This window comes from Amycolatopsis sp. NPDC058278, assembly GCF_042881395.1.
Taxonomy (GTDB): Bacteria; Actinomycetota; Actinomycetes; order Mycobacteriales; family Pseudonocardiaceae; genus Amycolatopsis.
The window spans coordinates 1-45,712 of record NZ_JBHVXZ010000080.1 but is presented as its reverse complement, the minus strand read 5'-3'; the positions used below and the strand labels follow the sequence as shown (position 1 = coordinate 45,712).

Below are 45,712 nucleotides of genomic sequence, written 5' to 3'. Positions count from 1 at the left end.
CGGGCGGGCCGGGGTGGTCCCGGGGGGTTCCGGGGCCGGCGGCGCGGGCGCTTGCACGCCGCCGCCCGGTGCGGCCCCCGATCCCGGGAAGGAGTCAGCAGTAATTCTGCTTTCCTGTCGGGTCTCCGGGCCGGGCGGCCCGGAGACGCCCGGCGCGTCAGGCCGACTTCTCGCCGCGCTCGCTGCGCGCGCGCCGTGTCGGCTGCCGGGCGACGATCGTCGGGTTCACGTTCTCCCGGACGGTCTGCTCGGTGATGACGACCTTCGCCACGTCGTCGCGGCTCGGGATGTCGTACATCACCGGCTGGAGCACTTCTTCCATGATCGCACGCAGCCCGCGGGCACCGGTCCCGCGCAGGACCGCCTGGTCGGCGATGGCCTCGAGCGCGGTCTTGGTGAACTCGAGCTCGACGTTGTCCATCTCGAAGAGCTTCTTGTACTGCTTCACCAGGGCGTTGCGGGGCTGGGTGAGAATGTTGACCAGGGAGTTCTTGTCCAGGTGGTTCACCGTCGCCACGACCGGGAGGCGGCCGATGAACTCCGGGATCAGCCCGAACTTGATCAGGTCCTCGGGCATGGTGTCCGAGAAGACGTCGCTCTCCTCGATCTCGGACTTGGTGCGGATCTCCGCGCCGAAGCCGAGGCCGCGCTTGCCGACCCGCTCGTTGATGATCTTCTCCAGCCCGGCGAACGCACCGGCCACGATGAACAGCACGTTCGTCGTGTCGATCTGGATGAACTCCTGGTGCGGGTGCTTGCGGCCGCCCTGGGGCGGGACCGAGGCCGTGGTGCCCTCGAGGATCTTCAGGAGCGCCTGCTGGACGCCCTCGCCGGAGACGTCCCGGGTGATCGAGGGGTTCTCGCTCTTGCGGGCGATCTTGTCGACCTCGTCGATGTAGATGATCCCGGTCTCGGCCCGCTTGACGTCGTAGTCCGCCGCCTGGATGAGCTTGAGCAGGATGTTTTCGACGTCTTCGCCGACGTAGCCGGCTTCGGTCAGCGCCGTGGCGTCCGCGATGGCGAACGGCACGTTGAGCAGCTTCGCGAGCGTCTGCGCCAGGTAGGTCTTGCCGCACCCGGTGGGGCCGAGCATCAGGATGTTCGACTTCGCGAGCTCGACCGACTCCTCCTTGGAGTCCTTCGGCCCGGCCTTGTCGTCCGCCTGGATCCGCTTGTAGTGGTTGTAGACCGCTACCGCGAGCGTCTTCTTGGCGTCTTCCTGCCCGATGATGTACTGCTCGAGGAACTCGTGGATGTCGGCGGGCTTGGGCAGCTCGTCGAGTTTGACGTCGCCGGCTTCGGCCAGCTCCTCCTCGATGATCTCATTGCAGAGGTCGATGCACTCATCGCAGATGTAGACCCCGGGGCCGGCAATGAGCTTCTTCACCTGCTTCTGGCTCTTCCCACAGAAAGAACACTTCAGCAGGTCTCCGCCGTCACCGATCCGTGCCATGGCCGTTGACCTCGTCCCCTCCGGCGCGGGTTTCCGCGCCTGACGTGTGTTGCGACGGTGCGACCCCCGGTCAGGGGTGACCGAGCGGAGCCTCACGCATTGCCACTGACGGTACCCGTCCGATGCCGCGAGCGGGAACACCCACGAGCTCCGGGAGCACGTCAGAGGACGACCCTAAACCAGGATGCCGGTGTGTGTCGTCTTCTCGACACACACCGGCCCGGCGGATCTACAGAGCCGACGCCTTACGGTACGGCAGCACCTCGTCGATGATGCCGTACGACTTGGCCTCTTCGGCGGTCAGGATCTTGTCCCGCTCGATGTCCTTGCGGATCTGGTCCGCGTCCTTGCCGGTGTGGTGGGCCAGGATGACCTCCATCTGGCGCCGCACCCGCTGGATCTCGTTCGCCTGGATCTCCAGGTCCGAGACCTGGCCGTAGGTGCCCTCGGTGGCCGGCTGGTGGATCAGCACGCGCGAGTTCGGCAGCGCGTAGCGCTTGCCCGGCGTGCCGGCCGACAGCAGCACCGCGGCGGCCGAGGCGGCCTGGCCGAGGCAGTACGTCTGGATGTCCGGGCGGACGAACTGCATGGTGTCGTAGATCGCCATCAGCGAGGTGAACGAGCCACCCGGCGAGTTGATGTAGATCAGGATGTCGCGGTCCGGGTCCTCGTGCTCGAGGTGCAGCAGCTGGGCCATCACGTCGTTGGCCGACGCGTCGTCCACCTGCACGCCGAGGAAGATGACCCGCTCTTCGTACAGCTTGTTGTACGGGTTCGACTCCTTGACGCCGTAGCTGGTGCGCTCGACGTAGGAGGGCAGAATGTACCGCGACTGGGGGATGTTCGGAGCCCGGAAGTCATCACCCGGGAGCCTGAAGTTGCTCATCGAAAGTCTCCTTGGTGCTTCGGGCTCAGCGGGAGCCCGGACGGGCGATGTCGGCGGTGAGGACGTGGTCCACGAACCCGTAGTCCTTCGCCTCCTGCGCGGTGAACCAGCGGTCGCGGTCGCCGTCCGCGATGATCTGCTCGACCGTCTGCCCGGTCTGCTCCGCGGTGATCTGGGCCAGTTCGCGCTTCCACTTGTTGAACAGGTCCGCCTGGATCGCGATGTCCGACGCCGTGCCACCGACACCGGCCGACGGCTGGTGCATCAGGATGCGCGCGTGCGGCAGCGAATAGCGCTTGCCCGGCGTGCCCGAAGAGAGCAGGAACTGCCCCATCGAGGCCGCCATGCCCATCGCGTAGGTCGCGACGTCCGGGCGGATCAGCTGCATGGTGTCGTAGATGGCGAACCCGGCGGTGACCGAGCCGCCCGGCGAGTTGATGTAGAAGCGGATGTCGGACTCGGCGTCGTCGGCGTCGAGCAGCAACAGCTGCGCGGTGATGCGGTTGGCGATCTCGTCGTTGACCTCGGAACCGAGGACGACGATGCGCTCCTGGAGCAATCGCTCGAACACCGAGTCGGTGAGGGTGAGCCCTGCGGTGCCGGTCCGCGCCTCGGGCGTGTGCTGCGTCACGTCTGCCTGCCTTTTCGCCGGCAGCGGCCCGGTGCTGACGGCCGCCGCTGTCGTTTCAGATGCTTGAGATCTTGTATCCGACCCTAACGAACTTGGGCGGTGCAGAATGCCTGACACCGCCCAAGTTCGCTCACAGCTTCACTCCGCCGGAGTCTTCGCCGTTTCGTCGGTGACCTGCGTCTCTTCGGTTGCCGCGTCGGTGGCCGCCTCGTCGCTGCCGAACAGCTCCGAAAGGTCGACCTCGGCGCCGGAGCCGTCGGTCACGGTCGTCTTCCGGACGACCGAGGCGAGGGCCTTGCCGCGGCGCACGTCGGCGTAGATCGCGGTCAGCTGGCCCGACTGCTGGGCGCGCTGGACGTACTCGTCCGGGCTGATCCCGAAGCGCTGGGCCTGGTAGATGATCCGCTCGGTGAGCTCGCCGTCGTTGACCGACACCTCTTCCTTGTCGGCGATGGTGTCCAGCAGCAGCTGCGTGCGGACGGCCTTCTCCGACTCGGTGCGGGTCTCCGCGTCGAACTCCTCGAGCGTGCGGCCCTCGGCCTCGAGGGCCTGCGCGAACTGGGCCTCGTCGTGGTCGAACGGGTGGATCGCGTCGTGCTTGCGGTTCTCGATCTCGGCGTCGAGCACCTTCTCCGGGATCGGCACCTCGGTGCGCTCCAGGAGCTCGTCGAGCACCTTGTCGCGGGCCTGGACGCCCTGCTGCATCTTCTTGACGCGGCCGAGCCGCTCGCGCAGGTCGTTCTTGAGCTCTTCGATCGTGTCGAACTCGCTGGCCATCTGGGCGAACTCGTCGTCGGCCTCGGGCAGCTCGCGCGTCTTGACCGACTGGACGGTCACCGTCACCTCGGCGTCCTTGCCGGCGTGCTCCCCGGCGACGAGCTGGGTGGTGAACGACTTGGTCTCGCCGGCGCTCGCGCCGACGATCGCCTCGTCGATGCCGTCGACGAGCTGGCCGGAGCCGATCTCGTAGGACAGCCCGGTGGTGCTCGCCTCCTCGACGGCCTCGCCGTCGACGGTCGCGGCCAGGTCGATCGAGACGAAGTCGCCGGTCTCGGCCGGGCGCTCGACGCCGGTCAGCGTGCCGAAGCGGGCGCGCAGCTCGTCGAGCTGCTCGTCGACCTCCGCGTCGGTCAGCTCGACGTCGTCGACGGTGATCGCGAAGCCGTCCAGGTCGGGCAGCTCGATCTCCGGCCGCACGTCGACCTCGGCGGTGAACTCGAGCACGTCGCGGTCTTCGAGCTTGGTCACGTCGAACTCGGGGTTGCCGAGCGTGCGGACCTCGTTCTCGCGGACGGCCTCGATGTACTTCGCCGGGATGGCCTCGTTGACGACCTCGTCGAGCACCGGGCCACGCCCGATCCGGCTTTCCAGGACGCGAGCGGGCGCCTTGCCGGGCCGGAAGCCCGGGATGCGCACCTGCTGGGCGATCTTGCGGTAGGCGCGGTCGAAGTTCGGCTTGAGCTCGTCGAACGGCACCTCGACATTGATCTTGACTCGCGTCGGGCTGAGCTGCTCGACGGTGCTCTTCAAGGTCTTCTCCTCGAGCGGTAACGATTGTGGTGGACAATCCTGCGGAAATGGCCCCGCCTCACCTGCAGGCCGGGACGTCCGAGTCTAGGCCAGTGGCCTGCGCCACCGGGCCGGGGGCCACCTGCGCGGTCAGGCGCCCAGCATCCGGCCGATCACCCAGCGCATCTGGCCGGTCGCGTGCGCCACCGACCCGCTGGGCTGCACGAGGTGCGACAGCAGCAGCCGGACGATGGCCTCGACCGCGACGGTCCACTCCGAAAGGGTCAGCCCGGCCTCCGGGTAGCACCGGGCGAACAGGGCCGCGACGGTGTCGACCGAGCGCTCGAGCACGCCCTCGGGCCGGGTGGTCAGCAGCGGGAGGAAGTCGTCCGAGCCGCCCTTCGGGCACCCGAGCGCGATCAGCAGCAGCGGGTTCACCCGGGCCGCTTCGAGGGTCTGGCGGAACGCGGCGGTGACGCCGTCGACGGGACGGCCCGGGTGGGCGGCGGCGACCTCGCCAACACGCTCGGCGAAGCGCTCGGTTTCGCGCAGCACCAACGCTTCGGCCAGTTCGGCCTTGGAGCCGAGTTCGTTGTAGACGGTCTGCCTGCTGACGCCGACGTGCGCGGCCAGCTTGCCCATCGTCACCGCGGCCCAGCCCTCGCCGGCGATGAGGCCGGCCGCCGCGTCCAGCAGCCGGTCCCGGGTGCGCGCCGGGGCGGGGTGGGTGACGGCCTTCACACGGCCAGCTTACCTGCCGCTTGCGTTCCGCTGGACCAGACCTTTTTTCGGAGCGTGGCGCAACGTTTACAAACCTCGGCGGGTTGTCTACGGTGACTCCCGCCTCGCCAGGAGCTTCTCGACCGAGGAGACCGCTCGATGCCCGTCGTCGATACCCCGCCGCGCGGCTCCCGGACGTCCGCGACCGCGCCGGCGGCCGGCGTGCCGGCCCCGCGCTCGGTGCCCTCGCCCCGCATCCCGTTGCCCCGCTTGTCCGTGCCGACGCTCCTGTTGTTCGCCGGCGGTGCCGCGCTGTGGGCCACGGCGACCTGGCTGCTGCTGGCCGGGATCGCGCCGCCGGTGTTCACAGTGCCGCTGCACGCGATCGTCACCTTCACGATGTTCACCGTGGTGCACGAATCCGCCCACCACGCCGCAGGAAAGCTGACATGGGTCAACGAAGTGCTCGGCCGGCTGGCGATGCCGTTCGTCGCGGCGTACGCGTCGTTCCCGCTGCTCCGGTTCATCCACAGTGAACACCACCGCAACACGAACGCGGACTCGCACACGGATCCCGACGCGTGGACGTCGCAGGGAGCCTGGTGGTCGCTGCCGTTCCGCTGGCTCACCATCGACTTCTGGTACGCGCGTTTCTACACCGCCCGCGTGCGCACCCGGCCGGCGCCGGAGCGGGCGGAGACGATCGTGCTGCTGTCGCTGGCGTTCGTCGCGGCCGCGATCCTGATCGCCTGCGGCCACGGCCGGGAACTGCTGCTGGGCTACCTGCTGCCGCAGCGGATCGGGCTGGCCGTGCTGGCGTGGTGGTTCGACTGGCTGCCCCACCACGGCCTCCCCGAGGCGAAGCCGCGCGACAAGTTCGGCACCACGCGGGTGCGGGTGGGGCTGGAGTGGCTGGTGACGCCGATGATGCTGTTCCAGAACTACCACCTGGTGCACCACCTGCACCCCGCCGTGCCGTTCTACCGCTACCTGCGGGCGTGGCGGGACAACCGGGACGCCTACCTCGCCCGCGACGTCCCGATCATCACGGCGTGGGGCCGGGAGCTGACCCCGGCGGAGTACCGCGCGTGGCGGCGGCTGGCCGACGACTTCGGCGACCACGAGCCGTGCCCGGAGCCGCCACCGCTCGGTCCCAGCCGGTTCCACCGGCTGCGGGTCCGCGAGGTCCGGCCGCTGACCGCGGACGCCGTCGCGATCACCTTCGACGTCCCGCCGCACCTGGCGCCGGAGTTCCGGTTTTCGCCCGGCCAGCACGTGGCGGTCCGCGCGGTGGTCGACGGCCGTCCCGTGCGGCGGACGTATTCGATCTGCGCACCGGCGGACTCGGGCGAGCTGCGGATCGCGGTGAAGCGGCGGGCCGGCGGGGCGTTCTCCGGCTTCGCGACCACGACGCTGGCCGCGGGCGACTTCCTCGACGTCCTGCCGCCCTCCGGCGCGTTCACGCTCACCCCGGATCCGGCGCGGACCGCGCACTACGTCGCGCTGGCCGCGGGCAGCGGCATCACGCCGGTGCTGTCCATCCTGGTCAGCACGCTCACCGCGGAGCCGCACAGCCGGGCGACGCTGTTGTACGTCAACACGTCGGGCGCGACGACGTTGTTCGCCGCGGAGCTGAGCGCGCTCGCCGACGGGTTCGGCGGCCGGCTGCACGTCGTCCACTACCGCACCGACGAGCGCGACCCGGACCTGCACGCGCACCGGCCGCGCCACTTCGACGCGGTCGGCGAGGCGCTCGCCATCTCCCACGAGCGCTACCAGCGCGGGCGGCTCGACGGGACGCGGCTGCGCGCCCTGCTGCAGAACCGGCTGCACCCGGCGAAGGTCGACGAGTGGTTCCTGTGCGGGCCGCGCGGCCTGACCGAACTGGCCCGCCGCACCCTGGCCGACGCGGACGTCCCGGAGGAGAACGTCCACTTCGAACTCTTCCGCGGCGCGGCGCCCCTGCGCGACCCGGCGGGCACGCCGGCGAAGGTGGCGCTGACGCTGGGCGGCACGACGACGTGCGTCACGGCCGAAGCCGGGGAGACGGTCCTGGACGCGGCGTTGCGGGCCGGGTACGAGGTGCCGTACTCGTGCACCGGCGGCGCGTGCGGCACGTGCCGTGCGACGCTGCTACACGGCCAGGTGGACATGGACGTCCGGTACGCGCTGACCGAGGACGACGTCGCGGCGGGGCGGATCCTGACGTGCCGTTCCCGCGCGACGACCCCGGAGGTCGCGGTCGACTACGACCGCCGCTGACCTCCGGGACCGCCGAGGCGGCGCTCAGCCGGTCCGGGTCGGGGCGCCCGAGGGCGGTGTTCCCCGGCCGCCGCCCGGCGCCTGGCCCTGGCCCTGGCCGCCCGATTCGCCGTCCGTCACCGATGTCGCCGTCGCCGTGCTGCCGGACTCCGTGGCCACCACCGTGACCGTGTCGCCCGTCGCCAGGCCGGTCGCCTGGGCCGACGTGATCGTGTACGTCTTCGAGAAGCCGTCGTCGCTCTTCGCGGTCAGCGACGTCGCGCTCAGCGCCGTCACCTCGCCCGTCTGCATGATCTTCGTGACGTAGCCGCCGTTGCCGTCGGACGACACGTACTCCCCGTGCAGCGCCGCGCCCAGACCGCCGCCGCCCGGCATGCCGCCGGGGCCGCCCGTCATGCCGCCCGGCCCGGCCTGGGTGTCGGTGGCCGCCGACGACGAAGCGGCCCAGACCGCCGCTCCACCGCCGGCCACGATCGCCGCCGCGACGGCGCCCGCCGCGATCTTCTTGCCCGGCGACCAGCCCGGCTTCGGGGCCTGGCCCGGTGCGGGCGTCGCGCCCCACGTCTGGTCCGGAGTGGACGGTGCCTGCGGTGTGGTCATGATGGCGCTCCTCAACGTGATCCTTCGGTGCGATCCACGGTGGAGCCATTCGCTGTGTGCGCACTGTGCCTGCCGTCAGCCGTTCCTGTGACCGGAGGAACCGGACATCCGCGACGGGCCGGTCACCGCACAGCCGCCTCACAGGCAGCACACAACCCGCACACACGGCGCGGACGGACGCTGGATCCATGGCCGCGCGAACCATCCCGTCCCGCCCCCGCCGGGGGCGCCTTTCGCTTCGCGCGAAACTGACCGGCTCGGTGGTCGTGCTGCTCACCGTGGTGTGCCTGATCGTCGGGGTGGTCAGCGAGTTCGCGCTCGAGCTGTTCCTCACCCGCCAGATCGACCAGCAGCTCTCGGCCGCGGCGGACCGCTCGCTGGTCTTCGCGAGCAACGCCCGGCCGCCGGACGGCGGGCCGCCGCCGCAGAACCTGGGCCAGCACCCGCTCGGGCAGAACGTCGGCACGGTCAGCGCCACCTTCACGGGCCGGCGGCTCGTCCGCGACGACAGCATCTCCGAGCACGGCGGCCGGCTCGAGCTGAGCGCGGACCAGCAGGCCCTCATGCTTTCGGTGCCCACCGACGGCCGGCCGCACACCCTGTCCTTCGCCGACCTCGGCGAGTACCGCCTGATGGCGCTGCCGGTCGCCGGGACGTCCGACGTCGTGGTGACCGGCCTGCCGATGAAACCGGTCGACGACACCCTGCTCACCGTCGGGCTGATCCTGTTCGGCGTGGCCGCCGCGGGCGTGCTCGGCGCGGCCTTCCTCGGTGCGTTCGCGGTCCGCCGGACGCTGCGCCCGCTCGACCGCGTCGCGGCCACCGCCGGCCGCGTCACCGAGCTGCCGCTCGACCGCGGGCAGGTGGCGCTGTCCATCCGCGTCCCGGAGAGCGACACCGACCCGCGGACCGAGGTCGGCCAGGTCGGCTCCGCGCTGAACCTGATGCTCGGCCACGTCGCCCAGGCCCTCGAAGCGCGGCACGAAAGCGAAATCCGGGTCCGGCAGTTCGTCGCGGACGCCAGCCACGAGCTGCGCACGCCGCTGGCCGCGATCCGCGGGTACGCGGAGCTGGCCGCCCGCGGCAGCGCGCTGGTGCCGCCGGACGTCGCGCACTCGATGGGCCGGATCCAGTCCGAAGCCGTCCGGATGACGGCGCTGGTCGAGGACCTGCTGCTGCTCGCCCGACTCGACGCGGGCCGTCCCCTGGACGTGCGCGACGTCGACCTCACCAGGCTCGTCGCCGACGCGGTCGGGGACGCCCGGGTCGCCGGGCGCGGGCACCGGTGGCTGCTCGAGCTGCCGCCGGACCCGGTGCTCGTGTTCGGCGACGTCCAGCGCCTGCACCAGGTGCTGGCGAACCTGCTGGCGAACGCCCGCACGCACACCCCGCCGGGCACCACGGTGCGGACGGCGTTGGCCCGCTCGAAGGACACCCACAGCGCCGTGCTCACGGTGACCGACGACGGCCCCGGCATCGCACCGGACCTGCTCCCGGACGTCTTCGAGCGGTTCGCCCGCGGCGACTCGTCGCGCTCCCGCCACGCCGGCAGCACCGGGCTCGGGATGGCGATCGCCTCCGCCGTCGTCGTCGCCCACCACGGCTCGATCGAGGTCCACAGCCGGCCCGGGCGGACGGAGTTCGCAGTGCGCCTCCCCGTGGCCGTGCCCGCACAGCGCGTGCACAGCATGGGCACAACCCGGCCCCAGCTGGGCACCGGAAGCTGATCTCATGACCGCTGTGACATCCGGGGCTTCGCCCCGGGCCGGGGGCTCCGCCACCCGGAACCCCCGAAAAGAAGCCGCCCTCGTGCCACGCGAAACAGTTGTAACCCCTTCAGCACCCGGCCGCCCTGCGTGGCACCGGCCCGCTTTGGCCGCCCTCCTGCTCGGCACCGCCGTGCTCTACCTGTGGGGCCTGGGCGCCTCCGGCTGGGCCAACGCCTTCTACTCCGCGGCCGCGCAGGCGGGGTCCCAGAGCTGGAAAGCGCTGTTCTTCGGCTCCAGCGACGCGGCCAACGCGATCACCGTCGACAAGACCCCGGCCGCGCTGTGGGTGATGAGCCTGTCGGCGCGGCTGTTCGGCGTGAACGCGTGGAGCATCCTGGTGCCGCAGGCCCTGATGGGCGTGGGTTCGGTCTGGTTGCTGCACGCCACCGTCCGCCGCACGTCCGGCCCGGCGGCCGGGCTCGTCGCCGGCCTGGTGCTGGCCCTGACGCCCGCCGCGGCGCTGATGTTCCGGTTCAACAACCCGGACGCCCTCCTCGTGCTGCTCCTGGTGGCAGGTGCGTACTGCGTCGTGCGCGCCTGCGAGAAAGCGAGCCCGCGCTGGCTCGCGCTGGCCGGCGTCGCGGTCGGCTTCGGCTTCCTGGCGAAGATGCTGCAGGCGTTCCTGGTGCTGCCCGCCTTCGCGCTCGCCTACGTCGTCGCCGCCCCGGTTCCGCTCGGGAAGCGGCTGCTGCACCTGCTCGGCGCGCTCGGGGCGACGGTCGTCGCCGCGGGCTGGTACCTGGTGGTCGTGGCCCTCTGGCCGGCCGCGGACCGGCCGTACATCGGCGGCTCGCAGGCGAACTCGCTGTGGGAATTGATCTTCGGCTACAACGGCTTCGGCCGCATCACCGGCGACGAGGTGGGCAGCGTCGGCGGCGGCGCCGGCCGGGGCTGGGGGTCGACCGGCCTGACCCGGCTGTTCGGCAGCGAGATGGCGGGCGGCATCGCCTGGCTGTTGCCGGCGGCGCTGCTGGCGCTGGGCGCCGGGCTGTGGTTCACCCGCCGGGCCCCGCGCACGGACGCGTCCCGGGCGGCCCTGCTGCTGTGGGGCGGCTGGCTGCTGGTGACGGCGCTGGTGTTCAGCTACATGGGCGGCATCATCCACCCGTACTACACGGTGGCGCTGGCCCCGGCGGTGGCGGCGCTGGCCGGCACGGCGGCGGTCCAGCTGTGGCGGCTGCGCGCCCACCCGGCGGCCTCGGGGCTGCTGAGCGGCGGCGTCGCGGTGACGGCGCTGACGGCGTACCTGCTGCTGGGCTCGTCGTGGCAGCCGTGGCTGGCCCCGACGGTGCTGGTGGGCGGCCTGCTGGCGGCGGTGGCGCTGTTCTTCGCCACGCACCTGACCCGCTGGGCGGCGTCGTCGGTCGCGGCGTTCGCGCTGGTGGTGTTGTTGTCCGGTACGGGCGCGTACACGCTGGCGACGGCGGCCACGGCGCACAGCGGAGCGATCCCGTCGGCCGGTCCGTCGGCCGGCTTCGGCGGCCGCGGTCCCGGCGGCGGGTTCGGTGGTCCCGGCGGTCCCGGCGGTGGCTTCGGCGGCGGTCGTGGTGGTGGCCCGGGCGCGCTCCTGAGCACGACGACACCGGGCGCGGCTCTCACCGCGTTGCTCCGGCAGGACGCGTCCCGCTACACCTGGACGGCCGCCACCGTGTTGTCGAACGCCGCAGCGGGCTACCAGCTGGCCAGTGGCGCACCGGTGATGGCGGTGGGCGGGTTCAACGGAACGGACCCGTACCCGACGCTGACGCAGTTCCAGCAGTACGTCGCGGGCGGGCAGATCCACTACTTCCTGGGCGAGGGCATGTCGATGCAGGGCAACAGCGGTTCGGACGCGGCCCGGCAGATCGCCGAGTGGGTGGCTTCGCGGTACCAGCCATCCACTGTGGACGGCGTAACGGTCTACGACCTGACTGCGACCGTGTGAGACACGACGAAAGCAGGGTGTGACGCCGGTCCGGGCCCGGGCAACCTGGTCAAGAACCGGCTCACTCCGGCACACTGGTGGTGCCCAGGCGAACAGGAGTTCCTGCTGATGACCGAGCCTCACGTACGGCGGGCCGAATCGGCAGACCTGGAATCGTTCGCCGCAGTCCTCGGAGACCGCGCTTTCTTCGACGATCGCTTCCGGCGGCAGCAGGAAAAGCACGGTGTGCTGTTCCTGGGCTGGCTGGGTCCCCTGCCCGCCGGAGCGGTCTACCTCTGGCTGGCGGAGGCGGAGGAAAAGCCGATCAGCGACCACCTGCCCGGCGTTCCCTTGATCACGCACCTGGAAGTCCACCAGGACCTGCGGCGGAACGGCGTCGGCACCGCACTGGTCCGCGAGGCCGAGCGTCGCCTCCTCGAGAAGGGCCGCTACCGGGTCGCGCTGGCGGTGCGGACCGACAACGACGACGCCGCGCGCCTGTACAAGCACCTCGGTTATCGCGACTGGGGTCACGGCGAGGTCATTTGCCTGGCGCGGAAGACCTTGCCGGACGGCACGGTCCTGACCGAGGAGGAAGTGTGTTACGTGCTGGTCAGCGACCTGGTGCCGATCACACCCGCGCCGCGGACCGAGGCCGACCCGGCTGCCGCGCCGCACCCGTGCTGACCGGTACGTCGACCCCGGCCTGAGCCAGCAGCGGGATGCCCAGCGCCTCGACGGCGTGCCCGACACCCGAACCGCCGTGGTGATCGCGCCGGAGGTCGGTGATCCGCTGCCGCCAGCGCACGCAGTCCTGCTGCCACGCACGGAGGTACCGCAGGCACAGCTCCGGCGTGATCAGCTCGCTGCGGCCGACCGCGGCCTTGAGCGCGTCGACCATCCGCGCCTGCTGGGCCGCCTCGATCGGCGACGCCTGCACCAGCTTGATCGTCTCCCGGATGATCCGGCGACGGTCGGTGAGGAACTCCCGCCAGTACGCCTTGGTGGCCTGCGCCAGGCCGAGGTGGTTGTCGAACAGCCCGAACACGCCTTCGGCCAGCGTGTCACCCAGTTCTTCCCCACGGGCACGACGGGGGTCGCGGTAGGGGTCGTAGTCCTTCTGGACCGCCTTGCCCGTGGTCGCGGACGGCCGCAGTTTCATGCCGTCCAAAAGGAAGAACCAGTCTTCGTTGTAGATGTTGGGGAAGAACGAACTGAAGGCCGCTTCCCCCACCGCTAGCGCGCCGCCGCCGATGAAGGTGTCCTGCTTCCGCCCGGCGTCCCGGATCGCGTGGCACACGACGGAGTTGTCCGGCATCCCCGCGTTGGCCAGCCCGACCACCGGGTATTCGCCGAGCAGGCCGGCCGCGACGCCGAGGTCCGCGGGGTTCGGCAGCTCGATGTCGTCGTCGAGGAAGAGGATCCGCTTCCAGCCGGCCAGCACCGCGATGAGCAGCCCCAGGTTGCGCTTGAAGCTGGTGTCGGTCTGCCGCCGGAACCGGGTGAAACGCACGACCTGGTCGGTGGCGAACTCCGGAACCAGCCCCGGGTTCAGCAGATCGGTGTCGATGGCGAGCGCGCCGACTCCGGCGCTCTTCGCCTCGAGGATCGCGCCGGAGATCGTCGACAGCTTGCTGCACAGGAAGAGCAGGAAGGCATCGTGTTCCTTGGCCGCGGCGATGGCCTGCCGCAGGTAGGCGGCCGGGCGCGCGGTGGGCACGATGATCGCGTCCATCGCCGCACCGGAGACGTCCTCGGTGTCGAAGTGCGCCAGGAGGTCCTGGTGCGACTCGTGCTGCCGCGGGTTCACGCGGCGGCCTCGGGCCACTCGTGCAACCGGTTCTCCTCGAGGGTCCAGTCGGGGGTCAGCCCCTGTCCCCCGACGACAGGCACGCGGCTGATGATGCTGAAGGATTCCACATCGCCGAACCGGTCTTGCACGTACGCGATGTTACGGTCGCGGAAACGCGCGTCCGTCAGCGCGCGAACCGCTCCGAGAGTGCCACGACCGTACATACCATTGCACACGGTCACAGTGCGCTTTCGGTTGAACGGACTTTCGCCGCGGTAGAAGTGCGCGACGTCCTCGAGCAGGTGTTCCCGCCGGTCGAGCTTGGGTTCGAACAGCTTCGGACGCCCGTCCTGCTGCACCCGGAACCCGCCGTGTTCGGCGTCGTCCACCCGGCCGACCTGCTCCACCGGGAGGTCCACCCGCTCGATCACGTCCCGGGTCACCGAGTTCCAGTCCACGCCGCCCAGCAGGACGAGGTGGCTCGTGTAGTCGTCGGCCGTCAGCTCCTCGCTGGTGCAGAACTTGACGTTGTTGTCCGGGTTGCGCGCGCGGATGTGCCCGAACAGCTCGATCAGCGCGTCCGGGTCGGCGTAGGTGTAGAGCGAGACGAAGTCGGCGCTCTCCGGGTCCGCGTAGGACAGGTTCTTCCGGTACTTCTCCGGGAGCCGGGCGCAGACGATCGTGATGTTCTGGCCTTGTTCGAACGTCCAGATGTCGGCCACCGGGGCCGGCGACGCCACCAGCTCCCGGCCTTCGCGGAGCTCCAGGAGCTCGTCCAGGAGTTCCGCACGCCGCGCTCGCTCCCCGTCCGTCAGTTGTCCGATGGGGAGGACGCGCAGCGTGCCGCCGTCCAGCGACCGCCGGGTCGCGAACAGCGTCGCGTAGGCGTCGAGCCGCCGGGTCGGCGGCGTCACCGGCTTCTCCGTGTTCTCCCACGACGAGATCAAGGAGATGCTGAGGGACTTGTTCCCCCCGAGGGCCTTGGCGAGCTGAGCCTGGGTGATCCCGGCCTCGGGCCACTGGTTCTCGCGCAGCGCGCGCAGGCGGTGAGCGAGCGCGGACCACTGCGGCTGAGCTGAGGACACGACGTGGGCCGCCCTTCAGGAAATTTCAGTACTCCCGACGAGGGCGCCAATACTACTCCCCGTCACTAGAAGCTCGATGGTCGCCCCGCCGAACCTGGGACTGAAACGTTACGCCTGCTCGAACTCCCTGGCACCGAACAGATAACACCGATTCATCTCAGTTGATCCGGGGTACTTCACGCCTTACAGTCTCCTTGACTGAACTTCAGTTCTAACCTGAAGGCAGGAGCAGGCCATGAGTAGTCCAGCACAGCACGTCCCCCTCCACCGGGCCATGGTGGCGGTCGACATCGAAGGCTCGACGACGCGGACGAACCCCGCCAGGGCCCGCCTCCGCACCGTCCTGTTCGAGCTGCTGGACGAGGCCTTCCTGGCCGGCGGGATCACCAAGAAGTTCCGCGACGGCTTCGTCGACCGGGGTGACGGCGCGCTGTGCCTGGTCCGGCCCGTCGACCAGGCCCCGAAGCCGGTGCTGCTCACCACCGTCGTCCCCACCCTGGCGGAACTGCTGGACAAGCACGCCGAGAGCCATCCGGAGCTCGCCTTCCGGCTCCGGGTCGCCGTGCACGCCGGCGAGGTGCACTACGACACCCGCGGCCCGTACGGCGAGGACGTCGACATCGTCTGCCGCTTCGTCGACGCGCGGGAACTCCGGCGGCAGCTGAGTATCACGGCCGCTCCGCTGGTGCTCGTCATTTCACCGGAGATGCACCGCTCGGTCGTCCGGCACGGCTACCCGGGGATCGACCACACCGCGTACTTCCAGACGGTGCCGATCAAAGTCGGCACCCAGCGGCTCCGCGGATGGCTCCACGTCCCGGAAGCCGCGCACCGCCAGGAGGACATGCCCGCGTAGCGCGAAAAGAGGTGGGGACCGTGGAACCGACGGGCTTCTGGGCCGAACTGGCCCCGGCCGATCGCCGCAAGGTGGCGGAGTCCGCCACGCGCCGCTCGTTCCGGCGCGGGCAGACCGTGTGCCGGGAAGGCGACCTCTCCAGGGTCGTGCTGGTGCTGCTGTCCGGGCACGTGCGGATCGTCCACGGCACGCCGGACGGGCGCGACGTCGTCGTCGGGGTGCGCGGTGCCGGTGACGTCATCGGGGAGCTCGCCGCGATCGATGACCTGCCGCGTTCGGCGACCGTCGAGGCGCTCGACGACCTCGACGTGCTCGAGATCCCCGGCGACCGGTTCGCCGCGCTGTGCCGGACGCGGTCGCGGATCTCCTGGGCGCTGCTGCTCGTGCTCTCGGCCCGGCTGCGCTCGGTCGGCAGGCAGTGGCTGGACGTCGGCGGTGGGGCCGCGGCGCGGCGGGTGGCGGCGCAGCTCATGCAACTGGCCGTCCAGCACGGCGTGCCACGCGGGGACGACATCCGGATCGCGGTCCCGGCCACCCAGGCCGAACTGGCGATGACCGCGGCGATCTCGCGGGAGTCCTGGGCGCGCGCGACGCGCGACCTGCGCCGCCGCGGGGTGATCAGCACCGGCAGAAGACAGGTGACGATCCACCGCATGGCTGAACTTCGACGACTGGCGAGCTGAATCCCGCGCTCTGTGTCAGCTGACACAAAGCGACCGGCGAGCCGGAGGTTTCCTGGATCCACGGCAGAGGAGGGCTTTCATGGACCCCTACACCACCGCACCGGGCCGGAGCCGCTGGCGCCGGGGCGTCTACGCGGCCGGTCTCGTCATCCCCTTCACCGCGTCCCAGCTTTGGGCGCTGCTGGTGCTGTTGCGGCTCGCCCCGCTCGACGGGTTGGTCGGGCAGGCCTTCGTCCTCGTCCTGGTGGGCTCCGCCGCCGCGATCTGGGCCGGCTGGCGCTGGACCTGGCAGCTCGGCCGCGACCGCGACCTCAAACCCGAGCCCGCCCCGAAGACCCGGATCCCGACATGACGTCCGGGCCGGTCATCGTCGCCGCCCTCGTGCTGGCCTCCGGTGCCGGGCGTCTCCTGCGCCACCTCGGCGGCCTCCTGCGCCGCCGGCCGACCGAAAGGAGCACGGAAATGACCAGCACGCCTCCGACCTTCCCGCTGCGGATCTACCACTGGCGATGGGAAATCCTGGCCGTGACGCTGCTCCCCTACGGCGTGGTGACCTTCGCCCTCTGGGCCGGCCCGCTCCGGGCGTCGGCGGTCCTCGCCGCCGCGCTCGGCCTGGCGGTGCTGCGCCGCCGCCAGGTGCAGGACCGCATCCACGCGATCCGGCTGCAGCACCGGCTGCGCGCGGTGTTCCCCCACCTGCGCCTGCCCGGCGGCCGCCTCCCGGCGATCCTGTGGAGCCGCCCCCGCGGCGGCGACATCGTCGTGTCGCTGTTCGGCCGGGAAGCGTTCGAGCACCTGCACCGGAACCGCACGGTCCTGGCCGCCGCCTGCGCGGTCCCGGAGGTGTACGTCGACCGCCACCCCCGGTACGCCGGCCTGGTGACGCTGACGATCAGCCCGACGGCCCCGAAGCGCGAACCGGGCCGGGCGTCCCTGCCGAGCAACGTGGTGCCGCTGCGGGCGCACAGCTGAGCCGGGTTCAGCGCCCCAGCACGTCGGCGAGCATGGTGGACAGTTCGCCGCCGTGCCACGAACCGGCCGAGAACCGCTCCTGGGCGATACCCCGCCAAGGAGCGGTTCCCACGGCCAGCTGCAGGTCAGTCGTGAGCGTCCCGATCTCCTGCGCCGCGACACCTTCTTCGCGCAGGACCTTCGTCACCAGGTCGACGTCCGCGGCACAGACCACTGTGACCAGGCCCCAGTCACCCCAGGTCTGGGCGAGGTCGAACGGAGGTACACCGCATTGGGCGGCCACTTCGGCCACGGGCTCGTCGAGATCGAACACCCCGGTGACGGCTGCCCCGAGACCGTTTATCTCGCACAGCGTGCGGACCGTGGCAAAAAGTCCGTCGGAGACGTCCATCGCCGCCCGCGCGAGCCCGGTGGCGGCCAGCACTGCACCCGCCTTCAGCTGAGCCATCGGACGGCAGGCGCGCCGCCAGACCTCGTCCCGGACCGCCGCCGGGAGCGTCGCCCGACCGGTCTCCACCAGCGCCGCGGCCCAGAGGTATCCGGGCGAGCCGACGAGCAGCAGCCGGTCCCCTGCCCGCGCCGCGGACCGCCGCAACCTGCTGCCCGGAGCACACCGCCCGACGGCCGTCGCGGACAGCTGCACGACGGCGCCGTCCCGGATGTCCCCGCCCGCGACCTTCGTGCCGTGCGCGGCACAGCATTCGTCGACGCCGTCGAGCAGCCGCTCGAACGCTCGCACCGTGGTCGTCTTGGGCAACGTGTAGTTGACGACGAGACCCAGCGGCGCGGCGCCGGAAGCAGCAAGGTCTGAGAGGTTGATCGTGGCCAGGAGCCAACCCGCGTTGTAGAGGTCTGGTTCGCGCAGAAGGTCGACGACGGGAGCGGGGCAACTGTCGGTCGTTGCGACCAGCTCGCTCGGCGTGCTCACCGCGCCGAGCAGAGCGCTGTCGTCGCCGAAACCTTCGGTGCCGCCGTACCTCGGCCGAAGGACTTTCTCCTGGATGCCCCGCTCACCCAGGTCGCCGAGGCATGACTCAGTGCTGCCGAACATGGTCCGCCAATCGGGACGCGACCACCGCGTGGTCGCTTGAGTAGTTGTGCGGCATGGCGCCATAGGGCAACTCGCTCCCGGTCGTGGCGAACAACATGAGATTGCAAATCCGCGTCCCGGGATACAGCAGAACCGAGTGGCTCAGGTGGTTGACGATCTCGAGAGTCAGTACGGCGCCGCTCGTGTATCCGAAGCCGGGACTTACCTGCCCGCAGAGCACGACGCTGATGCCAAGCCGCGCATAATCGCTGGTTCCGTCCACCAGGCCGGCGAGATTCCCGGACAGGCCGATCCGCTCCCACGTCGGGGCGAGCACCAGTTCACCGGGCTCCACGACGAATCTCCCTTCGACGTCGGCATCCTTGGCCACCAGATCCGGATAGGTCGCACGGTCGGCGATGTCCACCGGCCCCACAGTGTGCAACCCGAACGCTTCGGCTCCGAGACGCAGGCTGATCGCAGCCGGGCGAATGAGAGCAGGCTCGAAGGGTTCGACGAGCAACTCACCCTCGGCACGAGCGCGCCGGATGGCTCGATCGGTCAGCACCCCTTCGTGCTTGCCGCGCGAGCGTCGCTTCATTGAAGAGAACCGCATCCGCCGACCCCGGAAATGACCGCCTTCACCAGCAGCCGGAAATCCGCTACCGAGAGCGCACGGTTGGGTTGGTCTTCACTCTGCCCCGGCGCGCAGAAAACGGCTGTGGTCGGCACGCGGTGCGGGCCTTGGACGACCACCGTGGCGGTCAAATCTCGCCCGAGTGGCTCGGCGGTGTGGATGACGTGGGTATCGCAGGAGTAGACGCTACCGCGAGACAGATGCCGCGGCTTCACCTGCACCAGCCGGACAGCACCGTCGAAGACCAACGTTGCCGGGTTCACCTCGTCGATGCCATAGCGATAACGGGTGAATAGATCTCCCTCGTCAGCGACTTCACGATACTCCGGCATGACCATGCCCTGGCCGGTGAGCAGGGTGGAGGCGAAGTCCCATCGATGGCTGTGGGGGTTCATCTCGCCTCGCACTGACGCGGCCGACTCGGGCCAGACATGCATACGGATCTTGAATTCCGACACGGCCGATGTGTGCAAAACCAGTTTGGCGAAGCCGTTGGGATGCCAATACGAACGCGCCACGACCGCCCGGACCGCCTCGGCATCACGGGTCAAGCTCGCCAGCCAGCACACGAACCCCTGCGGATCACGACTCACTGCTTCAGCTGCTGCGACCAGCCGCGGCATCCGGGGGCCGTCTTCACCAAGCAACGTGGCGAGATTGCCCACGAAACGAGACTCGGCGGTACCGGAATCCAGGAAGACACTCACAGCTGGCGCTCACTCCTCCCGACACTGGTGGCCGACAGCGTCGACCACGAGCGGCACCGTGCCGGGGCAACCGATCGCCCGGCGGCCGGCGTCGTCACCTCATGGGAATGTGTCATGGTCATCATCACCGCAACGTACTGTCGCAGCAACCGTCATACGACTTCGCCATGACCACTTCCTCGACGCGACGACCTCCGGATCCACACGCATGATAACTCTCACCCAGGACCTCCGCGCCGGATTCCGGATGCCGACCACACTCACCATTGTTGCGTCAAGAAGCCATCAGAGTGGACATCCAGTAGCAGAAAACGGACGAACGTCAACGACGACGAGAGGCAGAAATGACCATGGACCAGCAGACTCCGCGTTCCGCATCGGGCCGACAGCCCGGTAGAACCACACGACTGCGCCGTGGACTACGCCGAGATCCCGAACAACTGGTCATCCTCATCGTGGCCGCGACCGTGGCCATTCTTGGCGCAACCGATACCGTCGGCGACGTCAAGACACTTCTCGCGGCCACTCTGGCGACGTTGGCACTCTTGGGGTTCTCCTTGTTCAAGCAAGCCATGCGCCAGGAGACGAACGATCAGCGCCTCGCCCAGCTGACACGGTCGATGGACGCGGCGAAGAAGGGGATTGACGAAGTCGAACGCGCTTTGACGGCCAGCTCTTCCGTTGCTGAACTGACCTCACTGGCGTCGAGGCAGAAGGCTTTCGAGATAGCCATGAGCACCGCGAACATGTGGCAGTTCCGAGGCGGAACCGGCTCGTTCACCCGGGCCTGGACACTGCCCGGACTGGCCGCCCGCGCTCGCGAGAGCAGCACCGGGACCCACTGGCAGGTACAACTACAGATTTTGGACCCAGAAAACACATCCCGCTGTCAGGAGTACGCCGAGTACCGCACCAAACTCTCTCGACGTCCAGGCAAAACCGTTCTGGACGAGTGGACTACGGAGTACGTGCAGACGAGCTGCCTGGCAACCATATTCGCCGCTCAATGGTATCAGCAACATGAATTCTTGCTGGTAGAAATAAAGTTGAGGTCAGAATTCTCGACACTGCGTCACGACATCTCGCCCGACTCGATAATCATCACCAACGAAGACATCCAGTTCCCCGCACTGCAAATACACCGCAGAGGGGAGGCGTCGGCACTGTATAATGCGTACCGCGCCGATTTCGATCTCACCTTCACGTCGCACGAGGCCCGGCTGAAGGTTAAGACCGCTGTCAGAGTGCCCGCGGACAAAGACCAGGTGACAGAGGGGCACGTCCACCAGGTACTCCGGAACGTGGGAGTCGCCGAGCAGACCCTCGACGACCTCTCGATGGGCTCGGTCCGCGAGCTGGCCATGAACGCCAGGAACCCCTACTTCTAGGTCGACCGTTTGAAGTACCCGGCGCTGGTCACGCTGACAATCTGCACCACCGCGGCGTGGTGCGACCCTGGACGTGCGATGTCGCCGGGCAAGGGGCGCGCCGCTGCGAGTGCGCAGTTGAGTGATGGAGTTCGGCGTACAAGAGCCAAGGGACCGCCAAACGCCGGACCCCTCACTCGGCACGCTTGCCCTCGCTCTACTGAGTAGGCCGGCTGGCAACAGCTTCCGACGTACGAGCGGATTACGCGGCCAAGATCCTCAAGTCAACGAGGCCATCTCCATTCTTCGGCTGAGTAGGCGAGGACCTTGGAGACCGGGCAGGCCAGCGCGACCGCACGCAATGCCGTCACGGCGTCGAGGGTCATCCAGACAGGGAGATCGCCGCTGCCCCAGGCCCAGAGGCCGCGCCCAGGTTCGTAGCGTTCCCACAACGAGTCGAGCGCGCGGCTCAGCCTGGCCACCGGCACCTGGGGCGCCTCAGCCAATGCCTGGAGAACCCACGCGGCCGTGAAGTGCTTGATCGTGACGCGCACGTCCGGCCGCCCTCCCGGCTGCGGCAAGGCCAGGTGCTCCGAGACGTTCTCGTCAGGGTGAACCCGCTCGACGAGCCATCGGGTGCCGACCTCGACGGCGTCGGAGACTTCGTCGCTGCCACGCCCGGAGCGCAGCAACTCGCGCAGGGCGACCACCGCCCGCGCGGTCTGCACGGTGGACGGCTCCGGAGCGACCAGCGCCCCTTCCTTCTTCTCGCCCCAAAGCGGGACGCCGTTGCGGTCGAGCCGGGCGGCGAGGAGATCGTCCGTCAGGCGCCGGGTGAGCGCGGCATCCGGCCCGAGCCGGACGGAAGTGCGCAGTGCGGACGAGAGCAGGAACGGCCGCGTCCGGGTGCGGTCGTCGAGGGAACGCTCGAGGTGAGCCAACCCCTCTTCGGCCGTGAGGATGGTGCTGGCCTGGAACAGGGCGTCCACGACCGCCGCCGTGACCTCGGGGCGGCGGCCCTTCAACCGGCCTTGCCAGCCGAAGTCGGAACGCCGGCCGTAAAGTTCTTTCACGACTGTATGCAGGTCGATGCAGGGCTCGCCTACCACGACCATGGCCAGGACCCCGTGCGCGGTGGCGAACGTCGTGTGCGGGCCCCGCTCTTGGAGGTTGCACCGCCAGCCGACGGCGCGACCGTTCTCGTCGCGGATCACCTGTCCAGCGATGGCGGCCCCGGCCCGGCGAAAGACCTCGAGCAGGGAGCCCGCGGTGGTCAGCGTCCCAGCGGTCACCGGCCCCGGCGATCGGGCCGCTTCGACCATCTCCACCAGGTTGTTTCCCGCGCGGAAGTACTCGTCGAGCAGTTGAGCCTTCTTCGCCGACGGCAAATATCGCCCGGTTTCCCACTGAACCAGGTTCGCGCGGCTGACGCGAACCTTCCCGGCCACGTCCGCCTGCGTCTCCCCGGCGGCTTTGCGCAGCCGGCGCAGTTCGGCGCCTACGTCCTCGGCAGTTACCACATCAGAACCTGCCGGCCGCGGCGCGGTCGGCATCGACTGTAGGTCAGCACTCTCCACTCAAGCCACCCACCCGGGTAGGAGACCCAGGTCGGCGGAAAGACGAGCCACGATACCAGCGTATCCGACGGTCACCAGGGAGCAAAGGCGCTGACTAGCTGCTTCTGGCGCAAGAGGTAGAGGGCGTAGCGCACAGGAACCGCACAGAGAGATCACACGGTCACCAAAGCGGCGGCCGCGATCGTGGGGGCATGACAGCCACCGCCCCCGCATCGCGGCCCGGGACCGTCCCGGTCGATCTGGCCGGCCCGCAGCCCGTTCTCGACGTCGTCATCCCGGTCTACAACGAAGAGACCGACCTCGAACCGTGCATCCGCCGGCTGCACGCTCACCTGGCCGAGCACGTCTCCTACCCGTACCGGATCACCGTCGCCGACAACGCGAGCACCGATGCGACGCTGCAGGTGGCCGAACGACTGGCCCGGGAGTTCCCGGAGGTGGCCGTCCACCACCTCGACGAGAAGGGCCGCGGCCGCGCGCTCAACGCCGTGTGGCAGGCCTCGGACGCCGCCGTGCTCGCCTACATGGACGTCGACCTCTCCACCGATCTCGCCGCGCTCGCGCCGCTCGTCGCGCCGTTGCTGTCCGGGCACTCCGATCTCGCCATCGGCAGCAGGCTCGCCCGGGGAGCGCGAGTGGTGCGCGGCCCGAAGCGCGAGTTCATTTCCCGGTGCTACAACCTGATCCTCCGCTCGACGCTCGCCGCGAAGTTCAGCGACGCACAGTGCGGGTTCAAGGCCATCCGCGCCGACGTCGCCCGTGAACTGCTGCCGCACGTGGTGGACACCGGCTGGTTCTTCGACACCGAGCTGCTCGTCCTGGCGCAGCGCGCCGGGCTGCGGATCCACGAGGTGCCGGTCGACTGGGTCGACGACCCGGACTCTTCAGTCAACATCGTCAAGACGGCCACCGAAGACCTCAAGGGCATCGCCCGCGTCACCAAGGCCACCTTCACCGGGGACATCCCGGTCAGCAGGCTGCGCGAGCAGCTCGGCAGGCAGCCGATCGGCGTCGACGCGCCCGGCGTGCCGCCGCGGCTGGTGACGCAGCTGGTGCGGTTCGCCGCCATCGGCGTCAGCAGCACCCTCGCCTACCTCGTGCTGTTCCTGCTGCTGCGCACGGTCGTCGGCGCGCAGCCGGCGAACTTCGCCGCGCTGCTGGTGACGGCGATCGGGAACACCGCGCTGAACCGGCGGCTGACATTCGGCATCCGCGGCCGCGCCGGCGCCGGACGCCACCAGTTCGAAGGGCTGATCGTGTTCGGGCTCGGGCTCGCGCTGACGAGCGGAGCACTGGCCCTGCTCAACGGATCCACCACCCCCGGCCTCGTCCTGGAGCTCACCGTGCTGGTGCTGGCGAACCTCGCCGCCACGGTGCTCCGGTTCCTGCTCCTGCGCGGCTGGGTGTTCAACCCGCGCCGCCAGGCCACCTCTCCGAAGGAGTACTGATGACCACCGTCCTGCCCGCTCCGGTCACCGAGCCCAGGCACCGCAAGGAGTCCGGCGCGCACGCACCGCCGCGCTGGGTCCGCCCGGCCGCGTTCGGGCTGCTGGCCGCGACCGCGCTGCTGTACTTGTGGAACCTCACCGCGTCCGGCTACGGCAACTCCTTCTACGCCGCCGCCGTCCAGTCCGGGACGCAGAGCTGGAAGGCGTGGCTGTTCGGCTCGCTGGACTCCGGGAACGTGCTGACCGTCGACAAGCCGCCCGCGGCCCTGTGGGTCGGCACGGCGTTCGCCCGGATCTTCGGCTTTTCGAGTTTCACCGTGCTGGCGCCGCAAGCTCTCATGGGTGTCGCCTCCGTCGGGATCCTCTACCTGACGGTGAAGCGGACTTCCGGCCCGGTCGCGGGGCTGCTGGCCGGGGCGGTGCTGGCGGTGACGCCGGTCGCGGCGCTGATGTTCCGCTTCAACAACCCGGACGCGCTGCTGGTGCTGCTGATGGTCGCGGGCGCCTACTTCGTCGTGCGGGCCACGGAAACGGCGAGCCCGCGGTGGCTGGCGCTGGCCGGGGCCGCGATCGGGTTCGGGTTCCTGACGAAGATGATGCAGGCGTTCCTGGTGCTGCCGGCCTTCGGCCTGGTGTACCTGCTCGCCGCGCCGACGTCGCCGGGCAAGCGGCTGCTGCACCTCGGCGGTGCGGTCGTGGCGCTGGTCGTCTCGGCGGGCTGGTTCATCGCGCTGGTGGACCTGTGGCCGGCGACGTCGCGGCCGTACATCGGCGGGTCCGAAGGGGACAGTCTGCTCGAACTCGCCTTGGGCTACAACGGGTTGGGCCGCATCTTCGGCGGCGAGGGCAACGGCGGCGGCATGGGTGGCGGCGGCATGGGCGGCAACACCGGCTTCGGCGGGTCGACGGGCCTGTTCCGGATGTTCGGGGCCAGCTTCGGCACGGAGGTGTCGTGGCTGTTGCCGGCCGCGCTGATCGGGCTGGTGGCCGGGCTGTGGTTCACGCGCCGCGCGCCGCGGACGGACCGGACCCGGGCGGCGCTGGTGCTGTGGGGTGGCTGGCTGGTCGTGACGGCGCTGGTGTTCAGTTTCATGAGCGGCACGGTGCACCCGTACTACTCGGTGGCGCTGGCACCGGCGATCGCCGCGCTGGTCGCGGTTTCGGGCCGCGCGCTGTGGCAGGGCCGGGCGCACCCGGCGCCGCGGGCCGTGCTGGCCGGGATGGTCGTGGCGACGGCGGTGTGGTCGTTCATCCTGCTGGACCGGACGCCGGAGTGGTTCCCGGCGCTGCGCTGGATCGTCGCGGTGCTCGGGGTGCTGGTGGGCACGGTGCTGGTGATGGGCGTGCCGGCCTCGCGCCGGGTGGTCGCGGTCGTGGCGGCGGCGGTGGTCCTGACGATCGGCGTGTCATCCGCGGCGTACGGCGTCGAGACGGCGTCGGTGGCGCACAGCGGCTCGATCCCGACGTCGGGTCCGACTTCGAGCGCCATGGGCGGTGGCTTCGGGGGCGATCCTGACTCGTCGTCGAGCGCCATCGGCGCCCTGCTGGCGAAGACGACGACGAAGTGGGCCGCGGCGACGACGGGTTCGCAGAGCGCAGCCTCGCTGGAGCTGGCGAGCGGCAAGGCGGTGATCGGCATCGGCGGCTGGAGCGGTTCGGACCCGGCCCCGACGTTGGCCGAGTTCAAGGCGTACGTGGCCGCGGGTGAGGTCAAGTACTACGTCGAAGGTGGCCGAGGAGGTGGGCCGGGTGGCGGATCGTCGGAGATCACCGAGTGGGTGACGGCGAACTTCACCGCCACCACCGTGGACGGCCAGACGGTGTACGACCTGCAGAGCTGAAGTTCGCGAAGGGGTCGTGAGTCCGCTCACGGCCCTTTCGCGTGCAGGTGGTGACTGACGTCGCCGACGAGGTCGACCGTGGCTCGTCGTTCGGTGAACCGCCAGCCGCTCTCCCCTCGCGTGAACCGGTCCGCGCAGCATCCGTTCGACCTCCGCGGCACCCCGCGTCGACCAGCGCCGCGTAAGAAAAGACCAGGTTTTCCAGCGCGTGGCAGTCGTCCACGGAAACGATCTTACAGAGAAAGTATAGAAATCTTCCGTACCGTGGCGGCGAACGGCGGCAGGGGGCCGCCGGGCCGAGGGGGACACCATGGATCGCCGTAGTCTGCTCAAAGCCGGGGCCGCCACCGTGGCCGGGGTTGCGCTCGCCGCGACCGGGACCGGAACCGCGCTGGCCGACAGCGGCCTGCCGCCCGTGCCCGGGATGCTCGGGGACCGGCGGGCCAACGAACTCTGGTACCAGCTCGACGAAATCTCGCTTTACCACCCGTCTCAGGAAGTCCAGGACGCCTACGCCGTGCTCTTCCCCTTCATCCAGGAGAACGCTCCGGAAGGCCTTTACGAGAAATGGCGGGAGCTGAGCCGGGAACCCGCGTACCCGGCGAACTACGCCGAGTTCGCCAAGCCGGTCGAACAGCCGCTGCGCGTCCTCTCGAAGCTGCAGCTCGACAACTTCGACCACTTCTACCGCGGTGACGAAGCCGGGCTCGTCAGGGCCTTCGCCGCCTTCGGGCAGGGGATCCTCTTCGACCCGCGGCGCGCGCCGGAAGAGTCGGAGGTGCACACCATGAACGGGAACCCGCCCCACGGCTACCACTTCTGGCACTCCGTCCTGCGCGCCCAGATGGTCCTCGGCATCGACCGGCACCGGTGGGCGCGGCTCGACCCGATGATCGGCTTCGGCTGGGCACTGCAGTCCATCGCGAAACCCGACCACCGCCACGTCAACCCCGGCCTGCCGCGTGAGCAGGTCCGCGCGCTCGCCCGGTACTGGCTGCCGCGCTCGCCTGCCGAACTCGACGGCGACTTCCAGTCGGCGCCCTACCCCGCCTGAGCGTCCAGGACCCGCTGGTACGCCGCCCGCAGCGCCGGCCCCGGCGTCATCCCGAGCCGTTCGTCGAGGAGGCGGCGGCCGCGGTGGTACACCGCCACCGCGTCCGCCGGCCGTCCGCCGGCGCAGAGCGCGGCCATGAGCAGGGCCCGCGCGCGTTCCCGCATCGGGTGTTCGAGGACGAACGCGGTCGCGTCGGGTACCGCGCGCAGGTGCTCGCCCGCCGCGATGTCGGCTTCGAGCCGGCCCTCCAGCACGGTCAGCCGCAGCTCGTCGAACCGCGCCGCCTCGCCGGCGCGCAGCGGTTCGGCGACGCCCGCGAGCACCGGACCGCGCCACAGCTCCAGTGCGGCGCGGAACAGTGCCGCCGCGCGGGCCGGGCGGTCCGCGCGGAGCTCGTCGTGGCCCGACGAAGCCAGCCGCTCGAACTCCTCGGCGTCGACGGTCCCGCCCGGCGTCAGCAGGTAGCCACCGCCGGTGCGGAAGAGCCGCGCCGGGCGGCCGAGGGCCTTGCGCAGGCGCGAGACGTAGGTGCACACCCGCGCGTCGACCGTCGACGGCCGTTCGCCTTCCCACAGCAGCGAAATCAGCCGTTCGTCGGGCACCACGCGCCCGCGGGCCAGCAGCAACGCCGCCAGCAGCGTCCGCGGTTTGCACCCGCCGAGCGCGGCCGCACGGCCGTCGGCGCGCGAGACCGCCAGCGGCCCGAGAATCCGGAACTCCATCCCCACCCCCTTTCCAACGTACCCGGAAAGTCTCAGCCGCCCCTTAGGTTCGGCGCGGATCATGGAGGCAGAGGGGTTGAGGAGGCCGCGATGATCACCACACGTCCGGGTTACCCACGCTGGCACACCGCGAGTGCGCAGGGGCCGCGCTCACTCAACGCCGACGCCGTCGGGGCGTACGCCGCCGCCGGCGGCCCGGGTATCGCGTTCGCGCTCGCCGACGGCGTCGGGGACGATCCCGCCGCCGCACACGCCGCCCGCACCGCCGCCGCGGCCGCCGCGCGCACGCCGGTCCACAAAGGACCGGTCGAGGCGGTGCTCGCCGCGCAGCGGGCGGTGCGCGAGCAGACGCTCGGGGACGCGGTGCTCGTCGTCGCCATGCCGGCCGGGCACGGTGGGTACCGCATCGCCTGGGTGGGTGACGCCCGCGCGTACGCCTGGGACGGCACCACGCTGAGCCGCCTCACCACGGACCACACGCTCGCCGAGTTCTTCCGCGCCCGCCACCAGCCGGTGACGCCGCGGATGGAGCACGTGGTCACCACCAGCGTCCGCACCGCCGACGCGCACGAGATCGGCACGGCGGAGACGACGAGCCCGGGCCTGCTGCTGACCAGCGACGGCGTCCACAAGCCGCTCACGGGCAGCGGTATCCGCGCGCTACTGGCGCAGCCGGGCACGGGCGCAACGGAACTGGTCGAAGCCGCCCTCGCTCGCGGCGGCTCGGACAACGCGACCGCCCTCTACGTCGAACCCCTGAAGGTCGACAGCACGACGGTCCGATTTCCCGTCGCCGCGTGAACCGGGCCCGGACTCACCGGCCTCGCCTGGCTCCGGGCTGAGGTAACGACTCGCGCGCGGTAACGGCTCGCTCCCTGCCCACTCCCGGACCCCAGCCGACCGGCCACACCCCCCTGCCGAACCGATACGCAGCCGCCTCAGCGGCCGCCAGGCCGGGTCAAGGCACGCTTTCCCGCCTTGACGCGGTCTGGCGGCCGTTGAACAATCCGGCGTTCGGGCCGGCGGGGGAAACCCCGGCAGCCCCGATCCGGCCGGCCTCAACCGCGCTTGAGCTGCCGGTACTCCCGCAACACGAGAACAACGATCACGACGTCGAGTGCGGCGAAGAACGGCAGCGCGATCGAGTGGGTGTGCACCGCGCGGAAGATCTCGTAGACGACGAACGCGGCGAGGATGACCGCGGCAACGGGGTAGGCGCGGACGATCTTGCGGGCCAGCGCCCACACGAGGCCGAGCTTGATCAGCCCGTGGGCGAGCAGGTACGCGACCGCGAAGGTCTTCGTGTCGCCGTGGAGGAAGTTCTCCGTCGCCGATTCGAGGTGGCGCGCCAGCGTGCCCGACGGGTCGCCGAGCAGGTCGCGGGTGATCACGGCGTGGGTGAACCCGCTGACCGTCGAGGCGGGGATGAACGCCAGGATCAGCGCCCCGACGACCTGCAGGGCGCCGTCGAGGCCCTTGATCGCGATCGCGATCCGGAAGAACCGCTCGGTCGCCGTCGGTTTCTGCTCGGTCATACCCCCAGCTCAGCAGAAACGGCGGATCAGCGCACGTGGAGACACTTTTCGCACCGTTCGTGGCGCGCTGTCCGGCTCGTCGGGTCCGTCCCGTAGAAGGGGAAACAGGCGGCGCCGCAGACGGCGAGGAAGATCGGCCCGCACCGGAGGGGGTGCGGGCCGACCTGGTGGGCGACGGCCAGAGCGCGCCGCCGTGCGCCCGCTTCGGGGAGCCAGCCGTCGTCCGGGAGGCCGGCCCGGACCTGGGCGTCGAGCTCGTCGGCGCGGGTGATCAGGTCCCCACCGAGGTCGGCGAGCCGCTCCCCCAGGTCGCGGAGGATGTCGGGGCGCGGCACCTCCTCCCCGACGGTCCGGGCCAGCCACGCCAGATCGGGGGCGAGGGAGGCGTGCAGGTCGCGGATGCGCTCCAGCAGCCGATGATCCCGGTCGGCCTCGGTCAGCACCGCGCCAGCCACGCCGACTCGCACTCGGCGCACGTCGGGTCGAACCAGTTCCCCCCGAGCTGCGGAACATCCCTCACCGCGACGGTCACTTCTTCCCCGCACAAAGCCACGAACTGTTCCTCCGGACGCGGAGGGAACGGCCCGTCGAGCGCGTGACGCTTCCCCTCCGCCTGCTGCCACCTCAACATGATGGCCATTCAATCTGTCCGATCCGGTGGACACCAACTCGCTGAGAGTGTGATGGACAGGAACTCGTGTTATCGGGCTGTTCTCGGCAATTCCAGCCCTCGGGGAGGCCGTCACAGGGCGGGCGGCGCCGCCTGCGTGCCCCACGCCGTCGGCGTGTCACTCAGGCGGAACTGGATCTTGCCCGCGCGGAGCAGGTCCGCGTGGGAGATCCAGCTGCGACCGTAACCGCGGTGTCCGATGCGGACGTCCTTTGTGTACTGAAGCTTCGCCGCGCTCGCGTCCGGTGCTTCGATCTCGATCTTGCGGCCGCCGTCCGGGTGGATCTCGACCTTCTCGAACATCGGCGTGCTGAGCAGGTACGTCCCGGAGCCCGGCTGCGCCTCGAAGACGCCGGCCATGCCGAAGACGAGCCACGACGAAATGGTGCCGAGGTCGTCGTTGCCCGGCATGCCGTACGGAGTGTCCGTGAACAGCGTCCGCGCCGCCCGCAGCACGGCCGAGGTCTTCCAGGGCGCGCCCGTCCAGCTGTACATCCAGGGTGCGTGCAGGTCGGGCTCGTTGTTGGGGTTGAAAGCGAAGTTGTTGTGGTAGTCGTACGCGCCGTGGACCCAGGAGTCCTTGGCCGCCTTCGCCGGGTCGGTGAGCAGCAGCGGCATGTCGAAGAAGGTGTCGAGCCGCCGCTCCGCCTGCGCCGCGCCGCCCATCAGGCCGAACAGCTTCGCGGTGTCCTGTTGGGCGAGCCACTGGTACTGCCACGGCGTGCCCTCGTGGAAGCCGATCGACTTCGCCGGGTCGGGGTCGCCGACGCCGGTGCCGTCCGCGGCCTTCGTCCGGGGGAAGCCGGTGAAGCCGTGGGATTCCACGCCGGTGTCCCACAGGTGCGCGAAGTTGCCACAGCGGGCTCGCAGGGTCGCGGCCTTGTCGCCGTAGCCCAGTCCGGACGCCATTGTGGACAGTGCGCAGTCGGCGAGGGCGTACTCGAGGGTCGCCGACCCGGCCTGACGCGTGTCGCCGTAGGTGTAACCCGGCAGGTCCTGGTAGCCGATCCAGCCGTTCTGCACGTAGCTCGGGTTGCCGTCGCGGCCGCGGAAGATCGACTGGTCCTCCGGCACTTCGTTGGCGTTGCGCCACAACGCGTCGAACAGCTGACGTGCGGTCCGGTCGTCGAGGAGGCCCCGGCGGTAGTTGTCGACCACCCACGGCGTGACGGGGTCGCCGCTCATCACGTTCGTCTCGCCGCCGGCGAGCGCCCAGCGCGGCACCCAGCCGCCGTCCTGGGCGATCTTGAGGACGGACTTGGTCATGTCCGCGGCCTTGTCCGGGTGCAGCAGCGCGACCAGCTGGTTCTGCGAGCGGTAGGTGTCCCAAAGCGAGAACATCTGGTAGTAGGTGTCCCGGCCGCGGTGGACGGCGTCGTCGAAGCCGCGGTACGAGCCGTCCACATCGGACCCGACGGACGGGTGCAGCAGCGACCGGTACAGCGCGCTGAAGTAGGTGCGCTGGTCGGCGGTCGTCCCACCGGCGACGCGCAGGCGGTTCAGCTCGTCCCGCCAGGTGTCGTGGGATTGCTCCTTCGCCCGGTCGAACGACTTCGGCTGCTCGACCTGGCGGTTGAGGCGGGCGCCGTCGACGGAGGTGTAGGACAGGCCTACCGACGCGCCGACCTGGTTCTTGTCGGTGCCGAAGGTGAGCCAGGCGCCGGTGCGCTGGCTGCCGAGCTTCGCGTCACGCTGGTTCGGCGTCAGCTTGCTGTCGGTCCAGGTGCCGAAGCTCGCGAACTTGCGGTCGAACTTGGCGCTGAAGAAGACCCGGTAGCGCTCCTTCTGCGTCTCCCAGCAGAAGTTGCCGCCCTGCAGCCAGCCCTCGACGGTGTCGTCCCCGACGACGTGGACGTCGCCGGCATAGGTGTAGCCGTTGCTCTCGCCGACCTCGATGAGGACGTTTTCGCTCGTTCCGCCGGGGAACGTGTAGCGGTGCTGGCCAGTGCGCTGGGTGGCGGTGAGCTCGACTTCGATGCCGCCGGCGAGCTTGACGCCGTAGTAGCCGGGCTGCCGGGTCTCGTCGGCGTGGCTGAACTTCGCGCCGTACTTCGCCGGGTCGCTCGTGGTGACGGCGCCGGTGGTGGGCATGAACCGGAAGTTGCCCATGGTCTGGCAGCCGACGCCGGAGAGGTGGGTGTGGCTGAAGCCGAGGGTGGTGTCCTGCGCGTAGTCGTAGGACGCGTACTTCTTGAGCTGGGTGTCCGGGCTGAGCTGGACCATCCCGAAGGGCGTGGTGGCGCCGGGGAAGGTGGTGCCGTCACCGTTGTTGCCGATCGAGGTGTCGACGAGCGTGGTGGGGTCTTCGGCGAACCGGGGGCCGCCGTGGGCTTCGGCAGGGGTGGCGAGAGCCATCGTCGTGGCTCCGGCGAGCAGGGCGGCCAGGACGCGCGTCCCCGTTCTTGGGGTGCACTGGCTCATCGGCTTCCTCGGCGACAACGTTGTCACATCCACGGTGGGATCTTTTCCGTTGTCCGGTGGACAAATCAAGTCCCGGTTCAGACCTGGTGGGTGACATGCCCACCGACGACCGTCGCCGTCACCGGGAGGGCTCGCAGGTCCGCCGGGGACAGCGCCGACGGGTCCGCCGCCGTCACCATCAGGTCCGCGACGTCCCCCACCGCCACCACTCGACGACCACCCGAGGACGACGCCAGCGCCTCGGCGAACGGGATCGCCTGCTCCGGGTGCCACGGCGGGCGGTCGTCGTCCGTGCGGGAGATCGCCGACGCGATGCCGTCCCACGGGTCCAGCGGCGCGACCGGGGCGTCCGAGCCGAACTCCAGGCGGGCACCCGCCTGGAGCAACGACCGGTACGGGAACGCCCGCGAAGTTCGGCCGTGCCAGTGGCGGTCCGCGACGTCGCGGTCGTCCGGCTGGTGCGACGGCTGGACCGCCGCGATCACGCCCAGCGCGGCGAACCGCGGGACGTCCTCCGGGGACAGCAGCTGGGCGTGCTCGATGCGGCCCGGGCAGCCGACCTCCTCGAACGCGTCCAGCGCGATCGTGTTCGCCCGGTCGCCGATCGCGTGGACCGCCGGGAGCAGCCCGTGGTCGAACGCCCGCTGCATCAACGGAATCAGTTCGCCGGGCGGCAGTTCCAGCGAGCCCGGCGAATCCACGCCGGGATACGGGTCGTGGCAGTAGGCCGTGCGGGTGTTGAGGGAGCCGTCCACGAAGAGCTTGAACGGCCCGACCGTCAGCAGCCCACCGGAGTCCGGCAGGACGTCGCCCGTGCGGTGGCCGCGCTCGATGGCCTGATCCAGGAGGTGCCTCGCGATGACACACGAAATCCGCGCGGCCGGGGCGCCCCGGCGCGTCCAGTCCGCCACCGTGTCCGCGTACTCGTAGTCGACGATCTGCGTCACGCCCCGCGCGGCCGCCGCGGCCACGGCTTCCGCCACCCAGCGGTCCTGGACGTCGATCGCCGCCGTCGGGAGCTGGGCGGTCGCAGTCATGCAATCGCCCTCCAGCAGGACGCCCGTCGGGTGGTCGCGACCGATCAGCTTCAACGCCGCCGGGCTCAGCCACAACGTGTGCAGGTCCGCGCTGAACAACGCGACCGCCCGCCCGGGCAGCGCCCGCTGCAGCAGGTCCTTGTGCGGCTTGTCCGGCCACAGCCCGTCACGGAACCCGGCGCCCACGACGAGCTCCGACTGCGGCGCGGGCGTCGCCAGCAGGTGGGCCAGCAGCAGCTCGATCGCCTCTCCCGCCGAGCGGGCCGCGTCCAGGGGGATGCGACGCCGGAACGTCGCCCACTGCACGACGTGGACGTGCGCGTCGACCAGCCCGGGCAGCAACGTCCCGCCGTGCCCGTCGACCAGCCGTGCGGCGAACCCCTCGGAGCCCGGCTCGGTGATCGACGTGACCCGGCCGTCGTTCACCCGGACGTCGGCGAGGTCGCCACCGAGACCCGGCCGGACGCGACGCAGCAGGAGATCATCCATGCGGACCACCTTGCCAGCCGGGCCCGTCCGGGTGAAGCAGCGCATGAAAGTGAAACATCAAGGGTATTAGCAGCGTTGAAACCATTGGCAGCCGTCGCCCGCCGAAGGGTCAGGGCCGGTCCACGGGCGCCGCCTTCACAAGCCGCGCAGGGTTCGACTCCCTCGGTTGCCACGCGATTCTCGGGGCGAGGCCTGTGCGCGGAAAGCGCGCACCCGGCCTCGCCTCGCGGTGTTCCCCGGGGGTCGAACCCCCGTTGCTCAAGACGGATACCCAAACGAGTCCGGAGGGCGGGTGCCTCCATCCGTGACCGTTGTGGGGCAGCAGGCCGCCTCCGAACGACTCCGGAAACCACGACGAGGTGATGATCGTTCGTGTTTTCGCTGGTCAGGGCGCATCCTGGGGTGATGGGCGGAGGAACGATCTTCGATCGGCTCGCGGCGGCCGGGCACCGATCCGCCGCGCGCCGGGACCGATGGGCCGCCATCGCACGCGGCGCCCGCCTGCCCGTACTGGCCGGGGCAGCGGTACACGCGCTGGTCCGTGGTGGTTGTCGGGCTGGCAGATGTGGCCCTGGCTCGGCGGGGCGGGGGCGCTGGTTCCTCCTCGCGCCGCTCGGCGTCGGTCGCCGTGTCGGCATTGCCGCGACGGTCGCACTTGCTCTGGTTGTGGTCGACGAACTCCGGCGGCCGACATGACATGGAGATGCCCGTCCTCGGTGCTGAGGAGGACAGGCATCTCGACGCATGGTCGCAATACAGGGCCCTGAATGGTCCGAGTATCGCCTGTGCGTCAGTGTTGCGTTTGCCCTACCTACTAACTGGAAAAAAGTACACTTCCACCAAAATCGGCATCAAATATATTGATATCCGTGAATGCACATACAGTTCCAGGGTCGTTGGTTGCCGAAATTATTCCGGCCGCCTTCACGCCGTTGGGTACGCGTTGGTAGACGGGGCCACCGCTGTCGCCGGGCTGGCACATTCTGGTGTTAATCGAAGCACACTCCCTCGCCCTGCGCGGGGAACGCCGTGCCACGGACTGTCTGAACGGTCTGCAGCTGGGTCCACACAACCGCACCATAGGTGTTTCCGTTCATCAGTTCCCCGTCGGGCAGGCGACTTCCGTACTCGACTGCAAACACTCGGCCCATGGCGCCTGTTTGAGAAATAAAATTACTGTCCTGATCCCAGTAGCCCTGTGTCCAAAAGGTGCCACCAGGTGCGCAATACCCTGCGGTTTGCATGGATGGGCCGGAGTAGCCGAAGCCGCCTGTGCACTGAATGACAAGCACCGAGTCATCGGATGCTTCAAGCCGGTAGATCCGTTCGCCTCCATAGTAGGGCGCGCCGTCGAGCAGCCTGCTCGGCGAGGGTGCGACCTGAGAGCTGCCAGCCTGCTGGTTCGTGATCGCTCCCACCTTGGCTGGTGGTTGCACCTTCTTGGTTTGGACGGGTCCTCGAATTGTTGTCAATTTAGAGGCGAATGTCAATTGGTTGCCAGGTACCAGTGTGACACGGTTGCCGAACTCCCGGCGCGCAAGATCTTGCAAGTCTTGCGTAACTGCTGTCAGGGCAACCGTAACCACATCGTGGCGCCGATCGATTCCCCACCATGCAAGGGTGTTGGAAATCAAGGCGGCCCACGGCCGCCTGATCGTAATCTGATTCGCCACTTGCTGCAGTTCTGCCATACTATAGGCGACGGCGTGCAATTCCAGCCTCAGCGGAGTTGAATCCTTCGATGGCGATCGCAGTGGTGATGATTTCCGAAAAATCTCATGCAGCGCTCTCGTGGATTCCGGAACGACGGCCGGCGCCATGTTGACATGTATAGTATGCGTCGCGTTGTCAAGGTACATTCCGCCGAATTCGCCTCGGTGACCGTCGAGGTACTGCCGGATTCCGGCGATCGTTTCCATTGGAGAATTCCACCCCTCGCAGAAGCCGATGTCTGCCCCGACGAGCACCCAGGGTCTTTCTGACCATCTTGGAAGTCAACAAAGACGTCACGGAACCACTTGGATGGAGCAAGAACTGTCTGACCAGACATTATGTCAGTTTTCTGCGTCTGTTGGTGATGTGTTTGCGAAGTCCGGGATGTTCCTGGCTGCGTCCCCGTGGTATTCGTCGTGAATGTGGCCTCTGGCTGCATGCGCTGGTCCATCCGGCCTTGCCTCGTTCTCGCGCCGGAACAGCCGGGCAGGCGCGGCATGTATCCGGTCGGCACAGGTTCCTTATGCGGGCTTATGGTCGGCGCGACCGGGTCGACAACCACAAATGCTTCGGCAAGGCTTGTTACTGTGTGTGCTGTGGCTCTGCGCCATCGAGCTGACGCCGGCCCACAGGGTGCGGCAAGGTGACGGTCGCGATGGCAGTCCTCGCCACGGCGAAGGACAGCACGTCCGGGGGTGGCGATTCGGCCCCGCGGACTACAACGTGAACGCTGGTCGCAGTTTCTGTGATTTCCACTCCTGCGATGCGCGGAGATCGTCCCAGCTGTACCGCGATCACCAAAGTCGTGTCGTCGTGATCGATCTCGACGAGCCGCCACGGCAGTTGCGGCAAAGTAGCTGCCTGCGCAGCAGCAAGTTCACCCAGCACTGCGCGGGGGGTGAGGTCCGACAGATGAGTTCGGGACGCTGGTGGAGGCTGTTTGTTCATATCGTTCACGCTCGACACCTCCTCGGTGCTCGGGTCACTCGATCGAACTGCTGGTCAACAGACATGGCCCTGTGCTGCGGTCGCGCCGCTCAGGCCTGACGCGCGGCGGTTGACAAGCGAATGGGGAGGGGCCTCCCCTGTCACGATCTTGCCTGTGCGAGCCGATCCGTCATGACGACTTCAGAGTAGCCCCAAATGAAGCCACGCACGCCCGAGCATTCGATGATCGGTGGTCCGTGGTTGCTCGACTGTTGTATCAAGTGTTGGTCCAGGGGTTGTCTTGGCTGGCATTGCTTGCCAGACCCCGCCGGGGGCAAGCCCTCCTGGACCCCCGGCCGTGGTCCCGTCCGGTGGTCAGCCCACCGGGATGTCCCGCCGCCGCAATGCGAACAATCCGCCCGCCCCGGCGAGGACAGCGAGCAGAACCAGCCACAGGATCGGCGTCACCGCAAACGTTCCGCCCGGCAGGTGGGGCAGGTGCTGGAACGGCGAAATCCCCAGCACCACTTCGTTCCACCGCAACGCCGTGCCCACCAGCGACAGCAGCAGGAACGCCGCCAGCAGGCCCCAAGCCCCCGCCGCGAAGCGCGGGAAGACGCCGATCAGCAACACCGCCAAGCCCGTCAGGACCCACACCGCCGGCAGCTGGGCCAGCGCCGCCGGGACCAGCCCGAAGCCGGAGCCGTACGCGAGCCCCGTTGCCCAGCCCGTCACCGCCAGCACGAACGCCGAGCCGAGCAGCGCGAACGTCAGGTGGGCCAGTGCCCAGCCGAGCCGGCCGACCGCCGTCGCCAAAACCGGTTCCGCCCGGCCCGCCGCCTCTTCGGCACGCAGCTTCAACGTCGCCTGCACCGCATAGCCCGCCGCCGCCAGGCCGAACAACGTCATCGTGCCCGCCAGGTACGCGTCCGTCACCGCACCGCCGCCGCCCAGGCGGGAAAACACCTCCGCGACCGCCTGGTTGTCCCGCATCGTGTCCGCGACGTTCTGCGCCACCCCGCCCATCAGCAGCCCGACGAGGCCCAGGCACACGGTCCAGACCAGCAGCGTCCCCCGCTGCAGCCGCCACGCCAGCGCCAGCGGCGAACGCAACGACGCCTTCGCCGTCTCCCGGCCCAGCCGCGCCGGTAACAGAGCCGCGCCGAGGTCCCGGCGCGCCGACAACGCGACGGCCGACACCACCAGCAGGCCGGTCGCGAGGACGCCCACCGCGAGCACCCACCACCGCTCGCCCGCGAACGGGCGCAGCCGGTGCGCCCAGCCGATCGGCGATAACCACGCGAGCCAGCCCGCCGAACCGCTGCTGTCCCCGGCCGCGCGCAGCAGGAACGCCAGCACCAGCGCCCCGATGCCGATGCCCCGCGCCCCGCCCGCGCCCCAGGTGAGCTGGGCGGCGACCGCGCCGGCCCCGGCGAAAACCCAGCCCGTCAAGGCGAATCCCGCACCGAGCGCCAACGCACCGGCGAGCGGCTCACCCTGCGCGGCGACGGCGAACGCGGCCAGCACACCGAACAGCAGGCACGCACCACACGCGGCGAGCATCGCGGCGACCAGCCCCGCGTGCCGGCCGACGACGGTGGCGCCGGTGAGCTCGCGGCGGCCCGCCTCCTCCTCGGTCCGGGTGTGCCGCACCACGGTGAGCAACGCGATCAGTCCCACGACGACCGGGACGAACCCGCACTGCCAAGCCAGCAGGTTCCCCACGGAAGAGCCGTACAGCGGGCCGTTGCGCACGGCGAACGTCGCGCTCGACGCGTTGAGGTCGTAGAAGTGCTGCCGGGCCGCGGCATCCGGGTACGCCGCCTTGATCGACGACAGGTAGCCGGCGGGCGCGAACGTGAGACCGAGGATCCAGACCGGCAGCAGCCACCGGTCGCGGCGCAGCACCAGCCGCAACAGCGCCCAGGTCCCCGTCATCGTGCCGCTCCGACCGGCTCGTCCTGCCGGTAGTGCCGCAGGAACAGCTCCTCGAGCGTCGGCGGCCGGCTCACCAGGCTCCGCAGCCCGCCCTCGGCGAGGTGCCGCATCACCTCGGCCAGCGAGGTCTGGTCGACGGACAGGTGGACGTGCGAGCCGTACGAATTCAGGTCGTGGACGCCCGGCAGCGACGCCAGGTCCGCGGGCACGTGCGCGAGCGAGGCGTCGATGGTGATCCGGCCCAGGTGCCGCAGTTCGTCCAGGGTGCCCGACTCGACCGTGCGGCCGGCCCGGATGATCGTGACGCGGTCGCACAGCGCCTCGACCTCCGACAGGATGTGCGAAGACAGCAGCACCGTCCGGTCGCCGCGTTCGCGCTCCTCCTCGACGACCTCCCGGAACACCTCCTCCATCAGCGGGTCGAGGCCGGACGTCGGCTCGTCGAGGACCAGCAGCTCCACATCGGACGCCAGCGCGGCGACGAGCGCGACCTTCTGCCGGTTGCCCTTCGAGTACGTCCGGCCCTTCTTGCGCGGGTCGAGGTCGAAGCGCTCGATCAGCTCCGCGCGGCGGGCGGTGTCGAGGCCGCCGCGCAGGCGGCCGAGCAGGTCGATGACCTCGCCGCCGGTGAGGTTCGGCCAGAGGGTGACGTCGCCCGGCACGTACGCGAGCCGCCGGTGCAGCTCGGTGGCGTCGGTCCAGGGGTCGCCGCCGAGCAGGGTGGCGTGGCCGCCGTCGGCGCGCATCAGCCCCAGCAGCACGCGGATGGTGGTGGTCTTGCCGGCGCCGTTGGGCCCGAGGAAGCCGTGCACCTCGCCGGTGTGGACGGTCAGGTCGAGCCCGTCGAGGGCTTTCGTCCGGCCGAACGCCTTGGTGAGGCCGGCGGCGGTGATCGCTGCGGCCATCGTCATTCCTTCCGTTGGTAGGCGGCCAGCGCTTCGCGGGCCTTTTCGAGGACTTCGGTGGTGGCTAGCGGGTTCAGGAACAGGTGCCCGGCGGCCGCCGACATCCGCAGCATCGCCTCGTTCGTGCCCGGCTCCTCGCCGAGCGCGCGGGCGACGTGGTCCTGCAGGATCATCAGCCCGCCGGTCATCGCGGCGAGCGCGGCGGCGACGCCCCGCGGGTCCGGCATGTCCATGCCCTGCTCGAGGAAGTAGCGCTCGGTTTCGTCGACGATCCCGGTGAACTGCACCTCGGCGGCCCCGGAGCCGTCGACCATGGCGCGGCCCAGGTACCGGCGGTAGAGCAACTGCCGGGCGTCGAACGTGGGGAGGAATCCCGGGTTCGCGGCGCCCTTCGCCAGGACCTCCTCCTTGAACTTCACCAGTTCGTCGAAGACGTGCGTGTCGCAGGCCTCGCGCAGGCCGTCCTTGGAGCCGAAGTGGTGGCGGATCAGGCCGCCGGAGACCCCGGCTTCCTCGGCGATGTCGAGGATCGACGTCTTCTCCATGCCGCGTTCGGTGAACAGCCGGATGGCGGCATCGCGGATCCGGGCCCGGGCGGTGAGGTCTTCGCTGCTCATCAATGTCCTATACGTGCGTGTAGTCGACTACACGTAAACATAGCGCGCTATACATACATGTAGCAATGGGGAGATCTGGCCACTCTCGGCGCGTTCCGGTGACCGCCTAACCGGGCAGCCCATTAGGCCATTCGGCTCGCAACCAATTGCGGTTGATGGGCTAACTGTCTGATTGCTGACGAAGATCCCACCCTGTGTACTGCTCGGACGCACATCTTCACGAAGGGTCGTTTCAGTGGAACAGCACAGATCGCGCTGGAGACGGCGGGCCGGGATCACCATCCTCGCCACCGCTCTCGGCGCCTCCGTCCTCGGCGTCGCGGTCCCGGTGGCCTCCGCCCAGCAGGCCCCGCCGACCAACGGCGCGGCCGACGGCAAGACCCTCGACGAACACGACCGCGCGCTCGTCGCCGAAGCCGAGAAGGCCGGGAAGCCCGACGTCACGCTGCTGATCGCCGCGGAAAAGGGCCAGACCGGCACCGCCGTGAACGAGCTCAAGGCCCTCGGCGGGGTCGTCCAGTCCACCGACACGAAGCTCGACTACGTGAAGGTCAGCATCCCGACCGCCAAGGCCGAAAAAGCCGCGAAGCTCAAGTCGGTCAACGCCGTCGACGTCGACGGGCTCATCGTGCGCGACGACCCGAAGCCCGACGGCGCGAGCAACCCGCTGCCGCAGCCGGCCCCGGGCAAGAACACCCCGCGCGTCAACCCGTACCTGCCGACCGGCGACACCTACGCGGCGCAGTTCGGCCAGGTCCTGCCCAGCTGGGACGGCAAGGACACCACGGTCGCGGTGCTCGACTCCGGCGTCGACCTCGACTCCCCCGCGCTGGCCACCACCAGCCACGGCGAACGCAAGATCGTCGACTGGTACAACGCCAACGCCACCAACTCCGGCGACGGCACCTGGGTCAAGCAGTCGACCCAGACCTACACCGGCACCTTCACCGCCAACGGCAAGACCTGGACCGCTCCGGCCACCGGTGGCCCGTACACGTTCGGCGTGTTCGGCGAGACCGCGGGCGACCTGGGTGCCGCGGACAGCGAGACCGGCGGTGACATCAACCGCGACGGCGACCGCGCCGACTCCTGGGGCGTGCTGCTCGACCCGGTGACCAAGGAGGTCCGGGTCGACCTCAACGGCAACGGCGACTTCACCGACGAGAAGCCGATGACCGACTACAACAAGAAGTACGACGTCGGCTTCTTCGGCACCGACAACCCGGCGACCGACATCGCCGAGCGGATGGCCTTCGTGGTCCAGACCGACAAGCCGGGCTACGTCGGCATCGGCATCGCCGGTGCGGAGCACGGCTCGCACGTCGCCGGCATCGCCGCCGGCAACGACCTCTTCGGCGGCAAGATGGACGGCGCGGCCCCGGGCGCGAAGGTGCTGGCCGTCAAGGTCTGCCTCACCAGTGCCGGCTGCACCTCGTCCGGCCTGGTCGACGGTGTCGTCTACGCGGCCAGCCACGGCGCCGACGTCATCAACATCTCGATCGGCGGCCTGCCGGCCCTCAACGACGGCAACAACGCCCGCGCGGAGCTCTACAACCGCACGATCGCCGAGTACAACGTCCAGATCTTCATCTCGGCGGGCAACAGCGGCGCCGGGGCGAACACCGTCGGCGACCCGTCGGTGGCCACGGACGCGATCTCGGTCGGCTCGTACATCACCAAGGAGACCTGGCTGTCGAACTACGGCTCGGTCACCAAGAACCCCGAGTCGATGCACCCGTTCTCCTCGCGCGGCCCGCGTGAGGACGGCGGCTTCAAGCCGGACATCATCGCGCCCGGTGCGGCCATCGCCACCGTCCCGCGCTGGGAAGCCCCAAGCCCGGTGGCCGGCACGTACACCCTGCCGGCCGGCTACGCGATGCTGCAGGGCACGTCGATGGCGGCGCCGCAGGCGACCGGCGCGGCGGCACTGCTGGTGAGCGCGTACAAGGCGACGCACAACGGCCAGCGGCCGCCGGTGGCGCAGCTGCGCGCGGCGATCAAGTCGACCGCGCGGTTCGTGCCGGGCATCGGCGCGTACGCCCAGGGCGCGGGCCTGTTCAACGTCCCCGCCGCGTTCGTCGCGCTTTCGCTCAACCCGAAGCCGGACGCCGTTTCGACGTCGGTCGAGGTGCACACCGTCCAGTCCGGGCTGCTGGCCACGCCGAACACGGGCGTGGGCATCCACGACCGCGAGGGCGTGACCACGGGCAAGGCGTACACCCGCACCTACACGATCACCCGCACCACGGGCTCGGCGCACCCGGTGCCGTACTTCGTGCGGTGGGTCGGCAACGACGGCACGTTCTCCTCCGGGTCGACGGTGGTGCTGCCGCTGAACACGCCGGTTTCGTTCAAGGTGAACGTGAACCCGAAGAGCGCCGGGGTCCACTCGGCCCTGCTCTACCTGGACAACCCGCTGACCATCGGCATCGACGTGCAGACCTTGAACACGGTCTTCGCGCCGCAGGAGTTCGCCGCCGGCAAGGGTTTCCAGGTCGACAACTCGGGCAAGGCCGCCCGCAACCAGGCGACCAGCTACTTCGTGCGGGTGCCGCAGGGCGCCAGCGCGCTGAAGGTGGACCTGGACGCCGGCGCCGGCGCTCCGGGCAAGGGCCAGGTGCGGTTCCTGCGGTACGACCCGACCGGTGTCCCGGCCGAGGCCAGCACCGCGACGACCGCGTGCTACCTGCCCGACGCGGGTGCGGGCTGCGCCGGCGGCACGCCGACCAGCCGGACCATCGCCAACCCGCTGCCGGGCGTGTGGGAGATCGTCGTCGAAGCGCGCCGGACGTCCGATGTGGACGAGGCGCCGTACAAGCTGTCGGCTTCGGTGCTGGGCACGGCGATCTCGCCGAACCCGGACACCATCGCCGCCGCCACGCTGAACACGCCGATCCCGCGGTCCTACACCGTGCAGAACACCCTCGGCGCGTTCACCGGCAAGCTGACCGGCGCCACGCTGGGCAGCGCGAAGACGCAGCGGCCGTCGATCACCGAAGGCACGCAGCAGCAGTACCAGATCGCGGTGACGCCGGGTTCGACGTCGCTGACCGCCACCATCGGCAACCCCGCCGTCGTGGGCACGGACCTCGACCTGGTGCTGTACAACTGCACGACCGGTACCTGCGTGCAGGCGGGCGTCAGCGCGGACGGTGACTCCGAGGAGTCGGTGACCGTGCCCAACCCGGCGCCCGGTGCGTGGGTCGCGCTCGTCGACGGGTACGCGGTCCCGGGCGGCACCACCGCCTACGACTACCTCGACGTGTTCACCAACCCGGCGTTCGGTTCGGTCGCGGTGACCGACGCCAACGCCCTGCGCGCGTCGGGCAGCTCGTGGACCGTGCCGGCGACGGTGACGGCCACCGCCGTCCCGGCCCCGGGCCGGACCCTGCGCGGTCAGCTGACCGTGCAGACCGACACCGGTGTCACGGTCGGCTCTTCGCTGGTGCAGATCAACGCGGTGAGCTAGTTCCCAGTCCGTGAAGGCCGCCCCGAGGATTCCTCGGGGCGGCCTTCACGTCGTTCAGGCCTCTTGGGCCCGGATGAGGAACGGCGCCGGGTCGGCCAGGACGCGGTGGATGACCCGGCCGGCCGCGCCGAGGGTCGCCGCGTCGCCGCCGAGCCGGGAGGCGGTCAGGACCGGGGGTGTGCCGCGCAGGCCGCCGAGGCGGGTGGTCAGCACCTCCGACACCGGGCCGGACAACCACGGGTACAGCTGCGTGAACACCCCGCCGAGCACGATGCGGTCGAGGTCCAGGAGGTTCACCGCCGACGTCAGGGCGATCCCGAGGGCGCGCCCGGCCGCCGCGCACGCCGCCAGCGCCGTGTCGTCGCCGCGCTCGAGGGCCGCCAGCAGCGCCGGCACCGAAGCGGCCTTTCCCGCCCCCAGCAACGCTTCCTGCCCGGCGTAGGTTTCCAGGCAGCCACTGCCGCCGCAGCGGCACGGCGCCCCCTCCGGGGCCACGACCACGTGCCCCAGCTCGCCGGCCAGGCCCGTGGCACCGGAGTACAGCACGCCGTTCACGACCAGGCCGGCGCCGATGCCGATTTCGCCGGACACGTAGAGGAAGTCGCGCTCACCGTCGCCGTACCAGAGCTCGCCGAGCGCGGCGAGATTCGCTTCGTTGTCCAGCTCGACCGGGACCGGCAGCCGCAGCAGCTCGGCCGGGCGGACGTCCTGCCAGCCGAGGTTGGGGGCGCTGAACAGCACGCCGTCGCCGACCGGGCCGGACACCGCCAGCACCGCGCCCGCCGCCTCCAGCCCCAGCCGGTGGGCCTCGGCGAGCGCGTCGGTGGCCAGGTCCTGCAGCTCTGCCAGGACCTTCTTCGGCCGCGAGCCGCGGTTGTCGCGTTCGCGGCGGGCGGCGAACCGGACCTCGCCGGTGAGGTCGAGCACGCGCACCGCGAGGTAGTCGACGTTGATTTCCAGCCCCAGCGACGCCATCCGCGCCCCGCTGAGCACGACGTCCACCCCCGGCCGGCCGCGTTCGCCCGCCCGCGCGGGGCCGGTCTCGGCGAGCAGGCCCGCCTCCACCAGGTCGCCGACGAGCTTGCTCACGGTCGACTTGGTCAGGCCGGTGACCTCGGCGAGCGCCGCCCGGGTGAGCGGACCGCCGCGGCTGACCGCGCCCAGCACGACCTCGAGGTTGCGGGCGCGCATCTCCTCGTGCCGCACGGCCTGCGTCATCGTGTCCTCCCGCGAAGCACTGTAACCGGCCCCTTGACGCCGGGGACCCCCGCGGCGCATATTTAGTCTACAACGTGAACTAAATGAAGGGACAGTCATGAGCGACTTCGCTCCCCAGCCGGCCGACAAGTTCACCTTCGGCCTCTGGACCGTGGGCTGGCCGGCGAACGACCCGTTCGGGGTGGCGACGCGGGCGGCGCTGGACCCGGTCGAGAGCGTGCACCGGCTCGCGGAGCTGGGCGCCTACGGCGTGACCTTCCACGACGACGACCTGCTGGCCACCGAGCCGGACCGGGACAAGGCGATCGAGCGCTTCCGCAAGGCGCTGGCCGAGACCGGTCTCAAGGTGCCGATGGCGACGACGAACCTGTTCACCCACCCGGTGTTCAAGGACGGCGGCCTGACCAGCAACGACCGCGACGTCCGGCGGTACGCGCTGCGGAAGGTGCGCCGCAACCTCGACCTCGCGGCCGAGCTCGGCGCCGAGACCTACGTCGTCTGGGGCGGCCGCGAAGGCGCCGAGTCCGACGCCGCGAAGGACGTCCGCGCGGCGCTGGACCGCTACAAGGAGGGCCTGGACCTGCTCGCCGACTACGTCGTCGAGAAGGGCTACTCGCTGCGGTTCGCGCTCGAGCCGAAGCCGAACGAGCCGCGCGGCGACATCCTGCTGCCGACGATCGGGCACGCGCTGGGCTTCATCTCGCAGCTCGCGCGGCCGGAGATGTTCGGGCTGAACCCGGAGGTCGGGCACGAGCAGATGGCCGGGCTGAACTTCGTGCACGGCATCTCGCAGGCGCTGTGGCAGGGCAAGCTGTTCCACATCGACCTCAACGGCCAGCACGGCCCGAAGTACGACCAGGACCTGATCTTCGGCCACGGCGACCTGAAAAGCGCGTTCTTCCTGGTCGACCTGCTGGAGAACGGCGGCTACGAGGGCCCACGGCACTTCGACTACAAGCCGCTGCGCACCGAGGACGCCGCGGACGTCTGGGTGTCCGCCGCGGCGAACATGCGGACGTACCTGATCCTCAAGGAGAAGTCGGCGGCGTTCCGCGCCGACCCGGAGGTCGTGGAGGCGCTGGCGGCGTCGCGGGTCCCGGACCTTTCGACCCCGACGCTGGCCCCGGGCGAGACGTTCGACGACGTCCTGAACGACGAGTTCGACCTGGAGGCGGCGGCGGCCCGCGGCTACCACTTCACCCGGCTGAACCAGCTCGCCCTGGAGCACCTGCTCGGCGTGCGCTGACCGGCGGCGGTGGAGGCCACCTC

39 protein-coding genes are annotated in these 45,712 nt (G+C 70.0%); 15 read left to right on the top strand and 24 right to left on the bottom strand.

The window, feature by feature from the left end; translation table 11 throughout:
* Window positions 1–157: 157 nt before the first annotated feature.
* From clpX to ACFVYA_RS33080, 5 genes are all read right to left on the bottom strand, one after another.
* Window positions 158–1,453, bottom strand: coding sequence for an ATP-dependent Clp protease ATP-binding subunit ClpX (gene clpX, locus ACFVYA_RS33100; protein ID WP_387050627.1), 1,296 nt, complete (start codon window positions 1,451–1,453; stop codon window positions 158–160).
* Between the two features lie 229 nt (window positions 1,454–1,682).
* Window positions 1,683–2,339, bottom strand: coding sequence for an ATP-dependent Clp protease proteolytic subunit (locus ACFVYA_RS33095; protein ID WP_285985189.1), 657 nt, complete (start codon window positions 2,337–2,339; stop codon window positions 1,683–1,685).
* A gap of 25 nt (window positions 2,340–2,364) precedes the next feature.
* On the bottom strand, window positions 2,365–2,970 hold the full coding sequence (locus ACFVYA_RS33090; RefSeq protein ID WP_285985190.1) for a ClpP family protease: 606 nt from the start codon (window positions 2,968–2,970) through the stop codon (window positions 2,365–2,367).
* 138 nt (window positions 2,971–3,108) lie between these two features.
* Window positions 3,109–4,500: a trigger factor gene (gene tig, locus ACFVYA_RS33085; RefSeq protein WP_285985191.1), complete on the bottom strand. Its 1,392-nt coding sequence runs from the start codon at window positions 4,498–4,500 to the stop codon at window positions 3,109–3,111.
* A 129-nt stretch (window positions 4,501–4,629) separates the two neighbouring features.
* Complete coding sequence (locus ACFVYA_RS33080; RefSeq protein WP_285985192.1) at window positions 4,630–5,220, bottom strand: TetR family transcriptional regulator; 591 nt, start codon at window positions 5,218–5,220, stop codon at window positions 4,630–4,632.
* Window positions 5,221–5,358: 138 nt separating this feature from the next.
* Here ACFVYA_RS33080 and ACFVYA_RS33075 point away from each other — a divergent pair, with 138 nt between their 5' ends.
* Window positions 5,359–7,461: a fatty acid desaturase gene (locus ACFVYA_RS33075; protein WP_387050624.1), complete on the top strand. Its 2,103-nt coding sequence runs from the start codon at window positions 5,359–5,361 to the stop codon at window positions 7,459–7,461.
* 24 nt (window positions 7,462–7,485) lie between these two features.
* Here ACFVYA_RS33075 and ACFVYA_RS33070 read toward each other — a convergent pair whose 3' ends face one another.
* A complete protein-coding gene (locus ACFVYA_RS33070) occupies window positions 7,486–8,061 on the bottom strand; it encodes a hypothetical protein (RefSeq protein WP_387050622.1) in 576 nt (191 codons plus the stop codon).
* 188 nt (window positions 8,062–8,249) lie between these two features.
* On the opposite strand from ACFVYA_RS33070, the gene ACFVYA_RS33065 reads away from it, so the two are divergent.
* From ACFVYA_RS33065 to ACFVYA_RS33055, 3 genes are all read left to right on the top strand, one after another.
* Complete coding sequence (locus ACFVYA_RS33065; protein WP_387050620.1) at window positions 8,250–9,788, top strand: sensor histidine kinase; 1,539 nt, start codon at window positions 8,250–8,252, stop codon at window positions 9,786–9,788.
* Window positions 9,789–9,792: 4 nt separating this feature from the next.
* Window positions 9,793–11,754 (top strand): ArnT family glycosyltransferase, encoded by a 1,962-nt coding sequence (locus ACFVYA_RS33060; RefSeq protein ID WP_387050618.1) that lies wholly within the window; start codon window positions 9,793–9,795, stop codon window positions 11,752–11,754.
* Between the two features lie 108 nt (window positions 11,755–11,862).
* Window positions 11,863–12,420, top strand: a complete 558-nt coding sequence (locus ACFVYA_RS33055) for a GNAT family N-acetyltransferase (protein WP_285985197.1) — start codon at window positions 11,863–11,865, stop codon at window positions 12,418–12,420.
* Here the strand turns inward: ACFVYA_RS33055 and ACFVYA_RS33050 are convergent.
* Window positions 12,365–13,543: a hypothetical protein gene (locus ACFVYA_RS33050; protein WP_387050616.1), complete on the bottom strand. Its 1,179-nt coding sequence runs from the start codon at window positions 13,541–13,543 to the stop codon at window positions 12,365–12,367. The two genes, ACFVYA_RS33055 and ACFVYA_RS33050, sit on opposite strands and share 56 nt — an antisense overlap.
* A complete protein-coding gene (locus ACFVYA_RS33045; protein WP_387050614.1) occupies window positions 13,540–14,610 on the bottom strand; it encodes a helix-turn-helix domain-containing protein in 1,071 nt (356 codons plus the stop codon). The genes ACFVYA_RS33050 and ACFVYA_RS33045 overlap by 4 nt, the downstream gene beginning before the upstream one ends.
* Before the next feature lie 235 nt (window positions 14,611–14,845).
* On the opposite strand from ACFVYA_RS33045, the gene ACFVYA_RS33040 reads away from it, so the two are divergent.
* The 4 genes from ACFVYA_RS33040 (at window position 14,846) to ACFVYA_RS33025 (ending at window position 17,121) form a co-directional block, all read left to right on the top strand.
* Window positions 14,846–15,466 carry a hypothetical protein gene (locus tag ACFVYA_RS33040; protein WP_285985201.1) on the top strand — a complete coding sequence of 207 codons (621 nt, stop codon included), beginning with the start codon at window positions 14,846–14,848 and terminating at the stop codon, window positions 15,464–15,466.
* A 20-nt stretch (window positions 15,467–15,486) separates the two neighbouring features.
* The gene (locus ACFVYA_RS33035) at window positions 15,487–16,149 is read left to right on the top strand and encodes a Crp/Fnr family transcriptional regulator (protein ID WP_387050612.1); all 663 of its coding nucleotides are present in this window, start codon (window positions 15,487–15,489) and stop codon (window positions 16,147–16,149) included.
* A 79-nt stretch (window positions 16,150–16,228) separates the two neighbouring features.
* Complete coding sequence (locus tag ACFVYA_RS33030) at window positions 16,229–16,501, top strand: hypothetical protein (protein WP_285985203.1); 273 nt, start codon at window positions 16,229–16,231, stop codon at window positions 16,499–16,501.
* Window positions 16,498–17,121, top strand: coding sequence for a hypothetical protein (locus ACFVYA_RS33025; RefSeq protein ID WP_387050610.1), 624 nt, complete (start codon window positions 16,498–16,500; stop codon window positions 17,119–17,121). The genes ACFVYA_RS33030 and ACFVYA_RS33025 overlap by 4 nt, the downstream gene beginning before the upstream one ends.
* A gap of 7 nt (window positions 17,122–17,128) precedes the next feature.
* Here the strand turns inward: ACFVYA_RS33025 and ACFVYA_RS33020 are convergent, their stop codons facing one another.
* Genes ACFVYA_RS33020 through ACFVYA_RS33010 form a run of 3 tightly spaced genes read right to left on the bottom strand, consistent with a single transcriptional unit; the run spans window position 17,129 to window position 19,495 of the window.
* Window positions 17,129–18,172, bottom strand: coding sequence for a thiamine-monophosphate kinase (locus ACFVYA_RS33020; RefSeq protein WP_387050608.1), 1,044 nt, complete (start codon window positions 18,170–18,172; stop codon window positions 17,129–17,131).
* Window positions 18,156–18,752, bottom strand: coding sequence for a dCTP deaminase (dcd, locus tag ACFVYA_RS33015; protein WP_387050607.1), 597 nt, complete (start codon window positions 18,750–18,752; stop codon window positions 18,156–18,158). The genes ACFVYA_RS33020 and dcd overlap by 17 nt, the downstream gene beginning before the upstream one ends.
* Complete coding sequence (locus ACFVYA_RS33010; RefSeq protein WP_387050605.1) at window positions 18,749–19,495, bottom strand: hypothetical protein; 747 nt, start codon at window positions 19,493–19,495, stop codon at window positions 18,749–18,751. The genes dcd and ACFVYA_RS33010 overlap by 4 nt, the downstream gene beginning before the upstream one ends.
* 455 nt (window positions 19,496–19,950) lie before the next feature.
* On the opposite strand from ACFVYA_RS33010, the gene ACFVYA_RS33005 reads away from it, so the two are divergent.
* Window positions 19,951–20,883, top strand: coding sequence for a hypothetical protein (locus ACFVYA_RS33005; RefSeq protein ID WP_387050603.1), 933 nt, complete (start codon window positions 19,951–19,953; stop codon window positions 20,881–20,883).
* A gap of 263 nt (window positions 20,884–21,146) precedes the next feature.
* Here the strand turns inward: ACFVYA_RS33005 and ACFVYA_RS33000 are convergent, their stop codons facing one another.
* Window positions 21,147–22,415, bottom strand: coding sequence for a helix-turn-helix transcriptional regulator (locus tag ACFVYA_RS33000; protein WP_387050601.1), 1,269 nt, complete (start codon window positions 22,413–22,415; stop codon window positions 21,147–21,149).
* Window positions 22,416–22,630: 215 nt separating this feature from the next.
* Here ACFVYA_RS33000 and ACFVYA_RS32995 point away from each other — a divergent pair, with 215 nt between their 5' ends.
* The 3 genes from ACFVYA_RS32995 (at window position 22,631) to ACFVYA_RS32985 (ending at window position 26,782) form a co-directional block, all read left to right on the top strand.
* Window positions 22,631–23,887, top strand: a complete 1,257-nt coding sequence (locus ACFVYA_RS32995; RefSeq protein WP_387050599.1) for a glycosyltransferase — start codon at window positions 22,631–22,633, stop codon at window positions 23,885–23,887.
* The gene (locus ACFVYA_RS32990; RefSeq protein ID WP_387050597.1) at window positions 23,887–25,728 is read left to right on the top strand and encodes a glycosyltransferase family 39 protein; all 1,842 of its coding nucleotides are present in this window, start codon (window positions 23,887–23,889) and stop codon (window positions 25,726–25,728) included. The genes ACFVYA_RS32995 and ACFVYA_RS32990 overlap by 1 nt, the downstream gene beginning before the upstream one ends.
* A gap of 310 nt (window positions 25,729–26,038) precedes the next feature.
* Window positions 26,039–26,782, top strand: a complete 744-nt coding sequence (locus tag ACFVYA_RS32985; protein ID WP_387050595.1) for a hypothetical protein — start codon at window positions 26,039–26,041, stop codon at window positions 26,780–26,782.
* On the opposite strand, the gene ACFVYA_RS32980 is transcribed toward ACFVYA_RS32985, so the two are convergent.
* Complete coding sequence (locus ACFVYA_RS32980; protein WP_387050593.1) at window positions 26,770–27,504, bottom strand: BTAD domain-containing putative transcriptional regulator; 735 nt, start codon at window positions 27,502–27,504, stop codon at window positions 26,770–26,772. The two genes, ACFVYA_RS32985 and ACFVYA_RS32980, sit on opposite strands and share 13 nt — an antisense overlap.
* Before the next feature lie 90 nt (window positions 27,505–27,594).
* Here ACFVYA_RS32980 and ACFVYA_RS32975 point away from each other — a divergent pair, with 90 nt between their 5' ends.
* Window positions 27,595–28,305 carry a PP2C family protein-serine/threonine phosphatase gene (locus tag ACFVYA_RS32975; protein WP_387050592.1) on the top strand — a complete coding sequence of 237 codons (711 nt, stop codon included), beginning with the start codon at window positions 27,595–27,597 and terminating at the stop codon, window positions 28,303–28,305.
* Window positions 28,306–28,562: 257 nt separating this feature from the next.
* Here the strand turns inward: ACFVYA_RS32975 and ACFVYA_RS32970 are convergent, their stop codons facing one another.
* From ACFVYA_RS32970 to ACFVYA_RS32925, 10 genes are all read right to left on the bottom strand, one after another.
* On the bottom strand, window positions 28,563–29,039 hold the full coding sequence (locus tag ACFVYA_RS32970; RefSeq protein WP_387050590.1) for a DUF2127 domain-containing protein: 477 nt from the start codon (window positions 29,037–29,039) through the stop codon (window positions 28,563–28,565).
* 26 nt (window positions 29,040–29,065) lie between these two features.
* On the bottom strand, window positions 29,066–29,494 hold the full coding sequence (locus tag ACFVYA_RS32965; RefSeq protein WP_285985218.1) for a hypothetical protein: 429 nt from the start codon (window positions 29,492–29,494) through the stop codon (window positions 29,066–29,068).
* Entirely contained in the window at window positions 29,476–29,670 is a 195-nt protein-coding gene (locus ACFVYA_RS32960; RefSeq protein ID WP_285985219.1) for a zinc finger protein, read from the bottom strand. The genes ACFVYA_RS32965 and ACFVYA_RS32960 overlap by 19 nt, the downstream gene beginning before the upstream one ends.
* Before the next feature lie 111 nt (window positions 29,671–29,781).
* Entirely contained in the window at window positions 29,782–32,130 is a 2,349-nt protein-coding gene (locus ACFVYA_RS32955; RefSeq protein ID WP_387050588.1) for a GH92 family glycosyl hydrolase, read from the bottom strand.
* Window positions 32,131–32,207: 77 nt separating this feature from the next.
* A complete protein-coding gene (locus ACFVYA_RS32950) occupies window positions 32,208–33,656 on the bottom strand; it encodes an amidohydrolase (RefSeq protein WP_387050586.1) in 1,449 nt (482 codons plus the stop codon).
* A 989-nt stretch (window positions 33,657–34,645) separates the two neighbouring features.
* Window positions 34,646–35,575: a hypothetical protein gene (locus ACFVYA_RS32945; RefSeq protein WP_387050584.1), complete on the bottom strand. Its 930-nt coding sequence runs from the start codon at window positions 35,573–35,575 to the stop codon at window positions 34,646–34,648.
* A 376-nt stretch (window positions 35,576–35,951) separates the two neighbouring features.
* Window positions 35,952–36,326: a hypothetical protein gene (locus ACFVYA_RS32940; protein ID WP_285985224.1), complete on the bottom strand. Its 375-nt coding sequence runs from the start codon at window positions 36,324–36,326 to the stop codon at window positions 35,952–35,954.
* A gap of 345 nt (window positions 36,327–36,671) precedes the next feature.
* A complete protein-coding gene (locus ACFVYA_RS32935; RefSeq protein ID WP_387050582.1) occupies window positions 36,672–38,234 on the bottom strand; it encodes an ABC transporter permease in 1,563 nt (520 codons plus the stop codon).
* Window positions 38,231–39,139, bottom strand: a complete 909-nt coding sequence (locus ACFVYA_RS32930; RefSeq protein ID WP_387050580.1) for an ATP-binding cassette domain-containing protein — start codon at window positions 39,137–39,139, stop codon at window positions 38,231–38,233. The genes ACFVYA_RS32935 and ACFVYA_RS32930 overlap by 4 nt, the downstream gene beginning before the upstream one ends.
* A gap of 2 nt (window positions 39,140–39,141) precedes the next feature.
* Window positions 39,142–39,756 carry a TetR/AcrR family transcriptional regulator gene (locus ACFVYA_RS32925; protein ID WP_387050578.1) on the bottom strand — a complete coding sequence of 205 codons (615 nt, stop codon included), beginning with the start codon at window positions 39,754–39,756 and terminating at the stop codon, window positions 39,142–39,144.
* Window positions 39,757–39,991: 235 nt separating this feature from the next.
* Here ACFVYA_RS32925 and ACFVYA_RS32920 point away from each other — a divergent pair, with 235 nt between their 5' ends.
* A complete protein-coding gene (locus ACFVYA_RS32920; RefSeq protein ID WP_285985228.1) occupies window positions 39,992–43,225 on the top strand; it encodes a S8 family serine peptidase in 3,234 nt (1,077 codons plus the stop codon).
* A 54-nt stretch (window positions 43,226–43,279) separates the two neighbouring features.
* Here the strand turns inward: ACFVYA_RS32920 and ACFVYA_RS32915 are convergent, their stop codons facing one another.
* Complete coding sequence (locus tag ACFVYA_RS32915) at window positions 43,280–44,443, bottom strand: ROK family protein (RefSeq protein ID WP_387050576.1); 1,164 nt, start codon at window positions 44,441–44,443, stop codon at window positions 43,280–43,282.
* Between the two features lie 97 nt (window positions 44,444–44,540).
* Here ACFVYA_RS32915 and xylA point away from each other — a divergent pair, with 97 nt between their 5' ends.
* Complete coding sequence (gene xylA, locus ACFVYA_RS32910; RefSeq protein ID WP_387050575.1) at window positions 44,541–45,689, top strand: xylose isomerase; 1,149 nt, start codon at window positions 44,541–44,543, stop codon at window positions 45,687–45,689.
* Window positions 45,690–45,712: the final 23 nt, after the last annotated feature.

Excerpts from the sequence above, each read along its gene's own strand:
- ACFVYA_RS33030 (WP_285985203.1), top strand. The coding sequence starts at position 16,229 with ATGGACCCCTACACCACCGCACCGGGCCGGAGCCGCTGGCGCCGGGGC.
- ACFVYA_RS33075 (WP_387050624.1), top strand. The coding sequence starts at position 5,359 with ATGCCCGTCGTCGATACCCCGCCGCGCGGCTCCCGGACGTCCGCGACC.
- ACFVYA_RS32980 (WP_387050593.1), bottom strand. The coding sequence starts at position 27,504 with ATGGAGTTCCGGATTCTCGGGCCGCTGGCGGTCTCGCGCGCCGACGGC.
- ACFVYA_RS33070 (WP_387050622.1), bottom strand. The coding sequence starts at position 8,061 with ATGACCACACCGCAGGCACCGTCCACTCCGGACCAGACGTGGGGCGCG.
- ACFVYA_RS33025 (WP_387050610.1), top strand. The coding sequence starts at position 16,498 with ATGACGTCCGGGCCGGTCATCGTCGCCGCCCTCGTGCTGGCCTCCGGT.
- ACFVYA_RS32955 (WP_387050588.1), bottom strand. The coding sequence starts at position 32,130 with ATGAGCCAGTGCACCCCAAGAACGGGGACGCGCGTCCTGGCCGCCCTG.
- ACFVYA_RS32970 (WP_387050590.1), bottom strand. The coding sequence starts at position 29,039 with ATGACCGAGCAGAAACCGACGGCGACCGAGCGGTTCTTCCGGATCGCG.
- ACFVYA_RS33095 (WP_285985189.1), bottom strand. The coding sequence starts at position 2,339 with ATGAGCAACTTCAGGCTCCCGGGTGATGACTTCCGGGCTCCGAACATC.
- ACFVYA_RS32990 (WP_387050597.1), top strand. The coding sequence starts at position 23,887 with ATGACCACCGTCCTGCCCGCTCCGGTCACCGAGCCCAGGCACCGCAAG.
- ACFVYA_RS32925 (WP_387050578.1), bottom strand. The coding sequence starts at position 39,756 with ATGAGCAGCGAAGACCTCACCGCCCGGGCCCGGATCCGCGATGCCGCC.
- ACFVYA_RS32935 (WP_387050582.1), bottom strand. The coding sequence starts at position 38,234 with ATGACGGGGACCTGGGCGCTGTTGCGGCTGGTGCTGCGCCGCGACCGG.
- dcd (WP_387050607.1), bottom strand. The coding sequence starts at position 18,752 with ATGAAGCGACGCTCGCGCGGCAAGCACGAAGGGGTGCTGACCGATCGA.
- ACFVYA_RS33000 (WP_387050601.1), bottom strand. The coding sequence starts at position 22,415 with ATGCCGACCGCGCCGCGGCCGGCAGGTTCTGATGTGGTAACTGCCGAG.
- ACFVYA_RS33020 (WP_387050608.1), bottom strand. The coding sequence starts at position 18,172 with ATGTTCGGCAGCACTGAGTCATGCCTCGGCGACCTGGGTGAGCGGGGC.
- ACFVYA_RS32960 (WP_285985219.1), bottom strand. The coding sequence starts at position 29,670 with ATGTTGAGGTGGCAGCAGGCGGAGGGGAAGCGTCACGCGCTCGACGGG.
- xylA (WP_387050575.1), top strand. The coding sequence starts at position 44,541 with ATGAGCGACTTCGCTCCCCAGCCGGCCGACAAGTTCACCTTCGGCCTC.
- ACFVYA_RS32950 (WP_387050586.1), bottom strand. The coding sequence starts at position 33,656 with ATGGATGATCTCCTGCTGCGTCGCGTCCGGCCGGGTCTCGGTGGCGAC.
- clpX (WP_387050627.1), bottom strand. The coding sequence starts at position 1,453 with ATGGCACGGATCGGTGACGGCGGAGACCTGCTGAAGTGTTCTTTCTGT.
- ACFVYA_RS33060 (WP_387050618.1), top strand. The coding sequence starts at position 9,793 with ATGACCGCTGTGACATCCGGGGCTTCGCCCCGGGCCGGGGGCTCCGCC.
- ACFVYA_RS32945 (WP_387050584.1), bottom strand. The coding sequence starts at position 35,575 with ATGGAAACGATCGCCGGAATCCGGCAGTACCTCGACGGTCACCGAGGC.
- ACFVYA_RS32915 (WP_387050576.1), bottom strand. The coding sequence starts at position 44,443 with ATGACGCAGGCCGTGCGGCACGAGGAGATGCGCGCCCGCAACCTCGAG.
- ACFVYA_RS32985 (WP_387050595.1), top strand. The coding sequence starts at position 26,039 with ATGGATCGCCGTAGTCTGCTCAAAGCCGGGGCCGCCACCGTGGCCGGG.
- ACFVYA_RS32995 (WP_387050599.1), top strand. The coding sequence starts at position 22,631 with ATGACAGCCACCGCCCCCGCATCGCGGCCCGGGACCGTCCCGGTCGAT.
- ACFVYA_RS33065 (WP_387050620.1), top strand. The coding sequence starts at position 8,250 with ATGGCCGCGCGAACCATCCCGTCCCGCCCCCGCCGGGGGCGCCTTTCG.
- ACFVYA_RS33055 (WP_285985197.1), top strand. The coding sequence starts at position 11,863 with ATGACCGAGCCTCACGTACGGCGGGCCGAATCGGCAGACCTGGAATCG.
- ACFVYA_RS32930 (WP_387050580.1), bottom strand. The coding sequence starts at position 39,139 with ATGGCCGCAGCGATCACCGCCGCCGGCCTCACCAAGGCGTTCGGCCGG.
- ACFVYA_RS32975 (WP_387050592.1), top strand. The coding sequence starts at position 27,595 with ATGATCACCACACGTCCGGGTTACCCACGCTGGCACACCGCGAGTGCG.
- ACFVYA_RS33040 (WP_285985201.1), top strand. The coding sequence starts at position 14,846 with ATGAGTAGTCCAGCACAGCACGTCCCCCTCCACCGGGCCATGGTGGCG.